This window comes from Sphaerisporangium sp. NPDC005288 (genome assembly GCF_040607475.1).
Lineage (GTDB): Bacteria > Actinomycetota > Actinomycetes > Streptosporangiales > Streptosporangiaceae > Sphaerisporangium > Sphaerisporangium rhizosphaerae.
On the sequence record NZ_JBEXGT010000037.1, the window covers coordinates 57,672 to 106,223 of the forward strand.

Below are 48,552 nucleotides of genomic sequence, written 5' to 3' on the forward strand. Positions count from 1 at the left end.
ACGCCGTCCCGCAGCGGCGTCGGCACGGTGATCACGCAGACGTCGAACGCCTCGGCGTCCGCGTAGTCGGCGCTGGCCAGGTAGCGGCCGGAGCGGTGCGCGGCCTCGAGCTCCTCGCCGCTGATGTCCTCGACGTAGGACTCGAAGACGTTAAGGCGCTTGACCCGCCACTCGTCCACGTCGATGCCCACGACATCGAACCCGGCCTCGACCGCCCTCATGGCCAGTGGCAGGCCCACATATCCCTGCCCGACGACGACCAGCTTTTCACGCATATCCAGACCCCCGGGTCTTCGGAAACGATATGCACGACTGTAAAAGGCCGCCCTTGTTATAACGCCGATCCGGCGGCGCCCCGGGCGTGTCGTTCCGCGCACGGGAACCGCACCGGAGATAGTGAGGCGAGACGCCGATTAGAGCGGTATTGACCCTGAAGAGCGGACGATAATATGTCGAAGACCTTTTTCTCGGCTTTCTTCCGGCGAAGCGCCGGTCGTCTCCTACCGGCCGCGGCCCTCGTGACCGCCTGCCTGGCGGTCCTGCCGGCGGCGGCGCACGCCGCGGCCGGGCCGCAGTCGCCCCCAGGCACACGGGCCGCGACGGAGCGGGCACGCGCCCCGCGCGTCGTGGTGCCGCCGGTCCGGCTGGGCGAGGCGGCCGACTGCGCGGTCCTGGCCGGCAAGGCGGTGACCAACACCGGCATGACCCTGATCGTCGGGGACGTCAACGTGAGCCCGGGAACCACGGTGACCGGCTTCCCGCCCGGCATGGTCAGGGGCAGCGTCGACCAGGACAACGCCGAGGCGCGACGGGAGAGGGCCGCCGCCATCGCCGCCTACAACGACGCGGCCGGACGCCCGCCGACCGCCACCGTGCCGCAGGTCATCGGCGACGACGCCGTGATGACGCCGGGCGTCTACGACACGCCGAGCGACGCGTTCATCCTGAGCGGGACACTCAAGCTCGACGCCCAGGGCGACCCCAACGCGGTGTTCATCTTCCAGGCGTCGACGCTGGTCACGCTGAGGGTCAGCAACATCGACCTGCTCAACGGGGCGCGCACCGACAACGTCATCTGGCAGGTGGGCGACTCGGCGTTCCTCGGCACCCTGTCGACCTTCCGCGGCAACGTGCTGGCCCGCAACTCGGTCACGGTGAACTCCGGGGCGGCGATGTTCGGCCGGGCCCTGGCGCTGAACTCGGTGGTCCAGGCGGCCGGCACCACCTCCGGGCCCGCCACCCGCGTCACCGTTCCCACCAACCCGCCGACCGCGACGACGCTGACCTCCTCGCCCAACCCCTCGCACGTCAACCAGCCCGTGACCTTCACCGCCACGGTGACGGGCAGTGACCAGGGGTTCGTGCCCACCGGGACGGTGCTGTTCAGGAACGGCCTGGTCATCATCGGCTCGGCCAGGCTGAACACCTCGGCCGTGGCCACCTTCACCACCTCGTCGCTGCCGATCGGGGCGCGCCAGATGACCGCCGTCTACGTGCCGAGCGGCACCGCGGTCAACGAGGGATGGGTCTACTTCGAGCCCAGCGAGTCACCGGTGCTGATCCAACAGGTGATCCGCTGACCCGCGGTGGCCACGGGCGCCCGGCCCGCTTCGCCCGCGCCTCCCCCACATGGGCGAGGGCGGGCGCGGTCTTTCTCCGGCCCCTTATGGTAATAAATGGCTTTAAATCATCTTATGAACAATAGGAAAGCGAATAACACTCCGGAAAGTATTGTCAGCAAGAGAACCGGCGGCGTAAAGTGGCGACGCAAAGCGTTACCGAGGCCCCATGATCCCCGCAATCCCAGTCGACACTATTAAAGGCGCCGTTGTCAGCACATGTCAGGAGATTCCCCCAGGCGTGGCGCGCCTTCACGCCCCATTTCCGGCCGTCCCGGTGACCCGGACGGTCCTACGCGGAAGATCCTGAGCCCGGCCTCGACGCGTACCCCATCGGCCGCCCCTCCCGGGCGCCGAGATCGCCGAGAAGTTGATTCGCATGTCGAAGTCCCCCCACACCAGCAGTTCCCCTCTCCCGAGTGACAGCCACCGCCCGCGCGCGCACGCCGGCCGGGCCTGTATCGCCGCGGCGCTGTCGGCCCTGCTGACGGTCGCCGTCTCCATCGCCGTCCCGGCGCCCGCCGGCGCGGCCCAGCCGCCGATCAGCCTGGGCAATGCCGCCTCGTTCGGGGTGCTCGCCGGCACCGCCGTCTCCAACACCAACCAGACCGCCGTCACCGGAGACCTCGGGGTCAGCCCCGGCAGCTCGGTGGTCGGCTTCCCGCCCGGCACCGTGAGCGGGTCCACCCACGCCGGCGACGCCGCGGCCGCGGCGGCCATCGCCGACGCCGACGCCGCCTATGACGATGCCGCCGCCCGCACCCCGGTCGTCCCGGTGGCCGCCGAGCTCGGCGCCACCACCAAGCCCCCGGGCGTGTACTCCCCGAACAGCGGCACCACCTTCCAGATCACCGGCACCCTCACGCTCGACGCGCAGGACGACCCCGACGCCCTGTTCATCTTCCGCGCCGCCACGCTCACGACCGCCAACGTCAGCAACATCGCCCTGATCAACGGCGCGCAGGCCGACAACGTCTTCTGGCAGATCAGCGGCTCGGCCACGCTGGGCACCACCTCCACCTTCCGCGGCAACGTGCTGGCCGCCAACAACGTGACGGTCAGCGCGGGCGCCGCCGTGTTCGGCCGCGTCGCCGCGCTCGGCGGCACGGCCGTCCTGCAGGGCACGACCAGCGGGCCGAAGACCCGCATCACGGTGCCCGACGACCCGCCGACCACCACCGCCCTGAGCACCTCGGCCAACCCCACCAGGGAAGGCCAGTCGGTGACCTACACCGCGACGGTCAGCCAGGTCTCGGGCACCTTGATCCCCCAGGGACGGGTGGCGTTCAAGGACGGCGACTCGGTCATCGGCTCCGACTTCGTCGACGCCTCGGGCGTGGCCACCTTCACCACCTCGGCCCTTCCGGCCGGGCAGCATCCGATCACCGGCGTCTACCTGGGCGGGGACACCTCAAGCAGCGAGGGCATCGTCCACTTCGCGCCGAGCACGTCCAACCAGATCGTGCAGACCGTCACCACCTCGATCTGGACGCCCTCCGACACCCCGGCCGTCGCCGCGTCGTCCGACACCAGCGCCGTCACGCTGGGCGTGAAGTTCCAGCCGACGTCGAACGGCACGATCAGGGGCATCCGGTTCTACAAGGGCTCCACCAACACCGGCACCCACGTCGGCAGCCTGTGGACCACCGGCGGCACGCTGCTGGCCAGCGCGACCTTCAGCGCCGAGACCGCCTCGGGATGGCAGCAGGTCAACTTCTCCACCCCGGTCGCCGTCACCGCCGGCACCACCTACGTCGCCTCGTACTTCACCCCTTCGGGGCATTTCTCCTACACGCTGAACTACTTCACCACCCAGCACGCCAATGGCCCGCTCGTCGCGCTCGCCGACGGCGTCCAGGGCGGCAACGGCGTCTACGGCTACAGCGCCACCAACGCCTTCCCGTCCAGCACCCACCAGTCCGCCAACTACTGGGTCGACGTGGTGTTCGTGCCCGCCAAGAGCCTGTGGGCGCCCACGGCGACCCCGGCGGTGGCCAACAACGCCGACTCGCGCGCCGTCGTGGTCGGGGTCAAGTTCCAGGCCACCACGGCGGGCGTCATCGAGGGCATCCGCTTCTACAAGGGCTCCTCCAACACCGGCACCCACACCGTCAGCCTGTGGACCGCCGGCGGCACGCTGCTGGCCAGCGCCACCGCGAGCGGCGAGACGGCCTCGGGGTGGCAACAGGCCAACTTCTCCACCCCGGTGTCCATCAGCGCCGACACCACCTACGTGGCCTCATACCACACCACCTCGGGATTCTTCTCCAACACCACCCCGTACTTCACCTCGCAGTTCACCAGCGGCTCGCTCATAGCGCTGCTGGACGGCCAGCAGGGCGGCAACGGCGTCTACACCTACAGCGCCACCAACGCCTTCCCCACCAGCACCTACCAGAGCTCCAACTACTGGGTGGACGTCGTGTTCACCATCACCTAGCCCATCCCCGCCCCCCCCTGACGGGCCCGGCTCTCCCCTGGCGGGCGGAGCCGGGCCCGGTCGACGCCGGCGTAAGGGTTTCGCAAGAGCTCGCCAACGCCGGCGCCGACACGGTTCCCCCCGCCGCCCGCCGGTGGTCGACTGCCCGGGTGAGCATGATCGATCTGGGCACGATCCCCTTCAACCATCCCCACCTGGCGGCGAACGAGCTGGACTACCTCGCCGAGGCGGTGCGCGGGGGGCTCACCTCCGGCGACGGCCCGTTCACCCGGCGCGCCACCGCGCTGCTGCGCGAGCTGACCGGGACCCACCAGGCGCTGCTGACCACCTCCTGCACGCACGCGCTGGAGATGTCGGCGATTTTGCTCGGCCTGCGCCCCGGCGACGAGGTCGTCATGCCGTCGTTCACCTTCGTGTCCACGGCCAACGCCTACGCCCTGCGCGGGGCGGTCCCGGTGTTCGCCGACTGCCGGCCCGACACGCTCAACCTGGACGAGCGGCTGGTCGAGGCCGCCCTCACCGAGCGCACGCGCGCCATCGTGGTCGTCCACTACGCCGGGGTGGCCTGCGCGATGGAGACCCTGTGCGCGATCGCCGACCGTCACGGCCTGGCCCTGATCGAGGACAACGCCCACGGGCTGGGCGGCTCCTACCACGGCCGGCCCCTCGGGTCCTTCGGCCGCATGGCGGCGCAGAGCTTCCACGTCACCAAGAACGCGCAGTGCGGGGAGGGCGGCGCGCTGCTGCTCAACGAAGACGACCTGGTGGCGGGCGCCGAGATCGTCCGCGAGAAGGGCACCGACCGCAGCCGTTTCTTCCGCGGCCAGGTGGACAAGTACCGCTGGGTCGAGATCGGCTCCAGCTACCTGCCCTCCGATGTGCTGGCCGCGCAGCTCACCGCGCAACTGGAGGAGTTCGGCACCATCCAGGCGCGGCGGCACCAGGTGTGGGACGCCTACCACGCCGGGCTGGCCGACTGGGCGGACGCCCACGGCGTCACCCGGCCCACCGTCCCGCCCGGCCTGGCCCACCCCGCCCACCTGTACTACCTGCTGATGCCCTGCCTGGGCTCCCGTCAGGGGATCATCGCCCACCTGGCGGAGCGGGGCGTGCGGGCCGCGTTCCACTACCAGCCCCTGCACACCGCCCCGGCGGGCCTGCGCTACGGCCGCACGGCCGAGGGCGGCTGCCCGGTCACCGAGGACGTGGCCGACCGCCTCGTCCGGCTCCCGCTGTTCACCGGCCTCACCGACTCCGACATCACCCGCGTCATCGAGGCCGTCCGCTCCTACACCCCCCGCACACCGTGACCCCCCGCGACACCGACACCGGCCCCACCCCGGCGTCCCCCACCCACGCCGCGACGCCCACGACATCGAACCCGGCCCCGGACGCGACACGGCACCTGAACCCGGACACGGCGGGGGTCCCGGCGACGGACCCGGTCTCGGGCGCGCCGTCCCTTACGCGGGCCTGGCCGTCGCACCTGCGCGCCATGCCCTCTCCACTGGAGACGGCGCGGTTCGGCCGGACTGTGGAGCGCCTCACCGTCACGGCCGATTCCCCCGCCCGCCTGGACGACGTGCGCGAGGCGATCCTCGCCTCGACCGCCGAGGTCCTGGTCCTGCGCTACCCCGCCGAGCACGTCACCTGGTACGCGGGGCTCACCGGACTGGGCCGCACGGCCTTGTTCGCCGACGCGCTCGTGTACTGGCACCTGGTCGCCGGGCGCGGCCGCCCGCCCGAGCCGTCCCCGGACCTCGGCACCAGGCCGATCAGCGGGGCGGTCGAGGTAGAGGACCTGGTGGACGCCATCTTCTCCGGCTACGCCAACCACTACGCGGCCAACCCCCTGTTCACCGCCGCCCAGGCGACCGCGGGATACCGCGAATGGGCGCTGCGCTCCGCCGAGGAAGGGCACTGCCTGGCGCTGCACGACCCCGACACCCAGGCCCTGCTCGGCCTGGCCACCCTGGACGAGGACGGCCCCGCGACCGAGATCCTGCTGGCCGGGGTCGTCCCCTCGGCCCAGGGACGCGGGCTGTACGGTCACCTCCTCAAGGGCGTGGAGGACCGCGCCCTCGCCCGCGGCGCGACGCGCGTGCTCATCTCCACCCAGGCCCACAACGTCCGCGTCCAACGCGCCTGGACCAGATACGGCTTCGAACCCGTCCGCACCGTCCTGACCCTCCACCTGCTCCGCCAGGCGTGACGATGCCGGCGCCCACACGAACGGCGCGCCGCGGGCCAAGAACCACCGTCACCCTGTAGGAGCTCCTGGACGGGCGCTGCGAGCACCTCCTGAGAAGGGGACAATCAAGGCGTGAGGAAACTCGTCGCCTGCGTGGCACTGGCATCGCTGGCATCCTGCGGGCACAGCGACGAGCAACGCGTCGTGCGCTCCTTCGCCGCGATGGAGCAGGTGGCTCGGACGGCCGGGCCGGAGGACCGCACAACAACTCGGCCACGGGAGATCGGGGAGGTCGAGTTCCAGGCCATCTACCGAGAGGGTGACCGCGTCTATTTCAAGGTGGGCGAGAACGGGCCTGGCGTGGACCCCTACGGCTACGTCTGGAGCCCTGAGCGGGCTCCAGACGACGACTCCAACCCGTCGGTCGCTTCGTCCTTCGAGCACATTCAGGGCCCCTGGTACCGCTGGAGTGACAGCTACTGAGCCTCCCAGGCCGACGGCGGCCCGACGACGGTGCGAGTTCCGACAGCGGCTGCGGCTCGCCATCGACGCCGTCCACGGGAGCGGTCTGACCATCGTGGAGCACCTGGCCCACGAGTGCGGCGTCAAGCCGGCGTGCCGGCCTAGGCTCGTGCTATCAGCGGTTATGAGGCGGCTACATCCTGCCCGTCATTTCGCGCCCCTGTCCCCGAGCCACCCGTACTGCGACTGACCGTCAACGGGCGGGGGGCATACGGCCGTTTCCCATGACGCGCTCTGCCAGGCCGCACGCAGGGTCTCGATCTCCTCGGGCGTGCTTTCGCGTGCGATGTAGGGAATGTCGAGGATGTGACGGCTGCCGGGGAACCGGACGCGGACGGAACCGGCGTCCCGGAGGATCTGCCCGTAAAGGGAGGCGCCGTCCATGCAAAAGACGTCGATGACCGCGACCCGCCCGTCGAGCGCCCGCCGCACGTTGCCGGCGTTCAGGTCGATGCCGTCCCACCAGGGCGTCCGGGCCCGGAACTCCGCGTCGACCTCCGCGGCGGCCTGCCGTACCTCGGCCAGGGCCGTATCACCCTCGCCGTCCCGCCACTGGCGGGCGACCTCCTTGGCCCGCGCCGCGTCGAGTGGGGCCAGGAACTCCAGCACGGCCAGCGTGCCGCCGCCGTCCAGCGCGGTGTCGAAGGTGACGCGCGGCAGGTGGGGGTTGCCGGGCCGGCGGCGGCACAGTTCGAGGAAAGCGGCATAGGCCGGGTCGAACGGGCACACCCTGGCCACCCACATGCCGTCGGGAGAGCGCAGCCCGACCGCCCAGTCCCCGACGCCGCACGGCGTCCACCCCGCCATCACCAACTCGGCCGTGGCCTCTCGATGGGTCATCGCGGGCCACCCCAGCTCCGGCAACACTCCCGCAGCGTACGGAACGCCCCCACCGCCTCGCATGCGGATTTCCACGCTCCGCGACCTTCGGCGGCGGATCTGGGGTGAAGGCGTTATGAGTCATTTGTGACATGTGCCGGGTTTACCGTGATAGAGCCCGGCCGGGACGTCGAAGTGGGCGAGAATCTCTGCCCCCCGTCGGTAGTTGGGTCAGGCCGGCGTAGGAGTCTTCGTCGCCGCCGTTCGCGAGGTAATGATCTCGGTCATTGTGGATCTCATTGAGCACGTCGTTGCTGGGCGCCAGCACGTATACGAAGTTGCGGGCGTAGGTGACGGCTTCTTCGTAGCCGAGGGTGTCGATGTAGGACCAACTGCCGTCCCATGATCCGATCTGCGCTTCATGGAGATACATGCGGGCGTCTGGAGCGGCGTTGCCCAATGCGTCGCAGGTGTTCGGATCGCTGGAGACCAGCAAGACCATGCGTTGGCGAACGGTCAATGGACCCAGGACTTGGCCGGAGAGCCGGAACGGTCCGGTGATGGGTAATCGCCCCTCGTTGATCTCTACGGGGCAGAAGGTGACCCCCGCGGCGTGATCAGGTGTGGGTTGGACCATGGCCGGTCCGGTCGCCTTACCCGCGCAGACCGGTGTCGGCTGATCATTACGGTTGAGCGTCCACCAGATGGCGCCCCCGGCAGCAACAGCAACAACAACAACGGTCACGAGGGTGGCCAACGGCGCGGCCCAGCGAGGCCACCGTGCAGCAGTCGGCGGCGGTTCCACCCGTACAAGTGGCTTGGATGGTTCAAGCGGTGCGGCAGCGTTATGCGCGTCGTCCCACAGATTGCCAATGAGGTCTGGGTCTGTTCCGCATAGCTCAGCCCATTGTTGTGCTTGCTTGCGCATAGGCTGCGCCTTGCCGGCGAGCCATCGGCTTATGGTCGCCTTCGACACGTACATCTTGGTGGCCAGATCTTGCATGCTGCGGGCGGTCTGGTCGCGGCCACGACGCATCTCTTCAATCAAGGCTCGCCGCTGTGGCGGGACATCGGGCGGAAGTTCGGCCATCGGGCCAGGCTTTCTGCGGCGCGGCGGAGTCTGGTCCATCAGCCCTCTCGCATAAGTAACGTTTCAGGCTGCCCCCGCACGGCCTGCGCGAACCCTATGAAACGTTACCAGGAGCGTTTAACCCTTCACTAGTCGTGATTGATGGATAGAGGCTGTCGTGGTCCAGACCCCTCTGCGACATCGACGTGAAGGAGCACGATGGCCACCTGTTCCTGGGCAAGACTGATCGCTGTAGCCACGCTCGCGGCGACCACCCTGGTCGCCATTGACGGCAGCCCGGCCGTCGCTGACACGAACGCTTGCAGCAATCCCGTGCTGGCCTCCAACCTGAACGGCTGGGGCTCACTCGACGGCGCCTCGGTCAGTCGCGACCCGGTCGGTGAGCCGATCGGCGCGAACTGGGCGTTCGACACCAGCGGCCGCGAGTTTTACATGCCCTCGCTCTCCGTCACCCCCGGCCAGAGCTGGACGTTCTCCGCGAAAGACGCGGTCGTGTTCGGCTCAGGGTCGGCGAAGATCACCGTCGAATGGTACAACTCGATCGGCAACTATCTGGGCGAACAACAGACGCCGTCGGTCACACTGCCGGCTTCAACGGCGTCGGCGGGCACCTGGGTGCTCGTGTCGGGGACCTTCACCGTGCCCAGCGGCGCAGCCCTCGCCCACATCCTCCAGATCGGCGACTTCGGCTCGGCCACCGGCACGGACTTCAAGGCCACCGTCTGCAACTACCAACTCGCCACCACATCGCCCAGTGACTCGGCCGCGGTCCGCTATGGGTGGGGTTCCTACGTCGCCAGCCAGTCCGATGAGTACAACGCGACCAGCGTCGACCTCACCAAGTGGGGACTGTTCGGCGCCGACCCCGGCCAGCGGACCGGTTGCACGCCCGGCTTCAACGGCCACGGCCGCCGCTGTGCGGCGCAGACCACCGAGTCGGGCGGTTTCCTGTCGGTCTCCGGTACCACAGATGGTGTGACGGGCGGCCTCTACGCCCGGACCAGGCCCTTCAAGTACGGGCGCGTCGAGGTCCGAGAGCGGGCAGTCCAACTCTCGGCGACCGGCGGCCGGTACGGAGCGGTGCCGCTGCTCTGGCCGGCCGACGACAAGGTCTGGCAGAGCGCGGAGATCGACTTCGCCGAACGCCCGGTCGGTGACCCGGAGATCGACCTCTTCGTGCATCACGACGGAACCCAGACCTACTGCCCGCTGGCGATCGACTCGACGCAGTTTCACAACTACGCGATCGACTGGCAGCCGAACTCGGTCACGTGGTACGTCGATGGCAACCTCATTTGCACGGTCAATGCCGCGGTCCCATACTTCAACGTCACAAACGGCGGCGCCCAACTCGACATGGTCCCGGCCAGCGGCCCGATGCGCGCTGCCCGCCAGGACATCGACTGGATCCGGATGTACCAAAACTCCTACACCCAATACCAGTGAAAGGAGAAAACCCGACCACGCCGCGATCCCACGGTCATCTCACAGCCACGTTCCGGGCCGCCCGACTTCATATGTCCCGCTGATCGGAGCCTGAGGAAGCGAGGACCCGTACCTCACCACTTTCCACAGGCCCGATGGCCGCTTGCTCCGCGCCACCCAAGCCGAATAGAACCGATTTCATACCTGCAAAGGCCGCCCGGGTGGGCGTAGGCGCCCTGGTGGCTCACATCCCGGTCCGCAGGCGGAGCCGACAGGAACCGCCTGCGGACCGCCGCCGCACACCTTTGGGAGACCGACCCCGGCGGTCAATCCGTGCTCAGGACGGCGGGCACCAGCGTCATCGACATGACGCCGGCGAAGGGGAGCAACTTCCACCGCCTTGCGGGGAAGCCCGTCCACGCCGCCGCCCTCGGTCTACGGGCGGACCTCCTCGTCGGACAGGGGATCGACGCCCGGACCCGGGGATGCCATGTCCTGTGCCGGCTTGTACTTGACCTGGCACCACACCGTCCTGCCGGCCGCGTCGTCGTGGACGGCCCACCGGTGGGACAGCGTCTGTACGAGCATGAGCCCCCGGCCGCCCTCCGCGTACATGTCGCCATGGACTTCCGGGGCCGTCTGACCTCCGGCGTCGACCACGTCCACATGGATGAGATCACGGCAGTCGGCGAGAGCGAGGGTGATCCTCCCGCCGTTCCTCGAATTAGAGTGAAGGACAGAATTGGTGACAAGCTCGGAAACCAGCAGCGTCACGTCGTCCAGAGCCGGATGATCCTTGCCGAGCTTCGCCTTCACGAACTCCCGCGCAACCGACACCGACTCGGGAGCTCCAACCAAATCCATGACGCCCAGCAGACTTCCTGCCCTCATTTGTCAGCCTTTCGCACTCGGAGAAGTGCGGGTCGCAGATGACTTCGCCTTATGAGATTGGCAACGGCCAGCTACGATCACCAGGTAAACCCACTCACGGTGCACCACACTTATGTGAGTAGGTGCGTGAGCAAGCCGAAATGCCCCCGATTCGGTTGGATGGCATGATTTGACCGCTCCGAGAGACACCGACCCCAGTAAGTCACCGCGTGCCATTTTCGCCGCAGAACTGCGCCGCCACCGGAACACTGCAGGCCTTACACAAAAGGCGCTCGGATCGCATATAAGCTTCTCGGACTCCCAGGTGGCCATGGTCGAGGCCATGAGGAGAGTCCCGACCGAAGCCTTCGCTCGCGAGTGTGACAGGGCCCTCGGTCTGAACGGCACACTGATGAACCTTTACATGGCCACGACCTGGAACACGGCGCCTGCGTATTTCCGGCCCTGGCTGGAAGAGGAGGCGGACGCCACAGGACTGAAGAGTTGGGAACCGGTGCTCATCCCCGGCCTGCTTCAGACGGAGGCGTACGCCCGCGAGATGTTCGCAACCTCTCCGGGCATCACCCGCGAGGAGATCGACCAACGCCTGGCCGGCCGCATGCGGCGGCAGACCATTCTCAACCGCGACGATCCGCCGCTGATCAGCATCGTTCTGGATGAGTCGGTGCTTCACCGGTCCATCGGTGGCGCAGAGGTGATGCGTGCACAGCTACAGTCCGTGCTCGAAGTCGCCGAGCACCCCCACGTGACCATCCAAGTCGTCCCGTACGAGGCAGAGGCACACTGCGGGCTGATAGGCGGGTTCATCATCGCGGAACGAAACGGAACGGCATACGCCGCATACGCGGATGCGCAGCCTGTGGGGCGCACCCTCGAAGACCGGCAGGTCATCGGCCAACTCTCCACCAGATATGACGCAATTCGGGCTGAGGCTCTACCGTTCAAGCAGTCGGTCAAGCTCATACGGAAAGTGGTGGACCATGGGTGACCTTCTGGGCGCACAGTGGCGCAAAAGCACGTATAGCGGCGACACCGGCAACTGCGTCGAGGTCGCATCGAACCTGCCCGGGCGCGTCGCCGTCAGGGACAGCAAGAACCCGACCGGCCCGAACCTGACCTTCGCGCCGGCCGGATGGTCGGCTTTCTTGACCGGCCTCAAGACCCGCGCACTGGACGGCTGAGCGCGCCAAGCCCATAAGGTCGCGGGCGGGAGGGCGGCCGGGTGCCGGATCGCGCGGGAGGGCGATCTCGCGCGATCCGCCGTCGAGCGGGCACGGGATCCGTATGGGTCACCTGTCGAATGTTGCCGCCTGGTAAGTGGCCGGAAAAGAACATGTGCGGCAAGATGACTCAAGGATCAAGGAGGTTCAGGAAAGGACGCACAACTTGACTGACATCGAATCAGGAAAAGTCTACAGAATACGGAACGCGAAGTCCGGCACCTACATCGATATCGCCGAGAACGACGGCACGATCCGTGCCGTCGGAAATCCTTCGAATGACAGCGACACCCAGATGTGGCAGCTCAACCGGATCGGGAACGGGTGGACCCTGCGGAACGTCGGAACAGGTACATACCTCAGCACCGATCATCAGCCGAAGAATGACGACGGCGCCCTTCTGCGGGAATCCGCGTTCGAGTGGCACGTGTGGGAGGAAGAGGCGGTCGCGCTGTCCTGCCGCGTGTGTGTCCCCAACTGCAAGAAAGATCTCGAAGTCACGAACCGTGGGTCCTCCGACCCCGGAACGCGGATAGCGGTATGGGGAAGATGGGAGGGGCAGAACCAGATGTGGTTCTTCGAGGAGTGCAAGTCATAGCACCGATCACACCGTCGATCCCGTCGATCAACAGCCGCCCACCGAACCGCGATGGCCGACCTGGCCGCTTATCCACGATCAGGAGATCGGCGCGCTGACCGCCGCAGCCATCCGGACTCTGTGCATGCTTGCCCCGACCGTCGCCGCGGACCCCGCCGGACGAGCGCGAAACCTTCACACGCCGTCGGCAAGACCGTCTGGGCCACCTGGCGACCGGCCTCCCCACCCACCGCCAGTGAAGCCCGGAACCAGACGCCGTGAAACTGACGCGGCCTTCAGTCGGAGATGAACAGCGTGGGGAGGTCGGCGTGCCCGCCTAGGCTCGTACGTCGAGGGCCACGGCGGGCGTGGACGACGGTGCGGTGGGCCGCTTCTCGGGATGAGAAGTGGCGCATCCTTCGCGAGCTGTCAGCGGGTATGAGGTAGCCATATCGGCAGAGCATCAAGTAGGGCGTTCCATCCCTCTGTCAGCAGCCACCACATGCCCAAGGCGAGCACGACAGCCGTCAGTAGCGTTACCAGGACCAACTTCGCCAAAGCTCGTCCAACGGGCCGAGTCGAAGATCGGGAGGTCAGCACAGCGCCAGTCAATCAGGTGGGCGGGTGGCGGACCAGCCCTTACCCAGTAGGCGGCAGCACCGACAGGATGATCAGCGCTCGAGGCTCGTCGGCTCTCCACATTCATCGCCCCACCTGCGCGGCGGCGGGTGGGGAGGCGGCGAGAGTCGCCCGAGAAAGACAGTGCCGAAGGCACCTTTTCATGGCGGGTGCCATGGCCTTCGGCACGAAGGGGCTTGGGTCAGTTGACGCCGCCGGGGCGGTAGGGCTTGGGGGTGGGGCGGTAGGAGAGGTCCGAGGGGACGTGGGCGCCGGCGCGTTCGCGGATGACGTAGGTGGGGCGGCCCATGCCGCTGCCGTGGATGCGGCCGACGTACTCGCCGAGGACGCCGATGGACATGAGCTGGGCGGCGGAGAACAGGGCGACCATCGAGGCGATGGTGGTGAACCCGGCCACCGTGGTGTCGCCGGCGATGAAGCTCCACAGCACCGAGCCGCCCAGCAGCAGCCCGATGACGCCCACGAGGAAGCCCAGGTAGCTGGCCACGCGCAGCGGCGTGGTGCTGTAGCCGAGGAGCATGTTCATGGCGTGCCGGACCAGCAGCCGCGGCGTGTAGGCCGAGCGGCCGTGGCCGCGCTCGTTCATGTGCACCTTGACCGAGCCGACGCGGGTGGTGGCCCAGGAGAAGGCGACGTCCAGGGAGGCGTGCGGGCCGGACAGGTCGTGGAAGCCCTCGCGCAGCGGCGTGCGGAAGGCGCGGAAGGCGCTGATGGCCCGGGCCGTGCGCACGCCCAGCGCGAGCGCCATGGCGGCCTTGACCGACCGGGAGGCGAGGCTGCGGACCAGCCCGTGCTCCTCCTTGTGCGGGACGCCGTACACCAGGTCGAGACGGTCGCCCTCCAGCGCGGCCAGCAGTTGCGGGATCTGCTCGGGCAGGTGCTGCAGGTCGTCGTCCATCGTCACCACGACGTCGAACGCGGCCTCCCTGATCCCGGCGACCAGGGCGTTGTGCTGGCCGTAGTTGCGCGACAGGTGGATCGCGCGGACGACGTCGAAGCGGGCCGCGAGGTCCGCGGCGGTCCGCCAGGTGTCGTCGGGGCTGCCGTCGACGACGAGGATCACCTCGTGCCGGACCGACACCTCACGCAGGACCGGCAGCAACCTTGCCACCAGCGTGGGAAGCACCCGGGCGGAGCGGTAACACGGAATGACCACCGACACCGACATTGATCCCCCGATCATCTCTCGCCCGCAGCCGACCACATCGCCGCAGGTGGACGCCAGGACCGCTGCGGCTCGTCGCGGTGTCCTTGGCGCGGCGTTGCCGCGCGCCAAGTACGGGCCCGCCCGGCTTTTGCCGATCGTGAGGAGCCGTTTGCGCGAGCGGACAGGGCAGGAAGGGGGGCACGGACGGGGACGGACCAGGCGCGGGCGTCGGCGGCCGCGTGACCGACCCCCCGCGGCGGCAACCGGGGGCCCATTGTTCGGCAAAGCCGCGGACGTCGGGGGGCCAGGTGGTCCGAGCGCCCATAGATTCGGGGCCGTCGATCGGCCATGTGTTCTCGCGGGAAGGCAAGTGAGCGATGAAAGCGCTCGTTCTGGCAGGTGGAAGGGGCACGAGGCTGCGCCCGCTGACCCACACCTCGGCCAAGCAGTTGGTCCCCGTCGCGAACAGGCCGGTGCTGTTCTACGGCCTGGAGGCCATCCGCGACGCCGGCATCACCGAGGTCGGCATGATCATCGGCGACACCGGCCGTGAGGTCCGCGAGGCCGTCGGGGACGGTTCGGCGTTCGGCCTGGAGATCACCTACATCCCCCAGGAGGCCCCGCTCGGGCTGGCCCACTGCGTGCTGATCGCCCGGGAGTTCCTGGGCGACGACCCTTTCGTCATGTACCTGGGCGACAACTTCCTGGTGGGCGGCATCCGTGACCTGGTGGACGCCTTCCGCGACGCCGGCCACGACGCCCAGCTCCTGCTCACCAAGGTGGCCGAGCCGCAGTTCTACGGCGTCGCCGAGCTCGGGCCCTCCGGGGAGATCCTGAGCCTTGAGGAGAAGCCCGCCCGCCCGCGCGGCGATCTGGCGATCGTGGGCGTCTACACCTTCTCCCCCGCGATCCACGAGGCGGTCCGGGCGATCCGGCCGTCGGCGCGCGGCGAGCTGGAGATCACCGACGCGGTGACCTGGCTGATCGCCAACGGCTTTCGCGTCCACTCGCACTTGGTCAGCGGCTACTGGCGCGACACCGGGCGGCTGCAGGACATGCTGGAGTGCAACCGCATCGTGCTGGAGGGCGTCGAGCCGCGCATCCGCGGCACCGTCGACGGGTCGTCGGAGGTGTCGGGCCGGGTGGTCATCGAGACCGGGGCCTCGGTGCGCGGGTCGGTGATCCGCGGACCCGCGGTGATCGGCGCGGGGGCGCGCATCAGCGGGTCCTACATCGGTCCCTACACCTCGATCGGCGAGCGCTGCGTCCTGGAGGACGCTGAAGTGGAGTACGCCATCGTCTGCGAGGAGTCGACGGTTCGGGGCGTCTCCCGGCTGACCTACTCGCTGATCGGCCGCAACGTCGAGGTGGTGCGGGCGCAGGGCGTGCCGAACGCGCTGCAGCTGATGGTGGGCGACCACAGCAGGGTGCAGGTGCGGGCATGAGGCTGCTGGTCACCGGCGGGGCCGGTTTCATCGGGTCGAACTACGTGCGCTCGCTGCTCGCCGGAGCCTACGCCTCCTGCGCGGACGCGCGGGTCACGGTGCTGGACAAGCTGACCTACGCCGGCAACCCGGCCAACCTTCGGCCGGTCGCCGGCCACCCGGGGTACGCGTTCGTCCACGGGGACATCGCCGACGCCGGGCTGCTCGCCGAGGTGGTGCCCGGCCACGACGTGATCGTGAACTTCGCCGCCGAGACGCACGTCGACCGGTCGATCGCCGGCGCGGCGGACTTCGTGACGACCAACGTGCAGGGCACCCAGCGGCTGCTGGACGCGGCCCTGGCGGCCGGCGTGCGCACGGTGGTGCAGGTGTCGACCGACGAGGTGTACGGGTCGATCGCCGGCGGGTCGTGGGAGGAGTCGGCGCCGCTGCGGCCCAACTCGCCCTACTCGGCCGCCAAGGCGGGGGGCGACCTGCTCTGCCGGGCCTACCACCGGACCTACGGGCTGGACGTGCGGGTCACCCGCTGCTCCAACAACTACGGGCCGTACCAGCACCCTGAGAAGGTCATACCTCTGTTCGTCACCAACCTGATCGACGGGCTGCCCGTCCCCCTGTACGGCGACGGCGGCAACGTGCGCGAGTGGCTGCACGTGGACGACCACTGCCGCGCCGTGCAGCTCGTGCTCGACAAGGGCTGCGGCGGCGAGGTGTACAACATCGGCGGCGGGGTCGAGCTGACCAACCTCGCGCTGACCGAGCGGCTGCTGGCCGCGTTCGGGGCCGGCTGGGACATGGTCGTCCCGGTCGCCGACCGCCCCGGCCACGACCGGCGGTACTCGGTGGACAGCGGGAAGATCGGGGCGCTCGGGTTCGCGCCGGAGGTCGACTTCGAGCGCGGGCTGGCCGAGGTCGTCCGCTGGTACCGCGATCACCGGGACTGGTGGCGGCCGTTGAAGACATCGGGTCAATAGGGTCACTAGGAGGAGCCATGGAGGCCACGGAGATTCGCCGCACGGTCGAGATCGAGGACCGCCACTGGTGGTTCCGCGAACGACGCGCCCTCCTCGCGCGCGAGCTGCGCGAGCTGCGGCGGCTCGGCCCGCCCGGGCGGGCGCTGGACATCGGGGCGGCGGGGGGCGGCAACACCCGCGTCCTGGTCGACCACGGCTGGGACGCGCTGGTCGCGGACTTCTCGCAGACGGCCGTTGACCTGGCGCGCGAGCGCGGGCTGCAGGCCATCCACGCCGACGCGCGCAACCTTCCCCTGCCGGACGGTCACTTCGACCTGGTGCTGGCGTTCGACGTGCTTGAGCACATCGAGGAGGACGAGCTGGCCGTCCGGGAGATCCTGCGCGTGCTGCGTCCGGGCGGCACCGCGCTGATCACGGTGCCGTGCGACATGGCGCTGTGGTCGGCGCACGACGTGGCCTCCGGGCACGTCCGCCGCTACACCCGCGACGGGCTGCGCTCGGTGCTCTCGCAGGAAGGCCTGGTCATCGAGCGGATGTGGAGCTGGAACGTCCTGCTGCGGCCGGTCGTGGCGCGCCGCAGGAAGCACACCTCGGGGTCCGACGTCGTGGAGACGCCTCCGCTGGTCAACATGGCGCTGTCCGCCGTGATCGCGGCCGAGCGGTACCTGCCGGTCCGGTCGCTGCCCGGCGTCTCGCTGATCACCAGGGGGCGCCGCCCGGAGCGCTGACGGCCGAAGACCCGTGGAGACGACGGTGGCCCCGCTCGCGGACGCGAGCGGGGCCACTTCGGTGTGCGGGCAGGTCAGGCGGGCGGCTCGGGGCGGCGCGCCCGGGACGGCCCGGCCGCGCGCACCTCGGCGACGCGCGGCGCAGGGACGCCCGCCTCGGGACGGCGCGTCCCGGTCCTGGATGGTCCGGCGACACGCGGTCCGACGACACGCGTCTCAGCGGCGCGCGGGCCGGGACGGCGTGCCCCGGGTCGTCCGGTGACGCGTGGTGCGCCGCCCCCGCTCCCCTGGTCGTACAGCACGTCGACCCAGTAGTTGGCCGCCTGGTAGGTGAACTGCGGGAAGGCGTTGACAGGGCTGTAGACGTACACGCCGTTCCCGCCGGAGGCGTCGGACGCCGGGGCCAGGAGCGGGAAGTTCGTGTACTGGCCGGTGAAGTACTGCAGTGTGTAGGAGAAGTGCCCCGCGGTGGTGTTGTACGAGGCGATGTACGTCGTGCCCGCGGTGACCGGCACCGGGGTGGCGAAGTACGCCTGCTGCCACCCCGACTCGGTCTCGTCGGTGAAGGTCACGCTGGCCAGGAGCTGGCCGTCGGTGGTCCACAGGCTGCCGACGTGCGTGCCGGTGTTCTGCGGGCCCTTGTAGAAGCGGATCCCCCTGATGGTCCCGTTGGCGGTCGCCTGGAACTTCACGCCGAGCACGACCGGGTCGGAGTCCGGGTGGGACACGACGTCGGGCGTCGCGGCGTTGTTCCACAGGCTCTGCGACGCGGCGAACACCACGTCCACCCAGTAGTTGGCGGACTGGAACGTGTTCTGCGGGAAGGTGTTCACCGCGTTGTAGGCGTACACGCCGTTGCCGCCTTCCGCGCCGTCGGCGAGCGCCGTGAGCGGGGGGTTGCTGTACTGCGTGGTGAAGTACTGAAGGTTGTACGGGAAGTGCCCGGAGGCCACGTAGGTGGAGGCGATGTAGGTCGTGCCGGCCTTCACCTGCACGGGCGTGGCGAAGTTCACCTGCTGCCACCCCGAGGCCGTCTCGTTGGTGAACGTCGCGCTGGCGAGCAGTTGGCCGTCGGTGGTCCACAGGCTGCCGATGTGCGTGCCGGTGTTCTGCACCCCCTTGTAGAACCGGATGCCCCTGATCTCCCCGGTCGTGGACGCCTGGAACTTCACGCCCGTGGTCACCGGGGTGGTGTCGGGGTTGGCCGGGTTCGCCGGGGTGGTGCCGTTGGTCCACAGGCTGTCCATCGGGGTGAACACCACGTCCACCCAGTAGTTGCTCGCCTGGTAGGTGCTGGTCGGGAACCCGCTGGTGGCCCCGTACCGGTAGACGCCGTTGCCGCCGTCCACGTTGTTGGCCAGCGCTGTGAGCGGGCCGTTCACCACGTCGGTGGTGAAGTAGGCGAGGTTGTAGGAGTACCTGCCGTTCGGCGCGAAGTAGGAGGCGACGTAGGTGGTGTTGATGTCGACCGGGACGGGCACCGAGAAGTTCACCTGCTGCCAGCCCGAGTCCGTCTCGTTGGTGAACGTCGCGGTGGCCAGGAGTTGCCCCGAGGAGGTCCACAGGCTGCCGGTGTGCGTGCCGGTGTTCAGCGACCCCTTGTAGAACCGGATGCCGTTGATGTAGCCCGCGGCCGTGGCCCGGAACTTCACGCCGAGTTCGACGGACTTGGTGTCGGTGCTGCTCTGGGTCGCCGGCACGGTCGTCGTCGGCCAGATGGTGCAGGGGCACTGCGTGGTCACCGTGACGGTGACGGTCGTGGGCAGGACCTGCAGGTTGCCGATGTCGTCGACCGCCCGCACCCTGATGGTGACGCTCTGCTGCGAACCGCTCGGCAGCCAGCTGAACTGCCAGTCGGTGCGGCCGGTGGCCTGGAACCACCGCACGCCGTCGAAGGAGATCTCGACGCCTGCCACGACGCCGCCCCCGGTGTCGGCCGCGGTCCCCTGCACCGTGACCGGGATGCCGGTCTCCACCGACGCGCCCGTGGAGGGGCTGTCGATCGTCGAGGTGGGCGGGGCGGTGTCGGTGGACGGGGTGGCCGGGACCAGGCCCGGCTGCAGGGTGGCGGGCTGGCAGTTCATGTCGGCGAACAGGTTGACCGTCGCCTGCTGCATCGTGATGTTGGTGGGCGTGCCCGGCTTGGAGTGGGTCGCGTCCAGCCCCCACGACCACTGGATGGTCCCCGCGCCGAAGACCAGCGCGCCGCTCGCCGCCCTGTACAGCGACAGGTTGTGCGTGGCGACGCCCGCCCCGAAGTTGCTGCCGAAGTCGAGCAGGTACTTGTTCGGAGTGGCGATGGTCGTGCGCGAGTACTTCACCGGGCCCGGCGGCTCGAACCCGTTGTCGGGCACCACGTCCCACTCGGACCCGAGCGTGCCGGCCGGAAAGGTCACCACCTGGCCGGGCTGCAGGTTCGCGACCGCGGTGTTGCGCCAGATGCGCATCGAGGAGAAGTCCGCCGGCACGGTGATGGCGTCGTTCACCACGCCGTTGACCATGAACAGCGTCCCGGTCAGCCCGTTCTCCGGGCGGCCGCCGTTGGACGGCGGCGAGAAACGCGGGTCGCGCCACGAACCGGTCCACTGCGGGCTGGGATCGATTTTCTGGTTGGCGTGGGTCTCCTTGTAGCAGACCAGCGTGCGGAACGGCGTGGCGCCGCCGTCGATGCTGGGCTCCCACCGGGTCTTCCAGAAGACCTCGTTGCCGGAGAAGAAAGTGAGGTTGACCCCGCTGTCGCGGGCGTTCTCCACGTTCGTCCGCATGTCTTCCGACCAGTACTCGTCGTGGCCGACCGACAGGAAGACCTTGTGCTCCAGCAGCTCGGCGCCGCGGGCCGCGGTGTCGACGCTGGAGAAGTAGCTGACGTCGTAGGCGTTGGCCTCCAGCCACCGCACCATCGGATACTCGGCGAGGGAGAACCACGTCTCGTTGCCGCCCAGGCAGCACGAGCAGCAGGCGGTGGTGAACGGGCGGTTGTAGCTCACCTTGTAGGCCCGACCGGCCGGGCTGCCGGTGTAGAGGCTGTTGCCGCCGTAGGCGTTGTACGCCTGCCAGGCGGTGTCGGAGGTCTTGAACAGCAGCTCCGAGTGCCGTCCGTCGTCGCGGACCACGAAGGTGATGTGACTGGCGCCGGGCGTGCCGTCGGTGCGCACCAGCTTGGCGAAGTACACCCCCGAGACGGCGCTCGCCGGGACGTCCCAGGAGGCGGACACCGCCCAGTTGCCGCAGTCGACCAGGCCGACCGACGGGTCGGTCAGGCAGGCGGGCTGCGTCTGCGGCAGCGTCGCGGTCGGGTTGAGTGTCGTGATCAGCCGGGCGCCCATGCCGCCGTAGTAGCCGTAGCGGTACACGTCCAGCCGGTAGGACGTGGCGGAGGTGTCGATCTTGAACTGGACCGTCTCGCCGACGTTCACGCTCATCTGGGTGGCGTAGCCCTGGATGTTGCTGTCGCCGGCGCCGGGAATGTCCCACTGGCTGGGCGGGCTGCCGGGCAGGCTGTTCTCGATGCAGATGATCGAGGCGGGCGGGCAGGCAGCGCGGCGGGCCTTCGCCTTCAGCGCCTCCCGCCGCTGCCGCTTCTCCCATGCCTTCTGGACGGCGCGCCACCCGGTGTCGCCCTCCCTGGGCCCCCGGGCCGCGCGCAACCGCTCCGCCGCCTCCTCCAGCCCGGTGCCGTCCTGCGCCGCCGCCCCGGGCTCCGCTCGCGTGCCGTCGGAGGCCGGTGCGGGGCCGTCCTGACCGGGAACGGCCCGACCCTGGGCGGTGTCACCGGGAGTCCGCCGGCCCGGCACGCCGGCGTCCGGGGCGGCCGTGTCCGGAACGGCCGCGCCCTGAGGCGCCGTACCAGGAGGCGCCGTACCCGAAGGCGCCGTACCAGGAGGCGCCGTACCAGGAGGCGCCGTACCAGGAGGCGCCGTGACCGGAGGGGCCGCCTGGTCCGCCGGGGGCGGATCGTGGGAACTCCCGGAGCCGCCCTCGGGCGGGCCGCCTTCGGGCGGGTCACCCGAAGGCGGGTCGCCGGGGTCGCCGGCGCCCGGTTTCGCCGCCCCCTCGCCCGGGGCCGGGGCGGGCGTTCCCCGCTCGTCGCGCGCGGCGGGTCCGGTAGCGGTGAAGGGCTGGACGGAGGCGGTCGGGAAATCCGCCGCCCGGCGGAAGGCGCCGGACGGCGATCCCGCCGCCGACGCCAGGCCGCAGGGACCCGCGGTCGTCAGCACGACCGCCACACAGGTGCCCAAGGTGATCCGGCGCGTCCAGGTCCACCGCGACGGCCCGGCCACCCGGCCGCCCGTGACGAGTACGTCGGAGTCCAGCGAACGGCCGTGAAAAGGCCACGTCATGCTCATGCGCGCAAGCGTTACAACACGCGCGCCCGGCCGTACCTCCGGACGCACCCGCCCAGCCCTATCCTTGCCGCCCTTTGCCCAGGCCGGGAGCCTGCGGCCCTCCGCGCGGGCCTGGTGACGGCATCGGGAGAGACACGCCCGGGCCATGAACGCGCCCGCATGGTCACTCTCCGTAATATGACCCTGGTAGTCGCACGACCCGGCCGGCTCCGGCCATCCTCCATGTCTCGCTGGATTGGCAGTCTGATGACGCTTCCCAACTACGTGTCCGACGGCGCGGGCGCCGGGATCTCCTGGTGCCACGCGCTGCGCTGCCCCCGGTGCCGGGGCCGGCTCCGCGACGAGGAAGGGCTGCGCTGCGACGCCTGCGCGGTCACCTACCCCGTCGAGAACGGGATTCCGCGCTTCGTCCCCCCTGACACCTACGCGGAGGGCTTCGGATACCAGTGGAACCGCCACAGGCTCACCCAGCTCGACTCCCACTCCGGTCTGCCGATCACCCGCGACCGGCTGCTGCGCGCGACCGGCTGGTCCTCGGAGGACCTGCACGGCCGGACGCTGCTCGAGTGCGGCAGCGGCGCCGGGCGCTTCACCGAGGTGCTGTGCCAGACCGGCGCCCAGGTGACCTCCTTCGACATCTCCAGTGCCGTCCAGGCCAACGCCGCCTCCAACGGCCGCTTCCCCAACCTGCGGCTGGTGCAGGCCAGCGTGTACGAGGCGCCGTTCCCGGAGGAGTCCTTCGACTACCTGTTCTGCTTCGGGGTCATCCAGCACACGCCCGACGTCGAGCGCACCTTCAAGACGCTGTTCCGGTACCTGCGCCCCGGGGGCCGTTTCTGCGTCGACGTCTACGCGGCGATGGTCGCCTATCCTCACCCGCGCCAGTTGCTGCGCCCGGTCACCAAGCGCATCCCGCCCGCCCGCCTGTACTCCCTGGTGGACCAGGTCGTGCCGCGCCTCCTGCCGCTGTCGATGGCGCTGAGCGCGGTGCCGAAGGCCGGCCCGTACCTGGCGCGCCTGGTCCCGGTGGCCAACCACCGCCACCTCGGCCTGACCGACCCCGAGATGATCCGCAACTGGTCGGTGCTGGACACCTTCGACTGGCTCGCGCCGCGCTACGAGCGGCCCCAGCCGCGCCGCCGCCTCGCGCGGTGGGCGCGGGAGCTCGGCCTGCGGGAGTTCTCGATCCGGCGCGACCGGGGACTGTATGTGATCGGCGGCGTCAAGTAGATGTGCGGCATCGCCGGCACGGCCTCCCTGTCCCGCCCCGACCCGGCGCTGGTGCGCCGCATGTGCGACGTGATCTCCCATCGGGGCCCCGACGGCGAGGGCTTCCACGACGACGAGCACGCGTCGCTGGGCATGCGCAGGCTGGCGATCATCGACGTCGCGCACGGCGACCAGCCGGTCTACAACGAGAACGGCCGGGTCGCCGCGGTGTTCAACGGCGAGATCTACAACTTCGCCGAGTTGCGCGAGGAGCTCGCGCGCCAGGGGCACCGGCTGCGCGGCGCCGGGGACTCCGAGTGCCTGGTGCACCTTTATGAGCAGTACGGGGACGAGATGGTGCACCGGCTGCGCGGCATGTTCGCCTTCGCGGTGTGGGACCGCGACCGGCGGCGGCTGCTGCTGGCCCGCGACCGCGCCGGCAAGAAGCCGCTGTACTGGTGGGCGGACGCCGGCGCGATCAGGTTCGCCTCCGAGCTGAAGTCCCTGGCCCAGGACCCGGCGCTGCGCCGGGAGATCGACCCGGTCGCGCTGCACCACTACCTGAGCTACCAGTACGTCCCGGCGCCGTGGTCGATCTTCCAGGGCGTGCACAAGCTGCCGCCCGCGCACCTTCTGGTGTGGGAGGACGGCCGGGCGAGCGTGCGCCGCTACTGGCGGCCCGACCGCACGCCCGGACCACCGGTGGACGAGCGCGAGGCGGAGGAGCGGCTGCGCGAACTGCTGCTGGAGGCGACCCGGCTGCGCATGGTGAGCGAGCGCCCCATCGGGGCGTTCCTGTCCGGTGGCGTCGACTCCTCGGCGGTGGTGGCCGCGATGGCCATGCAGAGCGCCGAGCCGGTCAAGACCTTCTGCGTCGGCTTCGAGGACGACCGCTACGACGAGCGGCACAAGGCCCGCATGGTCGCCGAGCGTTATGCCACCGACCACCACGAGCTGGTCGTGACGCCCGACCTGCTGGAGGTGCTGCCCCGGCTCGCCTGGCACTTCGACGAGCCGTTCGCCGACTCCTCGGCCATCCCGAGCTTCTACGTCGCCCAGATGAGCCGGCGGCACGTCACCGTCGCGCTCAACGGCGACGGCGGGGACGAGTGCTTCGGCGGGTACCGGCGCCACGCGCTGATGGCCCGGGCGGGGCGCATGCCGTCGCTGCCGCGCGCGTTCGCCGGCCCGTGCGGGCGGGCCGGGGCGCTGGTGGCCGAGCGCAGCGAGTTCGGCGGGCTCCCCCGGCGGCTGGGCCGGCTCATGCAGTTCGCCGCGGCGCCCCCCGCCGAGCGGTATCCGCGGCTGATGTCGTGCTTCACCCCCGAGCAGAAGTGGCGGATCTACGGCGACGTGCTGCGCGAGCGGCTCGCGGGCGTGGACAGCCACGCGTTGCTGCGGGACGCCTTCGACTCCTCGGCGGCGGGTTCCGACCTCGGCCGGGTGCTCGACGTGGACACCCTCACCTACCTGCCGGACGACCTGCTGGTGAAGGTGGACATCACGACGATGGCCAACTCGCTGGAGGCCCGTTCGCCGTTCCTGGACCACCACCTGATGGAGTGGGCGGCCCGGCTGCCCGACTCGTGCAAGGTGCGGGGCGGCCACACCAAGGTGCTGCTCAAACGGGCCGTGGCCCCGTGGCTGCCCCCGGGGCTGGCGCACCTGCCCAAGCAGGGGTTCGGCGTGCCGCTGGCCGCCTGGCTGCGGGGCGAGCTGCGCGAGCTGGCCTTCGACGTGCTCACCGACCACACCGCCCGGGTGCGGGGCCTGTTCCGGCCGGCGGCCGTGCGCGAGCTGCTGCAGCGGCACATGGACGGCGGCGACCACGGGCCCCGGCTGTGGACGCTGCTGCAGTTCGAGCTGTGGCACCGCGCCCACGGCGTGCCGGGCGGCGCCGCCGTCGAGGCGAACGCCTGCCCGGCGTCCCGTTTGGCGCACATAAAGGAGTGACAAGGACATCGCACGGCGTGGGCGTCCACGCCCTGCGACCGATCTTCGTCTCGCCAAGCTTGCACGCATGACCCACACTCCGTCCGTCGAGGACCGCCCCGCGGGCCCGCTGGAGGCCGTCCCCGCCGTCGAGGCGGACCGCGCGCCCCGGTGGCGGCCGCACCGGTCGCCGTGGCTGCCGGGACTGACCGTGACGGCCCTCACCGCGGCGACGCTGAGCCACTACGGGGTGTCCGCCGCGGACATGGCGCGGTTCGCCGCCTACGTCGCCGCGGGCCTCGCGCTTCCCGGAACGCTGCTGGTGCGGGCCCTGTACGCCGGGGCGCGCACCCGCGCCGAGGAGGTCGCCCTCGGGCTGGCGATCGGCTACGCCGTCGAGGTCCTGTGCTACATGTCCGCCCGCGCCGCCGGGGCGCCGCTGCTGGTGCTCGCCTGGCCGGTCACCGTCGTGGCGGCCTTCCTCGCCGTCCCCCGGCTGCGCCGGCACTGGCGGTCGCCGGCGGGGCTGGAACGGACGCCGCTGTGGGCGTCGTGGTCGCTGGCGCTGCTGATGGCGTTCCTGGTCGCCTGGGGGGCGGCCAGCTTCTTCCGCACCCACGCCCTCACCTGGCCGGGGCTCGGCGTCGCCTCCGTCGACATGCCGTTCCACCTGGCGCTGGTCGGCGAGCTGCGGCACCACATGCCGCCCACGGTGCCCATGGTCGCCGGCGAGCCGCTGCTCTACCACTGGTTCGTGTACGCGCACTACGCCGCCGCGAGCTGGGTCACCGGCGTGGAGCCGCTGGTGCTGCTGTTCCGCCTGGGCGCGCTGCCCATGCTGGCGGTGCTGCTCGTGCTGATCTGCATGACCGGGCGCCGCGTCACGGGCTCGTGGGCCGGGGGGCCGCTGGCCGCGGCGGGCATGCTGTTCGTCGCGGTGCCGAGCCTGTACCTGGGGACCAACGGGTCGTTCACCTGGGGCGGCGTCACCGACCTGGCCTGGGCCAGCCCCACCCAGACCTTCGGCGCCATGCTGTTCGCCCCGCTCGTCGTCATCCTGGCCGATCTGCTGGAGGGGCGGCGGAGCGCGGGCGGGTGGGTCCTGGCGTGCGTGCTGCTGGTGGCCGTCATGGGCGGCAAGGCCTCCTACCTGCCTCTGCTCGGCGCGGGCCTGGTGACCGTGGCCGCGGCGGGTGTGATCAGGCGCCGCCGCCCGCCCTGGCCGGCGCTCGCGGCGCTCGGCGTGACCGGCGCCCTGTGCCTGTACGCCCAGACCATGCTGTTCGGCGGCGCGCGACAGGGCCTGGTCGTCTCTCCGCTGTTCACGATGCGCACGACGCTCGCCGAGCTGACCGAGACGGGCGAGGTGACCGGGCCCACAGCGCCCGAGCTGCCCTCGGCCGGGGCGGCGGCCGGCATCGCCCTGGTCTACCTGCTGGGCTGGCTGGTCGTGTGGGGCGGGACGCTCGGCCTGCTCAGCCGGGCCGGGGCCCTGGCCCGGCCGGGCGTGGTGCTCATGCTCGGCATGGGCGCCGCGGGGCTCGGCACGATGACCCTGTTCGGGCACCCGTGCCGCAGCCAGCTGTTCTTCCTGTGGGGCGCCTACCCGTACATGGTGATCGTCACGGTGCACGGCATCCTGCTGCTGCTGCGCCGCTCGGGGGTCTCGCTGAGGGCGACGCTGCTGGCCGCCGCGGCGGGCGCCGCCGCCGTGTACGCGATCGCCCTGTCGTGCGGGGTGCGCGTCCCCCTGCCCGAGGGGCGGCCGGTCGCGTCGCTGTACCTGCCCTACGTCGCGCTGGCGGCCGTCGCCGTGGTCGCGGGCGTGGTGCTCACCGTCCGCGCCGGAGCGGTGCGCGCCTGGGCGCTGGTGACCGTGATGCTCGCGGCCATCGGTCTGCCGGCGGACCTGCACGCGCGGGTGCTGGCGTCCGCGGGCCGGCTCGCCGGAGGCGCGGACGTCGCCACGGCCGCACCGGCCCCCGCGGCGGTCCCCGATGGGATCCTCCCCGCCGCGCGCTGGCTGCGCGCCCACTCCGGACCGGACGACGTGGTGGCCACCAACGCCCACTGCCAGTGGGGGAAGGAGAACCCGTGCGCCTCCTACCACTTCTGGGTGGCCGCGCTGAGCGAGCGGCGAGTGCTGGTCGAAGGGTGGGCCTACACCGCGGCGAACCTGCGCCGCTGGGACGGGCGCGTCCCGCTGGAGTACCTGCCCTTCTGGGACGCGCGGCTGATCCGGCTGAACGACGCGGCGTTCACCGCCCCCTCGCGGGAGATCCTGCGGGAGATGCGCGACCGCCACGGCGTGCGCTGGCTGTTCGCGGACGAGCACCTGGCGGGCGACGGCCTCGGCATCGGCGGGTTCGCGCGGCCGGTGTACCGCTCGGGCGACTACGCGGTCTACGACCTGGCCGCGCTCGCCGCCCGGGCGCTCTGAGCGCCTTCGGAGGAGACGAGGCCCGCGCCGTCCCCGGCGCGGGCACAGGGGACCCACGCACACCTACAGGAGAGGTCACATGCGCATCGTCCACGTCGGATACCGGCTGCCGCCCGAGCCGGGGGGCCTGGAGCGTCACATCGAGCGGCTGGCCCGCGAACAACTCGCCCGCGGGCACCGGGTGGTGGTCGCCCACCGGCGCGGCCGGGCGCCGGAAGGCGCGCAAACCCTCACGCTGCGCCGGACGCGGCGCAGCCGCCTGCTCGCCCGCAGGTCGGACGTGCTGGCCTTCGGGCTCGAATGCGCCCGCGCGCTGCGCGACGCGGGCGAGGTGGACGTCGTGCACGTGCACGGCGACCACCGGGAGACGCTGGCGCTCGGCCCGGCGGCGCGCCGCCTCGGCGTTCCGCTGGTGGTGACCGTGCACGGGGCCATGACCATGCGCCACCTGCCGATCATGCCGTTCGCCTTCCGCCACGTCGACGACTTCATCGCCATCGGCGCGCGGCCGGCGCAGGACCTGCGCGGCGCCGGCGTCCCCGCGTCGCGGATCGCCACGATGTCCAGCGGGCTGGACCTGCGCCACATCGCCCGCCACCACGGGGAGCCGGTCGAACCTGGGTTGATCGTGAGCGTCGGCTCGCTGGAGAAGGTCAAGAACCACGCGGTGACCATCGAGGCCTTCCACGCGCTGCGCGCCCTGCACCCCGGCGCGCGGCTGGTCATCGCCGGGGAGGGCAGTGAGCGGGCCGCCCTCCAACAGCTCGCCGGAACCGGGCGCGGAGTCCACCTGGCCGGGCACCTTCCGGAGAGCGAGGTGTACGCGCTGGTGGCGAGGGCGCAGGCGTTCGTGCTGGCCTCGCGCCGGCTCCCGACCATCGGCGAGGGCATCCCCACCGCCGCGCTGGAGGCCCTCGCGCTCGGCACCCCCGTCATCCTGTCCTCGGAGACCTCGCTGGAGCCCATCGTCGAGGCCGGCGCCTACCGGACGTTCCTCAGCGGTTCGGTCCCCGACCTGGTGAGACGGCTGCGGGAGGTGCTGGAGGGCGACCGCGCCCTTCCCGAGATCATCGAACGCGGGCTGCGGGCGGCCGCGACGCTGGACTGGTCGTCGGTGGCCGCTCGCGTCGAGGAGCGGTACACCGCCCTGCTCCCCGGCGGCCCCCTGCTGCCGGCGACCGCCTCATGACCGCGAGGCCCCGGCGGCGCCGGCCGCGCCGCGCGGACGGGATGCGCGCACGGTCATGGTGAGCGTGCGTGAACGGGTCGCGGGCCGCGCCCCCGCCGGCGGACGGCACCTGCGGACCTTCTCCACGCTGGCCGCCGCCGGGCTGGCCGAGGCCGTCCTGTCCTCGCTCAGCCTGGTGGCGCTGGTGCGGGTGACCGGCGCCGAGACCTCCGGCGGCGTCATCTTCGCCCAGTCGGTGGCCGGTCTGTGCTTCCTGTTCCTCGATCCGCGCCTGGACAACACCGTCCAGCGCTACGTGCCCATCGAGCAGCGGCGCGACGGGCGGGGGTTCGCGCTGTACCGGCGGCTGGTCCGCTGGGACGTCGGGATCCGCGCCCTCGCGGCCGCCCTGTGCTGCGCGGGCGTCGCGGCGGCCTGGCTGCTCGGCCTGGCCGGGGACGACCTGGCCCGCATGCTGGCGCTGGCCCTCATCGGCCGGGCCGCGCTGGCGGCCAACGGCGCGGTGCGCGCGTCGTTCGCCCTGTCCGACCGGCTGCACGAGCTGGGGCTGCTGCGCCTCGGGTGCGCGGTCGTCTCCTTCGCTCTGCCGGTCGGCGGACTGCTGGCCGCGGGGCCGCTGGCCTACCTGGCCGGGCAGGCGGTGGCCGCGATGCTGGCCGGGCTGGTGGTCGGCGCGCTCGGCACCCGGGCGCTGCTGGCGAGGCTCGGTCCGTCGCGGGCGGGGGCGCCGCTGCCGGACGGCCTGGTGTCCTTCACCGCCAAGGCCACCGGCGGGACGGCGCTGGCAGAGGTCGCCGAGTCCGGCGTCCTCACCGTGGCCGGGCTGCTCGGCGGGTCGGCGCTGGTGACGATCCTGAAGATCGCCTCGGCGCCGGGGCGGCTGTACGCGACGCTGGTCATGCCGGTCGCCTCGATGCTGTACCCCCGGCTCGCCCGCGCCGCCGCGGCGGGGCGGGAGCGGACGCACGCCCGCCGGGACATCGCGCGCGCCAGCGTCCCGCTCGCCGCCGCCGGCCTGACGGCGACCGCCGTCGCGCTCCCGCTGCTGGACGACGTGCTGCGCCTGGTCTACGGACGGCAGTACGCGGCCATCGGCCCGGTCGCCGCCGTGCTCGTCGCCGCGGCGTGCGTCAAGGGGCTGGTGTGCTGGTCGAACGTCCTGCCGCTTGCTCTGGGGCGTCCCGGCTGGCGGCTGGCCTACCTCGCCGGCGAGGGCGCCGCGCTGCTCGCCGTCCTGCTGCTCGCCCGGTGGCTCTCCCCCACCCCGCTCGGCACCGCGCTGTGCTTCGCCTGGGGCACGCTCGCCGCCGCCGTCGCCGGGGCGGCCGTGTGGGCGGCGCTGCTGCGCCGCATCTGCGCCAAAGCGGGCTAGCTAGTGCGCTGTCCATGAATGTCCACCGGCTCGGGCGCCGTAGCAGGCGCCGGCATCGCCGTACCACGACCCGCCGACCCGGCGCCGATCAGTGCAGCACGTGGCCGAGGGTGGAGAGCCGGGCCCGGTGAACGTATGTGGTCACCGCACTAGCTAGTGCGCTGTCCATGAATGTTCACCGGCTCGGGCGCCGTAGCAGGCGCCGGCATCGCCGTACCACGACCCGCCGACCCGGCGCCGATCACTGCAGCACGTGGCACGGGTGGAGAGCCGCGCCCGGTGAACGTATGCGGTCACCGCGCTAGCCGCGCCGGGTTGCCGGGGTGAGGCTCTGGTAGAGGTCTTCGAACCACTCGGCGGTGCCCGCCATGTCGACGCTGTGCGCGCTCGCCCACGCGCCGTCGCGCAGGCGGCGGTGCACCACCGGATCCATGGCCCGCAGCAGCCCGCGCGCCAGGTCGCGGGCGGAGCCGGGCCTGGTCAGGATGCCGTTCCGCCCGGTGTGGACCAGTTCGGCGATGCCGCCCACCTCGGTGGAGACCACCGGGACCCCGGCCGCGAGCGCCTCCATGACCACGACGGGCAGCGCCTCGTGGGCGGAGCTGAGCACCACCAGGTCGGCGGCGGCGGCCAGCCTCCTGGCCCCCGGCACCCGGCCGAGGATGCGCACGCCGCCCGCCACCCCGTGCCGTTCGACGGCACGGGCGACCTGGTCGCGCAGAGGGCCCTCACCGGCCAGCAGGAACAGCGCGTCCGGCCGGGCCCGCAGCACCTCGGCGGCGGCGCGGACCAGCAGGGCGTGGTCCTTCTCCGGGCGGAAGTTGGCGACGCAGGCGATGAGGAACGCCCCCGGCGGCACGGCGAACTCCCGGCGGGTGTCCTCACGCCGCGCCGCCCAGTGCCGCAGCTCCTCCACGTCCACCCCGTGCAGGCGGGTCAGCACGCGCCTGGCGCCCCGCGTGGACGGCGAGCGCGCCACCTGCGAGGAGACCGCGACCGTCCCGTCGTCCAGCCACCGGGTCAGGCGGTCCAGCGCGGTGCTGACCGCCGAGGTGACGCGCTCGGCGAACACCGTGCCGGTCCGGCGGCTGTAGTGCACGGTGGACACCAGCATCGGCCGGCGGCGGCTGAGCCGGACGAACGGCCGCAGGACGACGGCGGGCATCGGCGAGTGGACGTTCAGCACGTCGGGGGCCAGGCGGCGCACCGTGGTGACCAGGCGCGCGGCGGCCAGCGGGCGGGGGCCGTTCCCGAGGTTCACCACGGTCACGCCGGCGTCGCGCAACCGGTCGATCAGCTCGGCGGTCGAGGCGCGCAGGCACACCACCGTGTAGGCGGTGCCGCCGCCCGCGGCGCGGCGGAGCCGTTCGACCAGCAGCGTCTCGACGCCGCCCACGTCCAGCGTCTTGACCACCTCGCACACGCGCAGGGCGCCCCGGGCGGGCCGCCCGCTCATCGCGGCGTCCCTTCGGGCAGCGGACGGCGGGCGCCCGGGGACGGCCGCGTCCGCGCGGCCCTGCGCGCGTCCCGCACGTGCCGGGACCAGGCGACCGCGGCCAGCAGGCTGGTGACCATGACGATCGGCATGCGCTGGCGGAAGATCAGGCCGACGTTGGCCATCGTGGTCGCGTACACGATCGTGCCGGGCACGATGAACAGCAGCAGGAAGCAGGCGGTCGCCCGGTCCTCGCGCCACAGCCACACGGCCCCGCGCACCGCCCAGAACAGCAGGAAGTACCACACGAGCACCTCGATCTTGCCGAGCTGCAGGGTGAGGCTGCCCTCGGTCCAGGGGAAGGGCGACAGCAGCGTGTACATCAGCTTGGGCCCGAGCCGGTTCCACGGGTTGCCGCCGTCGTCGAACATCACGCCCGAGCCGCCGCCGGCGTTGCCGCGGCGCACCAGCTCCGACTGCCCGTAGTCGAGCTGCGACTGCATCGCCTCGACCGGCGGGCTCTCGGTGAGATCGGCGAACGGCAGCACCATCAGCAGCGCGGCGAGGATGAGCAGGGTGCGCACCGACAGCACCCTGCGCAGGCCCGCGAAGCCCAGGGCGACCGGCATCGCGCACATGAAGACCATGTACGGGCGCACGTACCACAGGGCCCACAGCGCCACGGCCAGCAGCGCCACCTTGCGCATGTCGAACCGCCGCAGGTTCGAGGCGCCAAGGCCCAGGCAGGCGACCACGAGGAAGGCGTTGAAGCCGTCCTTGAACATGTCGGAGGTGTGCAGGACGAACGCCGGCATGAAGGCGGTCAGCAGCATGAGCCGGAAGGCGGCGCGGCGGTCGGCGCCCACCAGCAGGGCGAAGCGGTACATGACCAGGCACAGCGCGCAGGCCAGGAACGCGACCAGCGCCGTGCAGGCCAGCGGGGCGGGGCCGCCGCACACGTACAGCACCAGCGCGAAGGCGTTGCACGGGATGGCCGCCGCGTACAGGGAGGGGATGTCCTCGGAGGTGACGAACTGGAAGCCCTCGCGCTTCCAGAACGCCACCACCTCCAGCGCCCTGGACTCGTAGGTGATGTTGTCACCGCCGTAGGGGATGACGTGGTTCTGCATCACCAGGATCTGCACCGCCAGCCGGACGGCGAAGGCCGCGAGCAGCACCGGCAGCACCCGCCGGACCGCCTCGGGCTCGACGGTCGTGTGGATCGTCCCGACGAGCAGCAACGCCGCGGCGGCGACGATGAGATATTCCATGGAAGGGCACCCTCAGTTCGAGATCACCCCGCGGCCGTCCGGTCGCCCGCGACGGGCCGCCGGGCACGGACTCCGCGAGGCGACGCTAGCCGCCGCGAATACGGGGCGCCGCTTTCCGCGAACGCCGGCGGTCCGACCATTACCTTGGTTTGCGGACTCTTTTCGCTCACCTGCGTGAAAGGGAATCGGGACCGCGCGAGTTTCGGCGGCGACCCATGGGGTTTCCGGCGCCGCGCCCCGCTTTCACGGTGATTCAGCGCATTTCCCGTGCCGGCCCGAACGGCCACCGCACCGCGTTCACCAGCAACGATGTCCCGGAGGAGCCGCATTCACCGCCACGCGCCACGCGCGCCAGGCGCCGGGAATGCCGATCGATCATGCGCAGGTAGGGATAGGGAAAACATTTCGCCACCACCATGACGGTGTCGGCGAACAGAGCAAACGGCCAGCTAGCTTCTCGGAGGTGACCAGTCGGATACGTGTCATGGAGATAATCGCCCGGATGAACGTGGGCGGCCCGGCCACCCAGGTGTCGGGGCTGTGCAAGCTGCTGGACGCCGAGGAGTTCGATCACCGCCTGTACACCGGCCACGTCGACGACGGCGAGGGCGACCGCCTGGTCTTCGGCGACGCCGGCCTCGCCGTGCACCGCGTGCCCGGCCTCGGCAGGTCGGTCAACCCGGCCGGCGACCTGCGCGCCCTGTACCGGCTGGCCGGCACGATGCGGACCTTCCGCCCGCACATCGTCCACACCCGCACCGCCAAGGCCGGCGCGCTCGGACGGCTCGCGGTCTCGCTGTCGGGGGTCGGCGCCGCGCGGGTGCACGTCTTCCACGGCCACCTGCTCGAGGGCTACTTCTCGCCGCCGAAGCGGGCCGTCTACGTCAACGCCGAGCGCTTCCTCGCCACCCTGTCGGACCGGCTGGTGACCGTCGGGGCGCGTGTCCGCGACGACCTGCTGCGCAACCGCATCGGCCGCCCGGAGCAGTACGTGGTGATCCCGCCCGGCGTGCGCCTCGGCCCGGTGCCCGACCGCGCCGCGGCGCGCACGGCACTGGGACTGCCGCCCGGCGCGCCCGTCGTCGCCTACGTCGGCCGGTTGACCAGGATCAAGCGTCCCGACCGGCTCCTCGAGGTCGCCCGCGAGGTGCTCGCCCGCGTGCCCGGCTGCCGGTTCGTCGTCTGCGGAGGCGGCGAGCTGCGCGAGCAGGTGGAGCGCGAGGCCCGCTCCCTGCCCGGCCCGGTGGACCTGCTGGGCTGGCGCCGCGACGTGGAGACGGTGTACGCCGCCGCCGACGTGGTGCTGCTGACCTCCGACAGCGAGGGCACCCCGCTGAGCCTGATCGAGGCGGGCATGACCGGCACGCCCGTAGTCGCGACGCGGGTCGGCAGCGTCGCCGAGGTCGTCCGCGACGGGCGCACCGGCCTGCTCGCCGCCCCGGACGCCGGGGAACTGGCGGCGCACACCGTGCGGCTGCTGTCGGACCAGGAGCTGGCCCGCCGCATGGGCCGGGCGGCCCAGGCGTGGACGACCTCCGCGTTCGCCGTGGAGCGGCTGGTCGCCGACACCGAGACCCTGTACCGATCGCTGCACGGCGCGTCCGACCACCGCCGCTCGACCCCGGAGACGAGCACCCCATGAGAATCCTTGTGACCGGAGGCGCCGGCTTCGTCGGCGCCAATCTGTGCCGCGCGCTCACCGCCCTGCCCGAGGTGCGGCGCGTGACGGTGCTGGACGACCTGAGCACCGGCCGCCTGAGCAACCTCGCGGGCCTGGACGTCGACTTCGTCCAGGGCAGCATCCTGGACGCCGACCTGCTGGCCCCGCTGGCGGGCGAGGCCACGACCGTGGTCCACCTGGCCGCGCGGCCCTCGGTGCCGCGCTCCCTGGAGGACCCGCTGGCCTCGCACAACGTCAACGCCACCGGGACGCTGCAGGTGCTGGAGGCGTGCCGCGCGGCCAGGCCGCACGTGATCGTCGCCTCGTCCTCCTCGGTCTACGGCGACTGCCTGGAACCGCGCAAGCACGAGGACCTGCCGGCCCGCCCGCTCAGCCCGTACGGCGCGAGCAAGCTGGCCACCGAGGCGTACGCGCTGGCCTACGGGCGCAGCTTCGGCCTGCCGGTGCTGCCGTTCCGCTTCTTCAACGTGTACGGCCCCCTGCAGGCGGCCGATCACGCCTACGCGGCGGTCATCCCCACGTTCGTGTCGGCCGCCCTGGACGGCAGGGCGGTGCCCGTGCACGGCGACGGCCGCCAGGCGCGGGACTTCACCTACGTGGGGTCGGTGACCGACGTCATCGTGCAGGCGACCCAGCGCCGCGTCACCAGCGCGACGCCGGTGAACCTCGCCTTCGGCACCCGGGTGTCGCTGCTGGAGCTGCGCGACATCCTGTCCGCGGTGCTCGGCGAGCCCGTCGAGACGGCCTTCCTCCCGGCGAGGACGGGCGACATCCGCGAGTCACAGGCCTCTCCCCGCCTGCTTCGCGACCTGTTCCCGGGCGTGCGTCCCATGTCGCTGGCCGACGGGCTCCGCATGACCGTGAGCTGGTTCGAACAAGCCATGAGATCCCAATCTGCGTCTCACATGTAATGGGAGAAGTCGGTGAGCACCCTGTCAAGGAACACCTACTTGATCACCGGAGGGAGCGGCTTCGTCGGCTCGCATCTGGCCGACGCGCTGCTCGCCCGCGGCGACCGTGTCGTGATCTTGGATAACCTGTCCACCGGGCGGCTGGCGAACCTGCGCCCGCACCCCGACCTGCGCTTCGTCCAGGGCTCGGTCCTGGACGAGCTCGTGGTCGACGAGCTGGTCCACCAGTGCGACATCGTGGTGCACCTGGCGGCCGCGGTCGGCGTCAAACTGATCGTCGAGCAGCCGTTGCGGTCGCTGACCACCAACATCCGCGGCTCGGAGATCGTCATCGAGGCCGCGCACCGGTACCGTCGCAAGATCCTGGTCACCAGCACCAGCGAGATCTACGGCAAGAACTCCTACGGCCCGCTGCGGGAGGACTCCGACCGCATCCTGGGCAGTCCGGCCGTGGTCCGGTGGGCCTACAGCACCGCCAAGGCCGTCGACGAGATCCTCGCCAACGCCTACCACAAGGAGCGCGGCCTGCCGACGATCATCGTGCGGCTGTTCAACACCGTGGGACCCCGGCAGAGCCCGGCCTACGGCATGGTCATCCCGCGCCTGGTCCGCCAGGCGCTCAGCGGCGATCCGCTCACCGTCTACGGCGACGGCACCCAGACGCGCTGCTTCGCCCACGTGGCCGACGCGGTCGACGCGCTGCTGCGGCTGCTGGACCACGAGGCGGCGATCGGGCAGACCTTCAACGTCGGCTCCGCCGACGAGATCAGCATGCTGGAGCTGGCCAAGCTGATCATCGAGCACGTTGGCTCCACGTCGGGGATCGACCTGATCCCCTACCACGAGGCCTACGAGCAGGGCTTCGAGGACATGACGCGCCGCGTGCCCGACACCGGCAAGCTCCGCGCGCTCACCGGCTGGACGCCGCGCCGCGACCTGGACGAGATCCTCTCCGAGATCATCGCCGAGGCCCGCGAGGACCTCGCGGTGTCCGCGCGGTGAACGCGGCGATCGGCCTGGCCTCCATGGCGAGCGCCTGCGTGCTGAGCGCGGCGGCCACCCCGGCGCTGAGGCGGCTCGCGCTGCGCTGGAACCTCAGCGACCGTCCCGGCGGCCACAAGGCCCACGACCACCCGACCCCCTACCTGGGCGGCCCGGCGATCGTCCTCGGCACCGTCGTGCCGACGGCCGCCGCGCTCGGCCTGGCCGACCTGCGGATCACCGCGATCGTCCTGGCCGCGATGGCGATCGCCGCGCTCGGCCTGATCGACGACATCGCCTCGCTGCCCGTCGTGACCCGCCTGACGGTGGAGTCGGTCGCCGCGGGCGGCGTCGTGCTGTCCGGCGTGCACGTCACCGTGACCGGGCAATGGGTGGACGGGTTGATCACGGTGATGTGGATCGTCGTGATGACCAACTCCTTCAACCTGCTGGACAACATGGACGGCGCCCTCGGGACGGTCACCGCGGTCACCGCGGCCTTCCTGGCCGCGGCCGCCCTCATGAGCGACCGGCCGGCGTTCGCGGTGCTCCTCGGCGCGCTGGCGCTGTCGTGCCTGGGCTTCCTGGCGCACAACTGGCCGCCCGCGAGGATCTTCATGGGCGACTCGGGGTCGCTGTTCATCGGCTTCACCCTCACGTGCTCCTCGGTCGCCGTCGAGACCGGCCGGGCGGCCGGCACGACCGCCGCCGGGCTGCTGCTGTGGACCTTCGTCGCCGTGGTCGACACCGGCGTGGTGCTGGTGTCGCGGATCCGCGCGGGGCGCTCCCCGCTGTCGGGCGGCACCGACCACCTGTCCCACCGGCTGCGCCGCATGGGGCTCGGCTCCCGTGCCGTGCCCGCGGCCCTCGGCGCGGTCGCGGCGGTGCCCGGCGCGCTGTGCCTGGCGATCGCCGTGGGATGGGTGCCCGCGCTCGCCGCGGCCATCGTCACCGGCGGCGTCGCCACCCTCCTGATCGGCCTGCTGCAGGGCATGCCCGCCTACGCGCCGGCCGGTCCTGTCGACAACCTCGCAAAAATCACCGAAAGGCGGCGATGACCAGGTGGATCTGCTCTACTTCGTACGACTTGCGCGCAAGGGCTGGATGGTGCTCGTGCTGTCGCTGGTCCTGTCGGTGACCGCCGCGCTCGTCCTGACCGCGCGGACACCGCCGAAGTACGTCGCGACGATCACCATGATGGTCTCCGGCTACGACAAGGTGGGCAGCCTGACCACCGCCTACCAGGCCGGGATGCTGTCGACGCAGCGCGTCCAGTCCTACGCCAACCTGCTCACCAGCCGCCGCGTGGTGAGCCAGCTCGGCGGCGGCGAGCAGGTCGCGCGCCTGCAGGAGGCCATCAAGGCGGAGGCCATCCCGGCCACCATGCTGCTGCGCGCCACCGTCACCGACGCCGACCCCGTGCGGGCCGCGCGCCTGGCCAACACCCTGGGGGCCAGGTTCACCCGGGTGATCGACCAGATCGAGCGGCCCACCCGCGACAGCCGCCCGGCCGTGCGGGTCACGGTGGTGGACAGCGCCGACGTCCCGAAGGTGCCGGTCACCCCCCGGCCGCTGGTCAATCTCGGCCTCGCCCTGATCATCGGGCTGCTGGTCGCCTTCAGCACGCTCGTGCTGCGCGACCGGCTGGACACCACGGTGAAGTCCTCCGAGGCGCTGCAGGAGAGCGCCGGGAGCTCGGTGCTGGGCGTGATCGGCTACGAGAAGGACGCGCGGCACCACCCGCTGATCGTCCGGGAGAACGGCCGGTCCACGCGCTCGGAGGCCTTCCGCTCGCTGCGCACCAACCTGCAGTTCATCGGCGTCGACCGGCGGCCGAAGTCGCTGGTCGTCACCAGTTGCCTGCCGAACGAGGGCAAGTCCTCCACCTCGGCCAACCTGGCGATCACCCTCGCCCAGGCAGGCTGGCGGGTGATCCTGGTGGAGGGCGACCTGCGCAGCCCGCGCATCCCCCACTACCTGGGCATCGAGGGCTCGGCCGGGCTCACCGACGTGCTGATCGACAAGGCGGCCCTCAAGGACGTCATCCAGCCGTGGGGCCCGAGCGGCCTGTCGGTGCTCCCGGGCGGTCAGATCCCGCCCAACCCCAGCGAACTGCTCGGCTCCAACGGGATGCGCGCGGTGCTGGCCGAGCTCGTCGCGGACTACGACCTGGTCATCGTCGACGCGCCGCCGCTGCTGCCGATCACCGACGCCGCGGCGCTGGCCGCCGTCTGCGACGGCACGCTGCTGCTCGCGCGCTACGGCAAGACCCGCCGCGAGCACATCGCCCGCGCCGTGGAGACGCTGGCGTCGGTCAACGCCCGCCTGGTCGGCACGGTGCTGAACTTCGCTCCGGGCAGGCGCGGCGGGTACTACGGCTACGGATACGGCTACGGGGCCGAGACCGCGCCGCGCGAGATCAGGACGCCGGTCAAGGTGTGAGCAGCCGGAACGGGACGGCGAGCGCTCCGGCGATCAGCCGTCCCGCCGTCCGGTAGGCGCGCAGAGAGCGGCCGTAGGGGTCGCGGATGTCGGGCTGGTCCACCCGGACCAGCCCGCGCCGCGTCCGGGCCTCGGCGACCAGCGCGCGGGCCCTTGGCCCGAGATCCCCATGGCGGTCCACCGCCCCGGCGGGCACGGCCCCCGTCAGCACGCCGAACTCGGCGATCGTGAAGGCCCGTCCCGCGGCGGCCGGGCACATCGCCACCGCCGCCGCCCGGTGCTCGCGCGCGGCGGCCAGCACCAGGTCCGCCGCCTCCACCATCCCGGCCGTCAGTCGCCGGGCGCGGAATCCCGCGTGGTCGCCGCCGAGCTCGGCCAGGACCCGCGCGGCGTGCCCGGTCATCGGCTCCCCCGCCAGGGCATGGGTGCCCGCGCCGGCGACCTCCAGCGCCGGACAGGGGCCGAGGACCGACCGGGTGAGCCGCTCGGCGAGCGGGGAGCGGCAGATGTTCCCCGTGCACACGAACAGGATGCGGAACCGCGGCAGGCCGGCCGGGTCCGGCGGAGCGCCGAGGTCCCTCCAGCACCGCCGCCCGCACCCCTCGTGCCCGGGCGGCACGACACCCGCCGCCCCGCCGCCGCTGCCGCCGCTCACCGCCGCCGAATGCCCCATGAGGCGACGCTAGATCGGCCCCGCGCGGTGGCCGGAGCCGACGCGCCGTCCTTGGCTCTTTCCTGCCGCGGGGCCTCGCGCCGGCGGCCGGGCGCCGCACGCGGCGCGATGGCGGCCCTAGGAGACGCGTCCGCCCGGAGCCGGCGCCAGGAGGCGCGGCAGGAGCCGGCTCTAGGAGGCGCAGCCGCCCGGGGCGGTCGTGACGCTGGTCCGCTGCGGGCGGGCCAGCGGCTGCACCGGGGTCAGCGGCGGCTCGGCGGAGGCCGGCTCGACCAGGTCCAGGCGCACGGTGCGGGTCTGGCGGGGCCCGAGTTCCAGCAGCGTCGAGTAGACCGGATGCGAGCGCTCGACGTCGGTGGACACCTGCACGGGCACGCCGTCGACCGACGCGCCGCTCAGCTCGGCGCCGACCCCCGCGTACAGCGACACCCACAGCAGGTTGGACCCCACCGGGTGGGTGTCCGGGCCGCGGTCCAGCCTGCCGGTCACGTAAGTGGGCAGCGTCACGGCCGGCACGTTGTTGGTCAGCCGGACCTGCACGCTGCTCGTCCGCCGCCCGTCGCGGCACGGGCCGAGCTCGTACGAGAGCGAGCGGTCGAGGTAGTAGTCGAGCTTGCCGCCGGCCGAGTTGTTGACCACCAGCCCCGCGTACGGTCCGGGCCGCCGGGGCAGCACGCCGCCGATCGCCGAGGAGGACAGGCGGCGCTGCTCGGCGTCGTGCCGGCTCCAGACCTGGATCCTGCGGTCCTCGACCATGGGCTTCAGCACGGGCAGCACCTGGGCCGGCTCGGCGAACGAGCGGGGCAGCGCCTGGCCGACGGCCCTGGCGATCGCGATGAGGTAGCGCTTGCGCTCCAGGGGGTCGGGGTAGCGGGCGTAGGCCGCGCGCTCGGTCAGGTCGACGACGTTGGCCGCGGTCACCTTCTCGCCGCCCGGCAGCGTGACCGGCCCGATGAGACCGAGGATGTAGGACAGGCCGACCGGGTCGATGGCGATCGCGCCGTCCAGCCGCCGGCCGGTCCGGCGCTCCCACAGCGCGGTCCAGGTCCTGGCGGCGTAGGGGAAGTGCGGGGAGAGGTTGGAAATGGACAGCATCTCCAGCGCGCCCGGGCCGTAGCGGGCGCGGAAGGCGCGGCCGTGGTCGGCCACGGGGCCAGGACCGGGGCCCATGCCGGTGTTGGCGGCCAAGCGCGTGACGCGGGTCCGGCCGCGGTCGGCGGACAGGATGCCGAAGGCGCCGACCAGCCCGCCGGTCCCCCGCGACTCGGCGTTGGTCTGGAAGGCCAGGAAGTAGCGGCGCGGCCCGTCGTTGCCGAGCATCGGCGGGATCAGCGCGGCCGCCGTGGCCGCGCCGCCGATCCAGCGGCGCAGGCGGTCCAGCTCGTACAGAGCGGTGCCGCGCGCCTGGTCCACCGAAGCCGCGCCGGTGCGCGCCGGGGTGGCGGCCAGCCGGGCGTGCGCCCGGGCGAGCCGGGCGGCGGCGCCGTCGAGAACCGGCGCCGCCGCCGTGAGCCCGTCCAGCAACTGGCGCATGTCGTCGGTGGAGCCCGGCGCGGCCGTGAAGAACGACGTGCCGGTCCGCTGCACCCCGGTCAGCGCCTCGGTGATCTCGGCGGCGCTCTCGGCCAGCCCCCGCACCGTCGTGGCGCCCTCACCCACCACGGGCAGGTGGGTGAGCAGCGTCCAGTCGGGCCCGCTGGTGAGGCGCCGCGCCTCGGCCGCGTGACGGCGGGCCTGCGCCAGCGTCACGGCGATCCGGTCGAGGTCGCGGGCGCTCATCACCGCGCGGAGGTGCACCAGGGAGTCCCTGGTCGCCTGCAGGTGGTCGCGGACGCCGAGTCCCAGGTGCGCCGACCATCCCGCGGACGAGACCAGGGCCAGTGCGGAGAACACCGAGCCGGCGAGGATGAGCCGGCGTCGCCGGCTAGCGCGCACCAGCGGTTCGGCGGCGCCGCTTGGAGATCACCACGCCGGCCGCGCCCGCCACGAGCAGGACCACGCCCGCCCCGGCCACCGCGGCCACGGGTGCGCCGGTGAAGGGCAGGCTCCGGCCGGCCGGCTGCGCCGCGGCGTGCTCCTGGCCGCCGCCGCCCTGCCCGCCGCCGTGGTCGCCGCCGCCGTGGTCGCCGCCGGCCTCGGACTCGGCGCCCTCGTGGCCGGGCCCGCCGAACTCGTGGCCGCCGTAGCCGTCATGGCCCGACCAGTCACGGTGGCCGCCGCCGTGGTCGTCGGCGCCCTCGACGTGGAAGAGCTTGTCGGCCTTGATGATCTCGTTGTGGTCGTCGGAGTGGTGCTGGTGGTCGTCCACATTCCGGTCGATGTCGTCGACGGAATTCGCCGGCGTCTCGATTTCCTCGTCATGGTGACCGCAGTGCCGGTGCGGATGACGCGTGACGACATTGCTCGGCGGCGAGACGTTTCCCGCGGCGTCCCTCGCCCGCACGAAATAGGACACCCTCTCGCACAGGCGGCGCCGGTCGATGAAGGTGGTCACGTTGCCCGGCACGCTGCCGATGAGCCGGAACGGCGAGGTGCTGGCATAGATGTCGTAGGCGACCACGCCGCTCGGCGGCGGGTAGAACGGCGGGTCGCTGGAGGGATCCCACCTCAGGATGATGATCCCGGGGATCCTCTCGAACAGCCGCAAATTTCTCGGCGCGGTCGGCGGCTGGGTGTCGGGTGCCGCGTGCGCGGCGAGTTTCAGTGCGGACGAGTGGGTCTCCACGGCCGCCATCGCGACCGATCCCGTCGCGGCGCCACCCGTGAGCACCGCTGCCAGAAGAATAGGTACCGCATGTTTCCGGGCCATTCAGGACTCCCCGATGGACAATGATTCGGGCCATAGAGACATCGCCCATCAGCAGGGCGACATGTCGATGCATCCCGTTGTATCCACGTGGACCGAATGGCCGTGCGCCGCCGCACGCCTATTACGGAAAGATCAGTCCCGGTATTCCCCCCCTTTGCCGGACAGGAAAAGCCCCCGCCGTGGGAGGGGTGCACGGCGGGGGCTTTCCTGTCGGGGAAGGTGTCCGGTTCTTCCCGTTTCCGGGCCGGGCCGCCCCGGAGGACGGACCGGTCCGGCGGTCCGGCCCGGAGGCCGGACCGGCGGGCTCAGCGGCCGACGTTGGCGGCGTGGCCGATGGCCAGACCGCTGTCGGTGTCGAAGAAGTGGAAGTTGTGGGTGTCCACCACGAGCTCGATGTTCTGACCGGAGCGGGCGTGGCTGCGGGAGTTGACGCGGGCCGTCCACAGCGACTTGTCGCCGACCAGGGGCAGGGCCGCGTCGTCGTCGTCGCCGGTGTCCTGGGCGGCCACGGTGTCGCGGTGCTCCACGGGCGGGGCGTCGATGAGGAACAGCACGTTGATCTCGCTGCCCAGTTCCTCGGTGACCTCGACGCGGGTCGGGATGTGCGCCCAGCCGTTGGAGTGGCCCGAGGCGGAGGCTGCGTCCTCGAAGTCGGAGGGGCGGATGCCGAGGATCAGCTTCTTGCCCAGGTACTGGTCCAGGCCCGGCTTCTCGGCGAAGCTGGAGTCGGGCACCGGGAGCTTGTACCCGCCGAAGACGACGGCGGCGCCGCCGTCGTCGCGCACCAGCTCGGCGTTGACGAAGTTCATGGACGGGGAGCCCATGAAGCCGGCGACGAAGAGGTTGACCGGGGCCTCGAAGAGGTTCTGCGGGGTGTCCACCTGCTGGAGGATGCCGTCGCGCAGCACGCAGACCCGGTCGCCCAGCGTCATGGCCTCGACCTGGTCGTGGGTGACGTAGACGGTGGTGACGCCGAGGCGCTCGTGCAGGGTGTTGAGCGAGGCGCGCATGGAGACGCGGAGCTTGGCGTCCAGGTTGGACAGCGGCTCGTCCATGAGGAAGGCCTGCGGCTCGCGGACGATGGCGCGGCCCATGGCGACACGCTGGCGCTGACCACCGGACAGGGCGGCCGGCTTGCGCTTGAGGTACTGCTCGAGGCCGAGCATCTTGGCGGCTTCCTGCACCCGCTTGGAGATGTCCGCCTTGGGCATCTTGCGAAGCTTGAGGCCGAAGGCGAGGTTCTCCTCGACCGTCATGTGCGGGTAGAGGGCGTAGTTCTGGAAGACCATCGCGATGTCGCGGTCCTTCGGCGGCAGGTGGTTGACCACCCGGTCGCCGATGGCGATCTCGCCGCCGCTGATGTCCTCAAGACCCGCGATCATGCGCAGAGCCGTGGACTTGCCGCAACCGGACGGGCCGACGAGGACCATGAACTCGCCGTCGCGGATCTCCAGGTTGAGGCCGTTCACGGCCTTGACACCGCCGGCGTAGATCTTGTCGACGTTGCGCAGAACGATATTTGCCATGGCCGTCCTTCGTGCGTCCGGGGTGCCGCCGGATGTGGATACGTTTTCATGAATCTCACCGGAACCGGACATCTCTGTCAAGCCCTTCCGGAATAGTGGCTTCTCACACTCTTCGGATGTGCCCCCCGGCTTGGCTTGCCGGTGGAACTCATGATGGAATCGTTTCCATGAGACCGATCGGGCAGCGTCGCACGACCATCAAGGACGTGGCCGAGGCGGCCGAGGTGGGCGTCGCCACCGTGTCGCGGGTGCTGTCGGGCACGGGGTCGGCCAGTGCCGAGACCAGGGAGAAGGTCCTGGCCGTCGCGGCACGGCTCGACTACCGGCCGAGCGCGCTCGGGCGCAACCTGCGCCGGCGCCGCACGGGCGGCATCGGCCTGCTCGTCCCGGACATCACCGACGTCTTCTACGGACGGCTGGCCGACGGCGTCCTGTCCTGCGCCCGGTCGGCGGGCGAGCCGGTGATGATCGGCACCACCGGCGACGACCCCGAGCGCGAGGCCCACCTCATCGGCACGCTCATCGAGGAGGGCCTGGACCGGGTGATCGCCGTTCCCTCCGGCGACGGCGAGATGTGGGTGCCGGCCCTGCGCTCCGGGCTCGGCGTGGTCTTCGCCGAACGCCCGGTGCGGGGCGCCGAGCACGTCCCCTCGGTGGTCACCGACGACCGCACCGGCGTGCGCACGGCGGTGGAGTACCTGGCCGGGCTCGGGCACCGGCGCATCGCCCTGCTGGCCCGGCACGGCCAGGCGCAGCGCGTGCGCGCGTTCCGCGAGGCGCTGGCCGCGCGGGCCGTGCCCGTCGACGAGGAGCTGATCGTGCACGCCCACGCGACGCGCGACTCCGCCTACGCCGCCGCCGCCGGGCTGCTGCAGCACCGCTCCGACATCACCGCCCTGGTGGCGGGCGGCAACCTGCTCGGCGAGGCGGCCGTCCTGGCGGCGCGCGAGCTGGACGTGCGCGTGCCGCGCGACGTGTCGCTGATCATGTTCGACGACGTGCCGTGGGCCGAGCTGTGCCATCCCCCGCTCACCGTCATCTCCCAGCCCGCGCAGGACATGGGCTACCGCGCCGCCGAGCTGGTCCTGCGCGAGGGCCGGCGCGCGCGCACGGTGACCCTGCCCACCGAGCTGATCGTCCGCGCGAGCTGCGGCCCTCGCCGCTGACCCTCCGGGCGTCCGGGTCATGTTCCGGGCATCGCCCCCTCACGTACCACCGCCAATCCCACGAAACCTTCCGGAAAACGGCATGCACCGCGGACGCGGCTCGCCGGGCGGGATGTCGCGGTAGTCCGGTATTCGCGGGTGGTGTCGCCCGAAACCTCAACTGTGCGGCATTTCCGCGTCATCCGCGGATCACGGCGGGCGCGGCACGGGGCAACCGGGCCCCGCGAGACGGCAGAGATCTGCCGCGCCGATCGCAAACAACCGTCCGAGGCGTGTCGCGGATCACGGGCGGCGGGCGCGGCGGCTACTAGAAACCGCCCTAGAACCCGTCGCGGCGCCTTCCGGGGACACCAGGTGTGTCTCAACCGATTCCGGAACGGCCACGCGGACGTCCTGCCGCCCGAGCCATGGGCGGGGGACGACGGCGGCCGCCGCGTGCGGCCGCCTGCCGCACGCGACCCGACGAATAGGACCGAGTTGGACAGTAACCGCGCTTTTCGTGGCGCAGTCGCGGCCGTCATCGCCGCCACCGTCCTGAACGGGACGGCCGGAGCGGCCCAGGCCATCGCGGAGTCGGAGGCGACCCCCGGCTCCACCACCGTCGGAGCGGCGGAGCGGGCCGTTCCTGACACCGGACCGGCCGAGCCGGTCTCGGCGGCGCCGGACGGCGCCCGGTCGCACACCACCACCGCCTGGCCGGGGAACTCGGCCTGGATCCTGAGCCGGCCCCGGGTGCCGGTCTGGACCCGGGCGGGACTCACCACCGGCCTCGTCGAGGCGGCCCGGCCCGCCAAGGCGGGCAGGACGGCCACAGCCGCCAGGACGGCCATGGCGGGCCGGGCGGCCACAGCCGCCACGACGGCCGGCGCCGCCAAGAAGGCGGGAGCGGTCAAGAAGGCCGGAGCGGCGCGAGCCGCCACGACGGCCAGGGCGAGGGCCGCGAGCGGGACGGCGCGCAAGGCCGCCGTCGTGCACCGCGGGACCTGGCGGACCTCCGCGCGACCACAGATCCGCGCGTGGGCGCCCACGACGCCCAAGGGCAGGAACAAGGCGATCGCCTACCGGCTGCTCACCCAGCGGGCCTGGCCGGTGACCCAGTTCCGCTGCCTGGACAGCCTGTGGACCAGAGAGAGCAACTGGAACCACCGGGCGCAGAACCCCTCGTCGGGGGCCTACGGAATCCCGCAGGCGCTGCCGGGGCGCAAGATGGTCGGCATCGGGCACGACTGGCGGGTCAACCCCGCCACCCAGATCAGGTGGGGCCTGAACTACATCAAGGGCCGGTACGGCTCACCGTGCGGCGCCTGGGGTCATTTCCGCTCGCACAACTGGTACTGAGCCGACGGGGAGTGCCCAGGGGAAGGGCGCACTCCGCGCCCGGGGAGGCTCACCCCCGGGCGCTTCCCTCCTTGGCGGCCGTGGACTCCTTCGGCCGCGTGGCGGCCGGGTCCTGGAGTCGCGCCGAGTCCTGGAGTTGCAGGGCGATCGCCCTGATCAGCAGGTCCAGCCCGTACTCGAAGGCCTCCTCGTGGTCGCGCGCGACCAGCAGAGGCGCCAGGGCGCCCACCTGGGGGAACAGTGTGGCGTCCACCTCGGCCAGGTGCCCGTCCTCAGAGTCGTGCACCGGGGCGAAGGCCGGGGTGACGCCGACCTCGCGCATCAGCGAGCCGACGAGGTAGGCGATGAACGTGCGCACGACCCTGACGGCGTCCTCGCCGGAGAAGCCGGCCTCGCGCAACGTCGCCAGCGCCCGCTCCAGGGGGAACAGCCCGGCGGGCGAGCGGACCGGGCGGCTCATCACCAGCATGGTGGAGCGCGGGTAGTCGTGGGCGATCTGCCGGACCGCGCGCGCCTGCACCCGCACCCGCTCGGTCCACGCGTCCCCGGGATCGTCGGTGAAGGAGATCTGCGACAGCACGAACTCGGCGACGGCGTCCAGGAGCGCCGCCTTGCTGCTGACGTGGTTGTACAGGGACATGGCGCCGACGCCCAGATCGGCCGCGATGCGCCGCATCGAGACGGCGTCGGCGCCCTCCCGCTCGATCAGGTCGATGGCGGCGGCGACGATGCGGGGACGGGTGAGAGGCGGCATGTGAGCATTCTTACCGGGGCGATTGACGTACGTACAGCGTACGTGCCACGCTCCAGAGACGTACGGTGTACGCCCCCCTGGAGGCCCCTGTGTCGACCCACGAGCTCTACACCATCCCCGCCGAACTCTCCACCTGGGACGTGGAGATGAAGGGGTCCACCCGGTTCACCTGGGAGTACGACGAGGGCCGCGACCGCATGCTCGCCCTGTACCAGAAGGGCAAGGACAAGCAGTGGGACTCGGTCAGGCGCATCGACTGGGGCCTTGAGGTCGACCCCTACAACGTGCTGGGGATCCCCGACCAGTCCATCGCCATCTACGACACCCCGCTGTGGCACCGCATGGACGACAAGACGCGCAAAGAGGTGCGCCGCCACGGCGCCGCCTGGCAATTCTCCCAGTTCCTGCACGGCGAGCAGGGCGCGATGATCTGCTCGGCCCGCATCGTCGAGTCGGTGCCCGACCTGGACTCCAAGTTCTACGCCGCCACGCAGACCATGGACGAGGCCCGCCACGCCGAGACCTACGCCCGGTTCCTGCAGGAGAAGGTCGGCATCGCCTACCCGATCAACAAGTACCTCAAGTCCCTGCTGGACGACACCCTCAGCGACTCGCGCTGGGACATGCCCTACCTCGGCATGCAGGTGCTCATCGAAGGGCTGGCGCTGGCCGCGTTCGGCGTGATGCGCGACATGACCACCAAGCCGCTGCCCAAGCAGATCCTCGCCTACGTCATGCAGGACGAGGCCCGGCACGTCGCCTTCGGCCGGATGGCCCTGCGCGATTACTACAAGCAGCTGTCGCAGGCCGAGCTGCGCGAGCGCGAGGACTTCGTCATCGAGGGCTGCTACCTCATGCGCGACCGCCTGCGCGGGGTCGAGCAGTGGGAGAACCTGGGCCTGTCCCCCGCCGAGGTCGAGGAGGCCATGCGGGCCACCGACGAGTCGCAGTACCTCCAGCTGTTCCGCTCGCTGCTGTTCAGCCGCATCGTCCCCTGCGTCAAGGACATCGGCCTGTGGAGCGAGCGCCTGCAGAAGGCCTACGCCGACATGGGCGTGCTGGAGATGGCCGGGCAGAACCTCGACGCGCTGATGAAGCAGGACGAGGACATCGCCGAGCGCCTGGACGCCGAGCGCTTCGCCGCCGAGGAGGCCGAGCGCGCCGAGGAGATCGCCGAGACCATCACCCTCGGCTCCGGCGACTGACCGCCGCCCGGCGCCGTCCTCAGGCGGAGACCAGGACGAAGGCGACGGCGCCGGAGACCACGGCGAGCACGCCGAGCCAGGCCAGCAGGGCGTCCGCGCCCGCGTGGGGCGGGGGCCCCCCGGGGGGGGGGGGGTGGGGGGGGGG

General features: G+C 71.6%; 38 protein-coding genes (1 of these 38 cut by a window edge). 25 read left to right on the top strand and 13 right to left on the bottom strand.

Annotated features, from left to right (window positions below; genetic code table 11):
- Positions 1–275, bottom strand: the beginning of a protein-coding gene (locus ABZU32_RS29610; RefSeq protein ID WP_354927125.1) for a nucleotide sugar dehydrogenase. 985 nt of this gene lie to the left of the window's left edge; the window shows 275 of its 1,260 coding nt (coding positions 1–275); the start codon lies at positions 273–275; its stop codon lies off the left edge, out of view.
- Between the two features lie 174 nt (positions 276–449).
- Between ABZU32_RS29610 and ABZU32_RS29615 the strand changes: the two genes are divergently transcribed.
- From ABZU32_RS29615 to ABZU32_RS29635, 5 genes are all read left to right on the top strand, one after another.
- On the top strand, positions 450–1,580 hold the full coding sequence (locus ABZU32_RS29615) for an ice-binding family protein (RefSeq protein WP_354927127.1): 1,131 nt from the start codon (positions 450–452) through the stop codon (positions 1,578–1,580).
- A gap of 418 nt (positions 1,581–1,998) precedes the next feature.
- Positions 1,999–4,059, top strand: coding sequence for a DUF4082 domain-containing protein (locus ABZU32_RS29620; protein WP_354927129.1), 2,061 nt, complete (start codon positions 1,999–2,001; stop codon positions 4,057–4,059).
- A gap of 155 nt (positions 4,060–4,214) precedes the next feature.
- Entirely contained in the window at positions 4,215–5,369 is a 1,155-nt protein-coding gene (gene rffA / locus ABZU32_RS29625) for a dTDP-4-amino-4,6-dideoxygalactose transaminase (RefSeq protein ID WP_354927201.1), read from the top strand.
- Positions 5,366–6,271 carry a GNAT family N-acetyltransferase gene (locus ABZU32_RS29630; RefSeq protein ID WP_354927131.1) on the top strand — a complete coding sequence of 302 codons (906 nt, stop codon included), beginning with the start codon at positions 5,366–5,368 and terminating at the stop codon, positions 6,269–6,271. The genes rffA and ABZU32_RS29630 overlap by 4 nt, the downstream gene beginning before the upstream one ends.
- A 111-nt stretch (positions 6,272–6,382) precedes the next feature.
- The gene (locus tag ABZU32_RS29635) at positions 6,383–6,733 is read left to right on the top strand and encodes a hypothetical protein (RefSeq protein WP_354927133.1); all 351 of its coding nucleotides are present in this window, start codon (positions 6,383–6,385) and stop codon (positions 6,731–6,733) included.
- A gap of 186 nt (positions 6,734–6,919) precedes the next feature.
- Here ABZU32_RS29635 and ABZU32_RS29640 read toward each other — a convergent pair whose 3' ends face one another.
- Positions 6,920–7,612 carry a hypothetical protein gene (locus ABZU32_RS29640; RefSeq protein WP_354927135.1) on the bottom strand — a complete coding sequence of 231 codons (693 nt, stop codon included), beginning with the start codon at positions 7,610–7,612 and terminating at the stop codon, positions 6,920–6,922.
- Positions 7,613–7,754: 142 nt separating this feature from the next.
- Positions 7,755–8,681 (bottom strand): helix-turn-helix transcriptional regulator, encoded by a 927-nt coding sequence (locus ABZU32_RS29645; RefSeq protein WP_354927137.1) that lies wholly within the window; start codon positions 8,679–8,681, stop codon positions 7,755–7,757.
- A gap of 198 nt (positions 8,682–8,879) precedes the next feature.
- Here ABZU32_RS29645 and ABZU32_RS29650 point away from each other — a divergent pair, with 198 nt between their 5' ends.
- Positions 8,880–10,127 (top strand): glycoside hydrolase family 16 protein, encoded by a 1,248-nt coding sequence (locus ABZU32_RS29650; protein WP_354927139.1) that lies wholly within the window; start codon positions 8,880–8,882, stop codon positions 10,125–10,127.
- 414 nt (positions 10,128–10,541) lie between these two features.
- Here ABZU32_RS29650 and ABZU32_RS29655 read toward each other — a convergent pair whose 3' ends face one another.
- On the bottom strand, positions 10,542–10,997 hold the full coding sequence (locus ABZU32_RS29655; protein ID WP_354927141.1) for an ATP-binding protein: 456 nt from the start codon (positions 10,995–10,997) through the stop codon (positions 10,542–10,544).
- A gap of 169 nt (positions 10,998–11,166) precedes the next feature.
- Here ABZU32_RS29655 and ABZU32_RS29660 point away from each other — a divergent pair, with 169 nt between their 5' ends.
- From ABZU32_RS29660 to ABZU32_RS29670, 3 genes are all read left to right on the top strand, one after another.
- Positions 11,167–11,985 carry a helix-turn-helix transcriptional regulator gene (locus ABZU32_RS29660; protein WP_354927143.1) on the top strand — a complete coding sequence of 273 codons (819 nt, stop codon included), beginning with the start codon at positions 11,167–11,169 and terminating at the stop codon, positions 11,983–11,985.
- Entirely contained in the window at positions 11,978–12,178 is a 201-nt protein-coding gene (locus tag ABZU32_RS29665; protein WP_354927145.1) for a DUF397 domain-containing protein, read from the top strand. Before ABZU32_RS29660 ends, ABZU32_RS29665 begins: the two co-directional genes overlap by 8 nt.
- A 205-nt stretch (positions 12,179–12,383) precedes the next feature.
- A complete protein-coding gene (locus tag ABZU32_RS29670; RefSeq protein ID WP_354927147.1) occupies positions 12,384–12,815 on the top strand; it encodes an RICIN domain-containing protein in 432 nt (143 codons plus the stop codon).
- 799 nt (positions 12,816–13,614) lie between these two features.
- Here ABZU32_RS29670 and ABZU32_RS29675 read toward each other — a convergent pair.
- Positions 13,615–14,601, bottom strand: a complete 987-nt coding sequence (locus ABZU32_RS29675) for a glycosyltransferase family 2 protein (RefSeq protein WP_354927149.1) — start codon at positions 14,599–14,601, stop codon at positions 13,615–13,617.
- Positions 14,602–14,957: 356 nt separating this feature from the next.
- Between ABZU32_RS29675 and ABZU32_RS29680 the strand changes: the two genes are divergently transcribed.
- The 3 genes from ABZU32_RS29680 to ABZU32_RS29690 are packed head-to-tail and all read left to right on the top strand — an operon-like array spanning position 14,958 to position 17,727.
- The gene (locus ABZU32_RS29680; protein WP_354839290.1) at positions 14,958–16,025 is read left to right on the top strand and encodes a glucose-1-phosphate thymidylyltransferase; all 1,068 of its coding nucleotides are present in this window, start codon (positions 14,958–14,960) and stop codon (positions 16,023–16,025) included.
- Positions 16,022–16,999 carry a dTDP-glucose 4,6-dehydratase gene (gene rfbB / locus ABZU32_RS29685; RefSeq protein WP_354927151.1) on the top strand — a complete coding sequence of 326 codons (978 nt, stop codon included), beginning with the start codon at positions 16,022–16,024 and terminating at the stop codon, positions 16,997–16,999. The genes ABZU32_RS29680 and rfbB overlap by 4 nt, the downstream gene beginning before the upstream one ends.
- 17 nt (positions 17,000–17,016) lie before the next feature.
- Positions 17,017–17,727: a class I SAM-dependent methyltransferase gene (locus tag ABZU32_RS29690; protein WP_354927153.1), complete on the top strand. Its 711-nt coding sequence runs from the start codon at positions 17,017–17,019 to the stop codon at positions 17,725–17,727.
- Between the two features lie 74 nt (positions 17,728–17,801).
- On the opposite strand, the gene ABZU32_RS29695 is transcribed toward ABZU32_RS29690, so the two are convergent.
- Positions 17,802–22,073: a DUF4082 domain-containing protein gene (locus tag ABZU32_RS29695; RefSeq protein WP_354927155.1), complete on the bottom strand. Its 4,272-nt coding sequence runs from the start codon at positions 22,071–22,073 to the stop codon at positions 17,802–17,804.
- A gap of 246 nt (positions 22,074–22,319) precedes the next feature.
- Between ABZU32_RS29695 and ABZU32_RS29700 the strand changes: the two genes are divergently transcribed.
- From ABZU32_RS29700 to ABZU32_RS29720, 5 genes are all read left to right on the top strand, one after another.
- Positions 22,320–23,303: a methyltransferase domain-containing protein gene (locus tag ABZU32_RS29700; RefSeq protein ID WP_354927157.1), complete on the top strand. Its 984-nt coding sequence runs from the start codon at positions 22,320–22,322 to the stop codon at positions 23,301–23,303.
- The gene (asnB, locus tag ABZU32_RS29705) at positions 23,304–25,235 is read left to right on the top strand and encodes an asparagine synthase (glutamine-hydrolyzing) (RefSeq protein ID WP_354927159.1); all 1,932 of its coding nucleotides are present in this window, start codon (positions 23,304–23,306) and stop codon (positions 25,233–25,235) included.
- A 67-nt stretch (positions 25,236–25,302) separates the two neighbouring features.
- Positions 25,303–27,654, top strand: coding sequence for a hypothetical protein (locus tag ABZU32_RS29710; protein WP_354927161.1), 2,352 nt, complete (start codon positions 25,303–25,305; stop codon positions 27,652–27,654).
- 79 nt (positions 27,655–27,733) lie between these two features.
- Entirely contained in the window at positions 27,734–28,843 is a 1,110-nt protein-coding gene (locus ABZU32_RS29715; protein WP_354927163.1) for a glycosyltransferase family 4 protein, read from the top strand.
- Between the two features lie 64 nt (positions 28,844–28,907).
- Entirely contained in the window at positions 28,908–30,215 is a 1,308-nt protein-coding gene (locus ABZU32_RS29720; RefSeq protein WP_354927165.1) for a hypothetical protein, read from the top strand.
- Between the two features lie 301 nt (positions 30,216–30,516).
- Here ABZU32_RS29720 and ABZU32_RS29725 read toward each other — a convergent pair whose 3' ends face one another.
- On the bottom strand, positions 30,517–31,671 hold the full coding sequence (locus ABZU32_RS29725) for a glycosyltransferase (RefSeq protein WP_354927167.1): 1,155 nt from the start codon (positions 31,669–31,671) through the stop codon (positions 30,517–30,519).
- Positions 31,668–32,921, bottom strand: a complete 1,254-nt coding sequence (locus tag ABZU32_RS29730) for a hypothetical protein (protein ID WP_354927169.1) — start codon at positions 32,919–32,921, stop codon at positions 31,668–31,670. Before ABZU32_RS29730 ends, ABZU32_RS29725 begins: the two co-directional genes overlap by 4 nt.
- A 484-nt stretch (positions 32,922–33,405) precedes the next feature.
- Between ABZU32_RS29730 and ABZU32_RS29735 the strand changes: the two genes are divergently transcribed.
- Genes ABZU32_RS29735 through ABZU32_RS29755 form a run of 5 tightly spaced genes read left to right on the top strand, consistent with a single transcriptional unit; the run spans position 33,406 to position 38,936 of the window.
- The gene (locus tag ABZU32_RS29735; RefSeq protein ID WP_354927171.1) at positions 33,406–34,563 is read left to right on the top strand and encodes a glycosyltransferase; all 1,158 of its coding nucleotides are present in this window, start codon (positions 33,406–33,408) and stop codon (positions 34,561–34,563) included.
- The gene (locus tag ABZU32_RS29740) at positions 34,560–35,513 is read left to right on the top strand and encodes an NAD-dependent epimerase/dehydratase family protein (RefSeq protein ID WP_354927173.1); all 954 of its coding nucleotides are present in this window, start codon (positions 34,560–34,562) and stop codon (positions 35,511–35,513) included. The genes ABZU32_RS29735 and ABZU32_RS29740 overlap by 4 nt, the downstream gene beginning before the upstream one ends.
- A 12-nt stretch (positions 35,514–35,525) precedes the next feature.
- Positions 35,526–36,515: an NAD-dependent epimerase/dehydratase family protein gene (locus ABZU32_RS29745; protein ID WP_354839255.1), complete on the top strand. Its 990-nt coding sequence runs from the start codon at positions 35,526–35,528 to the stop codon at positions 36,513–36,515.
- Positions 36,512–37,552, top strand: a complete 1,041-nt coding sequence (locus ABZU32_RS29750) for an MraY family glycosyltransferase (RefSeq protein ID WP_354927175.1) — start codon at positions 36,512–36,514, stop codon at positions 37,550–37,552. Before ABZU32_RS29745 ends, ABZU32_RS29750 begins: the two co-directional genes overlap by 4 nt.
- A gap of 4 nt (positions 37,553–37,556) precedes the next feature.
- A complete protein-coding gene (locus ABZU32_RS29755; protein WP_354927177.1) occupies positions 37,557–38,936 on the top strand; it encodes a polysaccharide biosynthesis tyrosine autokinase in 1,380 nt (459 codons plus the stop codon).
- Here ABZU32_RS29755 and ABZU32_RS29760 read toward each other — a convergent pair.
- The 4 genes from ABZU32_RS29760 to ugpC all read right to left on the bottom strand — a co-directional run bounded on the left by ABZU32_RS29760 (position 38,926) and on the right by ugpC (position 43,944).
- Complete coding sequence (locus ABZU32_RS29760; RefSeq protein WP_354927179.1) at positions 38,926–39,609, bottom strand: hypothetical protein; 684 nt, start codon at positions 39,607–39,609, stop codon at positions 38,926–38,928. The two genes, ABZU32_RS29755 and ABZU32_RS29760, sit on opposite strands and share 11 nt — an antisense overlap.
- A gap of 171 nt (positions 39,610–39,780) precedes the next feature.
- Positions 39,781–41,544 carry a DUF4012 domain-containing protein gene (locus tag ABZU32_RS29765; protein WP_354927181.1) on the bottom strand — a complete coding sequence of 588 codons (1,764 nt, stop codon included), beginning with the start codon at positions 41,542–41,544 and terminating at the stop codon, positions 39,781–39,783.
- On the bottom strand, positions 41,534–42,379 hold the full coding sequence (locus ABZU32_RS29770; RefSeq protein WP_354927183.1) for a fibronectin type III domain-containing protein: 846 nt from the start codon (positions 42,377–42,379) through the stop codon (positions 41,534–41,536). The genes ABZU32_RS29765 and ABZU32_RS29770 overlap by 11 nt, the downstream gene beginning before the upstream one ends.
- A 344-nt stretch (positions 42,380–42,723) precedes the next feature.
- Positions 42,724–43,944, bottom strand: a complete 1,221-nt coding sequence (gene ugpC, locus ABZU32_RS29775) for a sn-glycerol-3-phosphate ABC transporter ATP-binding protein UgpC (RefSeq protein ID WP_354927185.1) — start codon at positions 43,942–43,944, stop codon at positions 42,724–42,726.
- A 167-nt stretch (positions 43,945–44,111) separates the two neighbouring features.
- Here ugpC and ABZU32_RS29780 point away from each other — a divergent pair, with 167 nt between their 5' ends.
- Together ABZU32_RS29780 and ABZU32_RS29785 are read left to right on the top strand one after the other, a co-directional pair.
- Complete coding sequence (locus ABZU32_RS29780) at positions 44,112–45,110, top strand: LacI family DNA-binding transcriptional regulator (RefSeq protein ID WP_354927187.1); 999 nt, start codon at positions 44,112–44,114, stop codon at positions 45,108–45,110.
- 477 nt (positions 45,111–45,587) lie between these two features.
- Positions 45,588–46,448 (top strand): hypothetical protein, encoded by an 861-nt coding sequence (locus ABZU32_RS29785; protein ID WP_354927189.1) that lies wholly within the window; start codon positions 45,588–45,590, stop codon positions 46,446–46,448.
- A gap of 49 nt (positions 46,449–46,497) precedes the next feature.
- Here the strand turns inward: ABZU32_RS29785 and ABZU32_RS29790 are convergent, their stop codons facing one another.
- Complete coding sequence (locus tag ABZU32_RS29790; protein WP_354839228.1) at positions 46,498–47,202, bottom strand: TetR/AcrR family transcriptional regulator C-terminal domain-containing protein; 705 nt, start codon at positions 47,200–47,202, stop codon at positions 46,498–46,500.
- Between the two features lie 89 nt (positions 47,203–47,291).
- On the opposite strand from ABZU32_RS29790, the gene ABZU32_RS29795 reads away from it, so the two are divergent.
- Entirely contained in the window at positions 47,292–48,407 is a 1,116-nt protein-coding gene (locus tag ABZU32_RS29795) for a ferritin-like domain-containing protein (RefSeq protein WP_354927191.1), read from the top strand.
- The last annotated feature ends 145 nt before the right edge of the window (positions 48,408–48,552 follow it).

What these genes read in the sequence shown, in the direction of transcription:
- ABZU32_RS29715 (WP_354927163.1), top strand. Translation starts at nt 27,734, where the DNA reads ATGCGCATCGTCCACGTCGGATACCGGCTGCCGCCCGAGCCGGGGGGC.
- rffA (WP_354927201.1), top strand. Translation starts at nt 4,215, where the DNA reads ATGATCGATCTGGGCACGATCCCCTTCAACCATCCCCACCTGGCGGCG.
- ugpC (WP_354927185.1), bottom strand. Translation starts at nt 43,944, where the DNA reads ATGGCAAATATCGTTCTGCGCAACGTCGACAAGATCTACGCCGGCGGT.
- ABZU32_RS29735 (WP_354927171.1), top strand. Translation starts at nt 33,406, where the DNA reads ATGGAGATAATCGCCCGGATGAACGTGGGCGGCCCGGCCACCCAGGTG.
- ABZU32_RS29740 (WP_354927173.1), top strand. Translation starts at nt 34,560, where the DNA reads ATGAGAATCCTTGTGACCGGAGGCGCCGGCTTCGTCGGCGCCAATCTG.
- ABZU32_RS29650 (WP_354927139.1), top strand. Translation starts at nt 8,880, where the DNA reads ATGGCCACCTGTTCCTGGGCAAGACTGATCGCTGTAGCCACGCTCGCG.
- rfbB (WP_354927151.1), top strand. Translation starts at nt 16,022, where the DNA reads ATGAGGCTGCTGGTCACCGGCGGGGCCGGTTTCATCGGGTCGAACTAC.
- ABZU32_RS29725 (WP_354927167.1), bottom strand. Translation starts at nt 31,671, where the DNA reads ATGAGCGGGCGGCCCGCCCGGGGCGCCCTGCGCGTGTGCGAGGTGGTC.
- ABZU32_RS29665 (WP_354927145.1), top strand. Translation starts at nt 11,978, where the DNA reads ATGGGTGACCTTCTGGGCGCACAGTGGCGCAAAAGCACGTATAGCGGC.
- ABZU32_RS29640 (WP_354927135.1), bottom strand. Translation starts at nt 7,612, where the DNA reads ATGACCCATCGAGAGGCCACGGCCGAGTTGGTGATGGCGGGGTGGACG.
- ABZU32_RS29695 (WP_354927155.1), bottom strand. Translation starts at nt 22,073, where the DNA reads ATGAGCATGACGTGGCCTTTTCACGGCCGTTCGCTGGACTCCGACGTA.
- ABZU32_RS29730 (WP_354927169.1), bottom strand. Translation starts at nt 32,921, where the DNA reads ATGGAATATCTCATCGTCGCCGCCGCGGCGTTGCTGCTCGTCGGGACG.
- ABZU32_RS29615 (WP_354927127.1), top strand. Translation starts at nt 450, where the DNA reads ATGTCGAAGACCTTTTTCTCGGCTTTCTTCCGGCGAAGCGCCGGTCGT.
- ABZU32_RS29760 (WP_354927179.1), bottom strand. Translation starts at nt 39,609, where the DNA reads ATGGGGCATTCGGCGGCGGTGAGCGGCGGCAGCGGCGGCGGGGCGGCG.
- ABZU32_RS29645 (WP_354927137.1), bottom strand. Translation starts at nt 8,681, where the DNA reads ATGGCCGAACTTCCGCCCGATGTCCCGCCACAGCGGCGAGCCTTGATT.
- ABZU32_RS29620 (WP_354927129.1), top strand. Translation starts at nt 1,999, where the DNA reads ATGTCGAAGTCCCCCCACACCAGCAGTTCCCCTCTCCCGAGTGACAGC.
- ABZU32_RS29710 (WP_354927161.1), top strand. Translation starts at nt 25,303, where the DNA reads ATGACCCACACTCCGTCCGTCGAGGACCGCCCCGCGGGCCCGCTGGAG.
- ABZU32_RS29675 (WP_354927149.1), bottom strand. Translation starts at nt 14,601, where the DNA reads ATGTCGGTGTCGGTGGTCATTCCGTGTTACCGCTCCGCCCGGGTGCTT.
- asnB (WP_354927159.1), top strand. Translation starts at nt 23,304, where the DNA reads ATGTGCGGCATCGCCGGCACGGCCTCCCTGTCCCGCCCCGACCCGGCG.
- ABZU32_RS29790 (WP_354839228.1), bottom strand. Translation starts at nt 47,202, where the DNA reads ATGCCGCCTCTCACCCGTCCCCGCATCGTCGCCGCCGCCATCGACCTG.
- ABZU32_RS29690 (WP_354927153.1), top strand. Translation starts at nt 17,017, where the DNA reads ATGGAGGCCACGGAGATTCGCCGCACGGTCGAGATCGAGGACCGCCAC.
- ABZU32_RS29655 (WP_354927141.1), bottom strand. Translation starts at nt 10,997, where the DNA reads ATGAGGGCAGGAAGTCTGCTGGGCGTCATGGATTTGGTTGGAGCTCCC.
- ABZU32_RS29780 (WP_354927187.1), top strand. Translation starts at nt 44,112, where the DNA reads ATGAGACCGATCGGGCAGCGTCGCACGACCATCAAGGACGTGGCCGAG.
- ABZU32_RS29680 (WP_354839290.1), top strand. Translation starts at nt 14,958, where the DNA reads ATGAAAGCGCTCGTTCTGGCAGGTGGAAGGGGCACGAGGCTGCGCCCG.
- ABZU32_RS29700 (WP_354927157.1), top strand. Translation starts at nt 22,320, where the DNA reads ATGACGCTTCCCAACTACGTGTCCGACGGCGCGGGCGCCGGGATCTCC.